We start from the raw sequence: 56,336 nt of genomic DNA, 5'->3' as shown, positions 1-56,336 counted from the left end.
ACAAAAGAGCAGTACAACCAGATGTTCACCATGCACGGCACGGTCATGCTGCTGATGTTCGCCACCCCCCTGTTCGCCGGGTTCACCAATGTGATCATGCCGCTGCAGATCGGCGCCCCGGACGTGGCGTTCCCCCGGCTGAACGCGCTGGCCTACTGGTTCTTCCTGTTCGGATCAACCATCGCCGTATCCGGCTTCATCACGCCGCAGGGGTCCGCAGCCTTCGGCTGGACGGTCTACGCGCCGCTCAACAACACCACCTTCACACCGGGAATTGGCGGCGACCTGTGGGTCTTTGGCCTGGCGCTATCCGGCTTCGGCACCATCCTCGGCGCCGTCAACTTCATCACCACCATCATCTGCATGCGCGCCCCCGGCATGACCATGTGGCGCATGCCGATCTTCACATGGAACACCTTGATCACCTCGGTGCTGGTGCTGATGGCGTTCCCGCCGCTGGCGGCCGCGCTCTTCGCCGTCGGAGCGGACCGCCGCTTCGGCGCCCACATTTACGACCCCGAAAACGGCGGGGCCCTGCTGTTCCAACACCTGTTCTGGTTCTTCGGCCACCCCGAGGTGTACATCATCGCGCTGCCGTTCTTCGGCATCGTTTCCGAGATCTTCCCGGTCTTCAGCCGCAAGCCGATCTTCGGCTACAAGGGCCTGGTCTACGCCACCATTGCCATCGCTGCCCTGTCGGCCACAGTCTGGGCGCACCACATGTACGTCACCGGTTCCGTGCTGCTGCCGTTCTTCGCACTCATGACCATGTTCATCGCCGTCCCCACCGGAGTGAAATTCTTCAACTGGATCGGCACCATGTGGGGCGGCTCGCTGACGTTCGAGACCCCGATGCTGTGGAGCATCGGCTTCCTCATCACGTTCCTCTTCGGCGGCCTGACGGGCATCATCCTGGCCTCCCCGCCGCTGGACTTCCACGTCTCCGACTCCTACTTCGTGGTGGCACACTTCCACTACGTGGTGTTCGGCACCGTGGTGTTCGCGATGTTCGCAGGCTTCTACTTCTGGTGGCCGAAGTGGACGGGCAAGATGCTCAACGAGCGCCTCGGCAAGATCCACTTCTGGATGCTGCTCGTGGGCTTCCACGGCACCTTCCTGATCCAGCACTGGCTCGGCGTTGAAGGCATGCCCCGCCGCTACGCGGACTACATGCCGCAGGACAACTTCACGGCCATGAACCAGTTCTCCACCTTTGGCTCCTTCCTCCTGGGCGCCTCGCTGATTCCGTTCTTCTGGAACGTGTTCATCACGGCCCGCAGCAAGGAGAAGGTGGAGGTGGACGATCCCTGGGGCTTCGGCGCCTCCCTGGAGTGGGCCACGTCCTGCCCGCCGCCGCGGCACAATTTCACATCCCTGCCGCGCATCCGCTCCGAGCGTCCGTCCCTGGACCTGCACCATCCAGAACTGCGCGTCCGCGAACACGACGCCGTGCACAGCACTGCTGCCGACGTTCTGGGTGCGGCGGACATTGGCGAGCGCGACGTGCGCAGCCCGAGCCCGGACGAGTAGCGCCAGCCGGCCGGCTTCCACACGCACTGAGGCCCCGGACTCCAAAGGGAGTCCGGGGCCTCAGTGCGTGTTCACTTCAGATAAATATGCAAACCCCTAGGCAGCCGCTGCCACCGGGAAGCGGCGCGCTCCGGCGCCCGTGCCGGCGTGGGCCGGAGCCAGGACGCGGACGTTGCATTCGGACTGCTGCGGATCAATGGAACGCGGCAGGTGGTGCGTTTTGGAGCATTCCTGCAGCTGCTCGAGTGCGACGGGCTCCACGCGGGCGTGGCTGACATCGACGACGAGCTGCAGGCCCTGGCGAAGGTGGTTGGCGCGCTTCATAACGACGTAAAGAGCTTGGATGCTTTGGGCGGTTACGTGACCCTGGGCGGCGACCTGAGCCTCACCACAGTCGAGATCCACGCGGACCAGTACCTTGAGCTTCTGGTTCAAAACTTCTCCCCTCATGCGCGGCCGCGACGCTGCGACCGGGTATAACCCTAGCGTGCATGTGACTCAGGTAACAGGGAAATTCCAAATGTTTCAGAAATGGGACTTTCAGGACTTATCGGCCGGGCCGGGGACGCGCGCCTGGTCCGCAGACACTGCGGACGGTCCGCGGACATGCGAATGGCCCGGGGACGCGTGGGTTCAGCGTCCCCGGGCCATTTTGGTCTCCTTCGACCGTTCGACGGCGGCGCAGAGTCCGGGGGCCGCCGGCTCCGGGTGGGGCCGGCTAACTCCTGGTCGGGTCTGGCCGCAGCGGCTCGGGACCGGGGTCGGGCACCGGCAGCGGGCCTGGCGGTTCGGGCGTGGGAATGGGGTTCGGCGGTGCGGGGCGGGACGGGTCCGGCCGCATGGGATCGGGACCGGGCTCCGGCGGGAACGGCTCTGGCTCGTGGACTGGCGGAATGGTCATGCTTCCCCCTCGAAGGCTCTTGTGGGTTCCTTATTGCTGACGCGAGTTCAGCATACGCCCGGCGCCGGAACGGGGACAGGGGCCGGGAAGGGCGTCCGCGACGCGTAAGAAAGCCGCCCTCTCCCCCGGCAGCGGACTCCCCCGGTAGCGAACGGCGGCCCAAATGTCAGGGCGGCTCTATATATTGAGGGAATGACCCACACTTCCGTGCAGCAACCCGCAAGTTCCCCCGCCGCTGCCATGCCCGGGCCGCCCGTGGCCAAGCGGGTGCCCACCCAGCGCACGCACCACGGGGACACCTTCGTGGACCAGTACGAATGGCTGCGGGACAAGGAGTCCGAGGAGGTCGTGGCACACCTGAAGGCAGAAAACGCCTACCAGGAAGCCCTCACAGCCCACCAGGAACCGCTGCGCGAGGCCATCTTCCAGGAGATCAAGGGCCGGACCAAAGAGACAGACCTGTCCGTTCCCAACCGCAAGGACGGCTGGTGGTACTTCAGCCGCTCCGTCGAAGGGAAGGAATACGGCATCCAGTGCCGGGTCCGCGCCCAAAACACGGGCAACCCGGTGGCGGACTGGACCCCGCCGGCGGTGGAGGCCGGCGTCGAAATCCCCGGCGAGGAGGTCCTGCTGGACGGCAACGTCGAGGCTGAAGGCAAGCCGTTCTTCTCCGTGGGCGGCACGGCCGTCACCATCGACGGAAACCTTTACGCGTACGCGGTGGACAACGCGGGCGACGAGCGGTTCACGCTGCGGATCAAGGACCTGCGGACCGGCGAACTGCTGCCGGATGTCATCGAGAACGTCTTCTACGGGGTGTCCTTCTCCCCGGACGGCACCCGCATTTTCTACACGGTGGTGGATGACTCCTGGCGGCCGTATCAGGTGAAGTCCCACGTCCTGGGCACTCCTGTCGCCGACGATGAGGTGGTTTACCAGGAGGACGACGCCGCCATGTGGCTGGGCTTTGAGCTCTCCGCAGACCGCCGTTACCTCGTGCTGGGCATCGGCTGCTCTGAGTACAGCGAGACGCGCCTGCTGCGCTTTGACGATCCCACCGGCGGCCTCTCCACGGTGATTTCCCGCAATGAGCGCGTGCTCTACGAGGCCGAACCGTTCCTGCTCGAGGGCCCCGACGGCCAGAAGACCGAACGCATCCTCCTCACCCACAACCGCAACGCCGTGAACTCAATGGTTTCGCTGGTGGACCCTGCCGAGCTGTCCAAGCCGCTGTCCGAGCAGCAGTGGACCACCGTCGTCGAACATTCCGACGACGTCCGGGTCAACGGGGCGGGGGTCACCGCCACCCACCTCGTGGTCTCGATCCGGAAGGACACCATTGAGCGGGTCCAGGTGATGGGGCTGTCCGGGCTGGGAACCGCTTCGCAGCAGGCTCCGGTGGAACCGGCGTTTGACGAGGAGCTGTACACCGCAGGGGTTGGCGGTTCCGACTATGAGGCGCCCGTGATCCGGCTCGGCTACACCTCCTACTTCACGCCCTCGCGTGTGTACGACTTCGTCCTGCCCACCCCCGAGCAGCCCGCCGGGGAACTGCTGCTCCGCAAGGAAAGCCCCGTGCTGGGCGGCTACGATTCCGCGGACTATGTGGCCACCCGGGAATGGGCAGTGGCCGCCGACGGCACCCGTATCCCGCTGTCGGTACTGCGGCATAGGTCCGTCAACCAGGACTCGACGGCGGCAGGCCTGGTCTACGGCTACGGCTCCTATGAGCTGAGCATGGACCCGGGCTTCGGCATCGCACGGCTTTCCCTGCTGGACCGCGGAATCGTGTTTGTCATCGCGCACATCCGCGGCGGCGGGGAACTCGGCCGGCATTGGTACGAGGACGGCAAAAAGCTCAGCAAGAAAAACACGTTCACGGACTTCATCGCCGCCACCGATTGGCTGGCCCAGTCCGGGTGGGTGGCGCCGGACCGGATTGCCGCGCTGGGCGGCTCCGCCGGCGGCCTGCTCATGGGTGCCGTGGCCAACCTCGCCCCGGAGAAATACGCCGCGGTCGTGGCGCAGGTTCCGTTCGTGGATCCCCTCACCAGCATCCTGGATCCGGAACTGCCGCTGTCGGCCCTCGAATGGGAGGAATGGGGCAACCCCATCACCGATCCCGAGGTGTACCGGTACATGAAGTCCTACACACCCTACGAGAACGTCCGCGAGGTCGCTTACCCGAAGATCGCTGCGGTCACGTCCTTCAATGACACCCGGGTGCTCTACGTGGAGCCGGCCAAGTGGGTGCAGGAACTGCGCAACAAAACCACGGGCAGCGAACCCATCCTGATGAAGATCGAGATGGACGGCGGCCACGGTGGGGCTTCCGGCCGCTACGTGCAGTGGCGGGAGCGCGCCTGGGACTACGGTTTCATCGCCGATTCGCTGGGTGCCACGGAACTGCTGCCCGGCGCCGGGCTCAAGTAGGCCATCGACTGCTCCGTAAAGGCCCTTTTGAACACTCAGAAGGGCCGTTACGGAGCATTCGACGGGGTTTCGCACCGATTTGCCAAATTCGGCCACCTGCCCGCCCGGGTCAGCGGCCTTCCTTGGTAATGCGCCGGAACGAACAGGCAACGGCGACAACGGCAGGACAGTACCGGTGCCAGGCGCCGGGCTCAAATAAACCATCGATTGCTCCGTAGGTGACCTTTTGACGCCTAATAAGGGCACCTACGGAGCAATCGATTGGGACTTGGGAAAGAACGACGGCGGCTCTCTCCCGTAACGCTGCCGGGACTGAACCGAACTGTGCTCCGGGCAACATATATTTGAATGATGCTCCCGGCGCTCAAGAAATACCTGCTGCTCCCGAAACTGGTGAAGCTGTCCTCCAACGCGCCGAAGGACCCGCGCGTAGCCTGGGACCAGTACTGGGGCAACGTCAGGGCGACCGGGGCCGGCGGCGACGTGCTCTGGGATTCCGGCAGCGACCACGAGCTGCAGGCATATCTGGAGCACCTGACGCGGCAGCTGGACCCCAGCCTTCCGCTCGTCGACGTCGGATGCGGCAGCGGTGTCTTCACCCGTGCCCTTGCCCCCTACTTTCCGCATGTCCTGGGGGTGGACGTGTCAGCAAACGCCGTTGCCCGCGCAGCCGCGGAATCAGATGGAGCGGAGCAGGTCACCTACATCGCGGCCGACATGACAGCACCCGCTGGCGTCCGCGCCGTGACCGATGCCCTGGCTGGGGCCGGGTTCCCCGGCGAAGCCAACATCTTCATCCGGGGCGTCCTGCATGTACTCAAGAAGCCGGCGCAGGCGGCCCTCGCCGGCCAGCTGCATCCGCTCGTGGGCAGGCGGGGCCGTGTGTTCCTGGCCGAAACCAACTTCTGCGGGAACCCGGTCCAGTACGTCAGCCATCTCGGAGCCACCCTGCAGTCCATCCCCGGGCCGCTTGAGAGGGCCATCCGCGGGCTACCCATGCCCGGCCGTTTCGGCGCCGAACAGCGCAGGCGGGCGTTTCCCGAGGCCAGCTGGGACCTGGTGGAAGACGGTCCGGTGACCCTTGAGACCCGGCCCCTCACATCCGCCGACCGCCCGGAACAGATCCCGGGCTACTTCGCCGTGCTCCAGGCCCGCTGAAAGGGAAGGGCCCGCTGAACTGAAGGCCCGCTGAACCGAGAGGCCCCGGGACCGAAGACCGGCCGGGAACTACCGGGCCTTCAGCCAGGAGAGCGCCTCGGTCCGGTCCGTGAAGAACCTCGTGGGGCACGGGGTTTTGTTGATGCCCAGGATGAAGTTGGCAAGCACCCGGTCCACCGGCGATGAACCCAGCAGCGCAATCCTCGAGGCCTGGCAGGGGCGGCCAAACACAGCACGGGCTCCGCGGCTCACATCGGCGGTGGTGGCCATATCCACGATCATCGGATGCCGGCTCTCGCCGCAGAGCACGTTCACCTGCTCCATGGCAGCCTCGGCGTCCGCCTCGGTAATGCTGGCGTCCCTCGCCCACGTCAGCCGCAGCACGCCTTCGGCATCCAATTGCAAGTCGAACAGCGTGTTGCGTCCGGTGCTGTTGGAATTCAATTCAAACCTCCGCGGTGGGCTAGCGTGGACAAGTATCACGGTACATCCCTCCGGGACGCGGCCCAGATCTGCCTACTGATAATGTGAGTCCAAAGTCACGGTAGCCTCAACAGGCACTCGCAACACAGGGGGCACATGGTCCAGGCACCGGCGGAGTATTCCTCCGCACCTCGCGAGGCGGTGGTCGCGCTCACTCATGCCGCACGCCTGGACGCGGTGGCGTCTGTCCTAGAAGACGCCGGCTTCACCGTCCGCAAGGCGCCCGACGCCGGCTCCCTCGCCGGGGAGCTGGAAGGCGGGCAGGCCGCCGTCGTCCTTCTTGATGCGGCCCTCACGGACGGGTACCGGTGGGAAGGCACCCCAGTGCTGCTCCTCGTGGACCTGGCCGGCGACTTCGACCTTGCCCGTCTTGAACTGTGGGGCATCGCCGACTACATCTCCCACGACGCGCCGGCCCGGGAACTCACCCGTCGGGTGGAAACCCTCATTGGCCGGGCCCGGGAACGGCGTCGCATCCGGGCGGAAGCCGAGTTCCTGCGCGAGAGCCTCCGTAACGTCTCCGCCGCCATCCGCGGCACCAACAGCCCCCAGCAGATGGCCAGCCACCTGGTGCGCGGCTTTGGCGAATCCCTCGGCGTGGACCACGTCTGGTTCACCACGTTCCAGGATTCCCGCGTGCCGCGGATCAGCGCTCAATGGTCGCTGCCCGGCCACGCCAAACTGCCGGACACGCTCGGCACCCTTGAGGACGCGGCCCGGGAACAGACCACCTCGCTGTGGTCGGCCGCCGAAGCCCTGGCGGTTCCGGACCACCACACCGTTCCTGACTACCCGACGGTGCCGGACCACCAGACGGTGCCGGAGCACCAGTCTGACCAGTCGGCCGCCCTGGCCGAGGGACTGCTGAAATGGTCCGGCCTGGGCTCCGTCCGCGCCTCGGTCGCCCTGCCCGTGGGTGAAGGCGAGTCCGCGCTGGGAATCATCTGGATTGCACAGCTGGACAAGGCACGCGACTGGACCAGGGCCGAAATCGCCCTCATCCAGCATGTGGCCGGCAACCTCGCCCATAGCCTCATCCAGGGCCACCTGATCAGCGCGCAGCTCCAGGTGCTGCAGCAGCTTCGCGAGCTGGACAAGGCCAAGACAGACTTCCTGGCCACGGTCAACCACGAACTCCGAACGCCCCTGACCTCCATCACGGCCTACCTGGACATGATCCGTGACGGCGCAGGAGGCCCCGTTCCCCACGGCATCGAATCCATGATGGAGGTCATCTCCAGGAACTCGGACCGCCTCCGGAGGATGATCGAGGACATGCTCACGGTCTCCCAGCAGGACACCTCCGGCAACCTGAACCTGAAGCAGGTGGAGCTCGGCCAGGTCCTGCGGATCGTGGTGGCCGCGCTGCGCCCGCTGGCGGATTCCCGGAACGTGGCCATCACCGGCGCCGATTCGCACGAGGACGTGAAGGTCCTGGCAGACGAAGCCCAGCTGGAGCAGGTATTCACCAACATCGTGGCCAACGCCATCAAGTTCACCCCGAACGGCGGCCGGATCAGCATCAGCTTCATGACCGCCACGTCCCAGGCCGGCAGCCCCTGCTCCGTCGTCAAGGTCACGGACACCGGCGTCGGGATTCCGGAGCAGGAAATCGCGCAGGTGTTCACCCGTTTCTACCGGGCGTCCAACGCTTCCTCCGCGGCCATTCCGGGCAGCGGGCTCGGCCTGGCGATCGCCCACGACATCGTCCGGCGCCATGGCGGTTCACTGGACCTGTCCTCCGCGCTGGGCCAGGGAACCACCGTTGCGGTGCAGCTCCCCGTGGACGGTCCCCCGGCGGATGAAACGGACGACGACGAGGCCGGCGGCGACGACGCGGCCATCTCACCGCAAACGGACTGATCCCAAGCGAAAACCGCCCCGGACCTGCGGCCCGGGGCGGTTTTCGTAATTCTGGCTGCCTACTGCCGCCTTAGCTGGGCCACCAGCCGACGGAGGCGTAGTTGGTTTCAGCCTTCGAGGAAGAAGAGGTGGTATCGCCCTTCGGTGCAGCGTTTGCAGGAGCAGCGAAACCTGCCACTGCAAGGATGCCGGTCATAACGAGTGTTGCGGCAAGTTTCTTCATCCGCTGTCCCTTTCATTGTTTATGGCTGTGAAGCGAATCGCGTATTACGGGCGACAGTATACGGTCATCGGATCAAGGTTTAATCAAGTCATTTCCTGTCAATTCCACAGGATTGGCCTTGTTTTTCCGCCACTGTCTTGCCTTGGCCGTAATACAGGGAGTTAGCCCCCGGGCCGCACCGTCCACGGGGCGGATTATGGATAATGGGGGCATGCCCATGCAGCGTGACTTGTCCCCCTTCGTGATTGCAGAGTTGGCCGCGCGCGAAAGCTGGAAGCGCCGGGACTACGCCGCGGGATATATGGAAGCCGGTCACGCCGCCGAATTGGCGCGGGAGGCAGGCGACGAGCTGCGCTGGTGGAAGATGGTCCTGCTACAGGCCGAATGCCTGCGCGACCGGGGCGCCATGCAGGAGTGCCAGCAGCTGGCCGCCGGACTTTCAGCCCATCCCGTTGCGCATTCCGCTCCCGACCTGGGCGCCCGGGCCGCCATTCTGCTCGCGCATTCGCTGCAGGGCCTCGGCCGGCTCCCCGAAGCGGTGGATGCCGCTTCCACCGCCACCCGGCTCGTGGCCGGCGACTTTGAGAACGTCTATCTTCACATCCAGGCCCAGCAGGCCCTGATCGCCGCCCTGGCCGAAAGCGGCCGGCACGAAGATGCCTGGCAGGAGTGCCTGGACCTGGAGTCGCTGCTCACCGACCACGTGGACGAGGACACAGCCGGCAAGTCCTACTGGGTGATCGGCAACGTCGCGTTCCTCAGCAACCGGGTCAACGAAGGTGGCCACTACCACGACCTCGCTGCGGGCAAACTCTCGCCCTCGCAGGACGTCGACCTGTGGGCCCGCTTCAACCGCGGATCCGCAGAAATGCGCCTCCAGGCCAAGCTGTCTGACGCCGCAACGCTGCGCTGCATCGAACGTGCCGAACTCGCTACCGAGGTGGTGGGCGGCAGCGAACGGGACATCCTGGAGATGTCCCTGGTCCGTGCGCACTGGTACTACCTCACCGGGGACATGGAGTCGGCAATCAGCCTCCTGACCCCGCTCCGCACCAAGTTCCCCATCCTCGCCACCCAGACGGCGGCGGAGGGCACCTTCATCCTGGGCAAGGCCCTCATGGCGCAGGGACACGAGACGGAATCCCTGCAGATGCTTGACGAGGCCGTTACGCTGTTCGATACAGCTGCTGCACCGGAGCGTAGCGCCACCGTCCGTGGTTTTATCGCCTCAAAGGAGCGTTCGGACCGGCGCCAACAGCAATTTCTCCAGGGGGGGTAATGCCAGAAGCGACAGTGTTTCCCGGTGCGGCACCGCTGCAGCCGGAGTCCCCGGCGAGCCCGGCTCCCGCGCCCGTCGTCGCCTTCACCGTGCTGCCCGACCTCGCCGTCAAGGCGGTCCTGCCCCGCGGCGCGGACCTGGACGAGAACGCGGCCAGCCAACTGTACCGCCGCCTTGGGGAGCTGGCCGGGGACCGGAGGGTCGCCGTCGTTCTTGAATTGACCGGTGTGCAGTCCGTGACCCGTGCGGCGCGGGCCGCCTATGCGGCGATCCCCTCGGTGTCCGCCTGGGCGATCCTGGGCGAATCCCCGGTGGACAGGCTGCTGGGGCACTTTCTGCTGGGCGGCGAATTTAGCTCGGTGCCGGCCCGGTACTTCACCGACGAAAATGATGCCCTCGACTGGTTGAGCCACCTTGACGATGTTCTCTAACGACGATCCCCGGCTCGGGAAGCTGCTGGACGGCATCGTCCGCCTGGCGGCCGGGGAACTCCATTCGCGCATTGAAATTTCCGAGGCCCGGGACGAACTGGACGCGGTGATCATGGGCGTCAACCTGCTCGCCGAGGACCTGCAAATCATCTACCAGGAGCTCGAGGAACGCGTGGAAACACGCACGCGGATGCTCAATGCGGCACACAAAGAGCTCCAGCAGATGGCGCTCACCGATTCCCTGACCGGACTCTACAACCGCTCGGCGCTGGTCAGCGCCGTCAACTCGGCACAGGCGGAAGCGGCCGACGGCGGGCTGCCGCCGGCGCTGCTGCTGCTGGATCTTGACGCCTTCAAGAGCATCAACGATTCCTACGGCCACTCGATGGGCGACCAGGTGCTGGCCGCGGTGGGTGCCCGGATCCGTTCGTGCGTGCGCGACGAAGACATGGTGGCCCGGCTGGGCGGCGACGAGTTCGCCGTCCTGCTGCCTGCCACCACGCCGGCCAGGGCGGCCGCCGTCGCAAACCGGATCCTGGACTCCCTCAACGGGACGCTGGAGGTGGACGGCAAGACCATCCGCTGCGGAGCGAGCCTGGGCCTGCGGATTGCCGATCCCGGCGAAACCTCCGAGGAACTGCTCATGGAGGCGGACATCGCCATGTACGCCTCCAAGGCCGACGCCCGCAACAAGCTGCGGGTGTTCGAGCCCGCCATGCTCCATGCCCGGCAGCTCCGCAACCAGCTGGTCGGGGAACTGCGCGAGGCCATCGCCACCTCGCAGCTGGTGCTGTACTACCAGCCGGTGATCGAGCTTGCCTCGGGAAAGATCGAGGGCGTGGAGGCCCTTGTCCGCTGGAAACACCCCACGCGCGGCCTGATCATGCCGGACGAATTCATCCCCATCGCCGAGGAAACGGGACTCATTTCGGAGCTCGGCAACTGGGTGCTGAGGAACTCTGTGGAGCAGCTGCGGCGCTGGCGGAATTCCCCGGAGACCGGCCGCCATAATTTCGACATGCGCATCAACGTCTCGGCGGCGGACCTGCAGCGGCTGGAGTTCGTCGAGGACGTCCGGGACGCGCTCACCGCCGCGGACCTCGAGCCCGGGCTGCTGGTCCTCGAGCTGACGGAGAGCGACATCATCAAGGGCAACGAGCTCGACAGGTACACGCTCGCCAGCCTGCGGAAGCTCGGCGTGGGCCTGGAAATCGACGACTTCGGCACCGGCTATTCCTCGATCAGCTACCTGCGGCGGCTGCCCGTGGACCGCGTCAAGGTGGACCGGACACTGCTCACGGCACTCGGCAGCGACCCCGCGCAGCCTACACTGATCGCGGCCATCCTCCAGCTCATCCGGGCCTGCGGACTAGAGGCCGTGTGGGAAGGCGTGGAAAACGCGGAGCAGGCCGAGCACCTGCGGAACACCGGCTGCATCAGCGGACAGGGCTACTACTTCAGCCGTCCCCTCCCCGCGGCCGAATTCACCGAACGCCTCGCGTCGCAGGACGTCTGGCCCGGCTGATTCCCATCCGTTGCTCCGTAGATGCCGTTTTGCGGGCTCATAAGGGCATCTACGGAGCACTCGACGGGATTAACCCCCGACGACGGCGGCTGTTGCCTCGGCGATGGCACGCTCCTCGTCCGTGGGCACCACCAGCACGGGAATGGCGGAGGCCTCGGTGGAAATCACGCGGGGTTCCTTGGACCGCTGGCTGTTCAGGCCGGCGTCGAGCTCGATGCCCAGCGCTCCCAGCCTCTCCCCCACCAGGGAACGGAACTGGTGCGAGTTCTCGCCGATCCCGGCCGTGAACACCAATGCCCTGGCCCCGCCGACCGCCACGTGGTAGCCGCCGATGTACTTGGCCAGCCGGTAGGACGTGACCGCCAAGGCCATAGCGGCACGGGAATCGCCGGACTCGGCCGCTTCCACCACCGAGCGCATGTCGTTGTTGCCGGCGAGCGCCTTCAGCCCGGAGTCGCGGTTCAGCATCGAGTCGACGTCCTCCGCGTTCCAGCCGGTGCGGGCCAGGAACACCAGGATGGACGGGTCCAGATCGCCGGAGCGGGTACCCATGACCAGGCCCTCCAGCGGAGTGAAGCCCATCGAGGTGTCCACGGATTTGCCGCCGCGGATCGCCGTGACGGAGGCACCGTTGCCGAGGTGGGCGATCACGCCGTCGAGCTCCTCCACCGGGATGTCCAGCAGCGCGGCAGCACGGTTGGTGACGTATTCGTGCGAGGTCCCGTGGAAGCCGTACCGGCGGATCCCGTGGTTGGTGTAGAGGTCGTCGGGAACGGCGTAGCGCCAGGCGTGCTCGGGCAGGCTGCGGTGGAAGGCGGTGTCGAAGACGGCCACCTGGGGCATGTCCGGCCACTTCCTGGTGATGGCGCGGATGCCCAGCACGTTGGCGGGATTGTGCAGCGGCGCGAGCGGATTGAGCCGCTCGATGGCACGGGTGATCTCGTTGTCGATCAGCACGGGCTCGCCGAAGCGCTCGCCGCCGTGCACCACCCGGTGTCCCACAGCGTCCAGCTCCCGGTCCCCCAGCACGTCGTGGATGGCCGCGTCCACCTGTTCGAGGGCTTCGGCGTGGTCCGCCGGCCCCACCACCTCGCCGTCGCCCTGGCCGCCGTTGGACACGCCGATCCGCTCGATCAGCCCTTCGGTCAGGACGCTGCCCTCGGCAACATCGCGCACCTGGTACTTGAGCGAGGACGAGCCGGAGTTGATGACGAGCACGAGCATGGGGCCTCCTAAGCCTTGGCTGCTGAAACGGCGGACGGTTCCGAAGTGGACGGTTCTGCGGCAGAGAGGTCCGTGGCGGACGCTTCCGGCGCGCCGCCGGCCGGGCTCTGCGCCTGGATGGCGGTGATGGCCACCGTGTTCACGATGTCCTCCACGGTGCAGCCGCGGGAGAGGTCGTTGACGGGCTTGCGCAGCCCCTGCAGGACGGGCCCGACGGCGACCGCTCCGGAGCTCTGCTGCACCGCCTTGTACGTGTTGTTGCCGGTGTTCAGGTCCGGGAAGATGAACACCGTCGCCTGCCCCGCGACGGACGAGCCGGGCATCTTGGACTCGGCGATGGAGGCGTCCACGGCGGCGTCGTACTGGATGGGGCCTTCGACGGCGAGGTCCGGGCGGCGCTCCCTGACCAGGTCGGTGGCCTGCCGGACTTCCTCCACCGCCTCGCCGGAGCCGGAACCGCCGGTGGAGTAGGACAGCATGGCAACCCGGGGCTCCACCCCGAACTGGCCGGCGGTCTCGGCCGAGGCCAGCGCGATGTCCGCGAGCTGCTCCACATTGGGGTCCGGGTTCACGGCACAGTCGCCGTACACGAGCACACGGTCCGGCATGAGCATGAGGAACACCGAGGAAACGATCTTCACGCCGTCCCGGGTCTTCACGAACTCCAAGGCCGGGCGGATCGTGTGGGCCGTGGTGTGCGCGGCGCCGGAGACCATGCCGTCCACCACGCCCAGCTGGACCATCATGGTGCCGAAGTAGCTTTCGTCCTGCATGACCTCCAGCGCCCGGGCCAGGTCCACGCCCTTGTGCGCCCGCAGCTCCGCGTACCTGGCGGCAAAGTCCTGGCGCAGCTCAGAGGTTGCGGGGTCCACGATGTTGATGCCGGCGAGGTCGATGCCCCGGCTCGCGGCGAGCTCCCTGACGTCCGCCTCGCGGCCCAGCAGGGTCAGATCGCAGACGTCGCGGCGGTGCAGGATTTCGGCGGCCTTCAGGATCCGGATGTCCTTGCCCTCCGGCAGCACGATGTGGCGGCGCTGCGAGCGGGCGCGTTCGATGAGGTCGTGCAGGAAGCGCAGCGGCGTCATCCGTTCGGCGCGGGGCAGGTGCAGGCGCTCGAGCATCTCGGCCTCGTCCACCTGCCGGGACCACAGGCCCAGCGCGGACGCCACCTTGCGCCGGTGGCCGCTCCAGATCTCGCTGCGCACCTCCGAGACGCGCCGGGCGGTGGTGTAGGTGTCATCCTCCGTGGCGAATACCGGGAACGGGGCGGAGGCCAGGAGCGGGTAGATGTTGGCGTCCGGGGCCAGGCCGCCGGTGAGAATCAGCCCGGACGGGACCGGGAACTCGGGCGAGAACGACGACGCCAGGCATGCCACCATCACGTCTGCCCGGTCGCCCGGCACGATCACCAGCGCACCGTCGTCGAGCACGTTCAGGAAGTTGCCCACATTCATGGCGGCGACCTTGACGTCCCGGACGTCCCGCTCCATGTCCGCGCGGCCCGCGATCTGCCGCAGCGCCAGGGCCGCGCCCACCTCGCCGGTGGTAGGGCGGGCGATCTCCTCCAGCTCCGGGAAGACGTAAACGGGCCGGCCGGACGCGCCGGGCTTCACGGCGGCGACGATCGCGTCAACGTCCTCCGGGTCGGCCCGGTTCACCATCATGGCCAGCAGCGAGCACTTCTCGGCGGCCAGTTCCTTGCGTGCAACGTCGACGGCGGCGGCTGCCTCCGCCACGCTGCGGCCCTTGGCGCCCACCACCGCCACGACGGGCGCGGCCAGGTTGTTCGCCAGGCGGGCGTTGAGGTCGAATTCGACGGCGGCGTCATGGCCGGTGAGGTCCGTTCCCTCCACGATGATCACGTCGCAGTGCCGGCCCATCTCAGCGAAGATCTCGACGCAGCGGGAATCGATGTCCTCGCGCCTGCCCTCGGCGAGCAGGCCGCGGACCTCGGTGAACGTCAGCCCGCCGCGGCAGCGCCGGTCGTCCAGGTCGAAGCGGGACTTCATCAGTGCCACCATCGGATCCGCGCCGGCGTCGTCTCCGTGGACCACGGGTTTGAAGAAACCAATCCGGTCCGCGTGCCGGTGCAGCGTGTCCGCCAAACCCAGCGCTATGAGCGACTTCCCCGATCCCGGAGTGGTCGCACTGACATATATCCCTTTGGCCATGATCTGTCCTCTGGTTGGAAGCTCCTGCGTGGAACGTACTGCATTGGACGTACCGGTGTACTGAATGGGTGTACTGACTGGGCTGGCCGGAGCCCGCCCTCCCCCATACTTTCACTTGTTGCCGCGCTTCCGGGAGCACACAATGGTGTTGATCGCCACGTCGGCGCATTTTCGCCGTCCCGGACCCGGAGTGGGCCAGCACCCCGGGACCGTCCATCCACAGCAGTGTCCTGACCTGCAGCCTCCTGAACGATGGTGGTACCGATGAACCACGCTGGCCGCGTCTCCGCTCCGTCCGCCGCTTCCCTCCGCCAGCACATCGCTGCCCACCCTGTTACGGCATTTTTGGTCATTGCCATCGCGCTGAGCTGGGTGGCGCTGATACTTTCCGTCGCACTGCTTGGCAACGCGCTCCCCGGCATCCTCGCCGAACTGCTCATCCTGCTGGGAACGGCCGTTCTGGTGACCGCGGCCTCCGAAGGCCGGCCCGGCGTGCGGGCCCTGTTCCGGCAGGCCGTCCGCTGGCGTGTCGGCGCCGGCTGGTACGTGGCGGCGGTCCTGGCGCTACCCGTGCTGACCGTTCTCATCGCATCCGCCACCGGCACCGCCCGCCAGCCGACGGGCGAGTGGGCATCCGTGGCCGGGGCGTACATGCTCAACACAGTGGTGATCGGCGCCCTGCTGGGGAACATCTGGGAGGAGCTGGCCTGGACGGGCGTGGTCCAGCGCCGGCTGATGGAACGCCACGGAATGGCGGGCGGCAGCCTGCTCACGGCCATCCCCTTCGCGCTCATCCACCTCCCGCTGGCCTTTGCGGACAAGGGCTTCACCGGCACACCGTGGCCCGACGTGGCCCTGGCCTGGGGCGTGCTCCTGGTCTTCGCCCCGCTCTTCCGGCTCCTGGTGGGCATCGCCTACCTCGGCACGGGGCAGAGCGTGCTGATCGTGGCCCTGCTCCACGCCTCCTTTAATGCCTCGGAGCAGTCAAAACTTCCAGTGTTCGACGGCGCATGGCAGCAGATTGCCGCGGCCAGCCTTTTGCTGGTGGTCCTGGTGCTGCTGCGGAAATTCCGCGCCCTGTCAGCGGAGTCCGGTCATGGCGCAGCCGTCGCCAGCTGAGCAGCCGTCGCCAGCTGAGCAGCCCATGCGGCCCGGGGCCAAAGTATCCGGCGGCGCCAAAGCGTGGCCGGCCCGCCACCGGCTGGCGCTGTTCTTCGCCCTGGCCTTCGCCATTTCCTGGCTGGCATGGCCGCTGACCCTCCTCAACCCGAACAGCTCGCCGCTGATACCGTTCGGGCCCGCCCTGGCCGCCATCATCACCACCGCCCTGACCGGCGGCAAGGCCGAGCTGATGCGGCTGCTGGGCAAACTGGCGCGGTGGCGCGTGGCCGGCCGCTGGTACGTTTTCGCCGTGGGGCTGCCGTGCCTGCTGGTGACGGTGGCCACCGCGCTCACGGTCTCAGGTGGCGCGCCCGCCCCCGAGCTCGGCCCCAACCCGGGCTGGTTCATGCTGCTCGGCACGTTCGCGTTCACGCTGGTCATCGTGGGCATCTTCGAAGAGCTGGGCTGGCGTGGCTATGCCCTGCCCCTCCTGCAGCGGAACCGGCCGGCCCTCTCTGCTGCGCTGCTCCTCGGGCTGGCATGGGGTGCCTGGCACCTGCCGGAGCTGATCTCGGATCCCACCGGGCAACGGCCGCCGCTGCCGTTCCTGCTGATGATCCTGGCCCAGTCCGTCCTGCTGGCCTGGCTCTACAACAGCAGCGGCAGCGTTCCCGTCTGCATGGTCTTCCACGCCGCCTTCAACACAGCCGGTGCCCTGGTGTTTCCTTCCCTGCTGGGGCCGGACTACCTCACGCTCTGGTGGACCGTGGCACTCCTGCATGTGCTGGCGGCGCTGGTGGTCATCGCCATTGCCGGCCCCATCCGGCTGGCGCGGACCCTTGACACAGACCCCTCCCATGGGATTACCTAATGAACATTCGGTAAATAAAGCTGGAGGCAACGACGCATGGCTGAAACGGCAATCCCTGGTGTGGCGCACCCCATCCTCGAGAACGACTACGCCTCGGAATGGATGGGCATCGAAGTCCTCGCCCTCAGCGACGGCCACGCAACCGTCCGGATGACCCTCCGGCAGGAAATGCTCAACGGCTTCGGCATGGCCCACGGCGGAATGATCTTCGCCTTCGCCGACACCGCCTTCGCCCTCGCCTGCAACCCCGCCTCGCCCGCCGACCCTGACAGCATCACCGTTGCTGCCGGCGTCGACATCAACTTCCTTAAGCCGGCCTACCAGGGCCAGGTGATCACCGCCGTCGCCGACCGCCGCTCCAGCGCCGGGCGCAGCGGCCTGTACGACATCCAGATCTTCGCTGCCGGCCCCGGGACCGAGCCCAGTTCGGGCAAGCCCGGCGAACTCATTGCCGAGTTCCGCGGACGCAGCCGCACCATCCCCAAGAAGTAGGAAGCACACCATGACCCTCCACGCCCCCGAACCCACTGTCACCGCGCCCGCCGACGCCGTCCTCGACCCCGAGGAGACCGTCTCCCGGGATGAGCTGGAGGCGCTCCAGCTCAGCCGGCTCCAGCACACGGTCGCCTACGCCTACGACCGTGTGCCGCTGTACAAGCGCAAGTTCGACGACGCCGGCATCCACCCCTCGGACCTGCGCGAACTGGCCGACCTCGGCAACTTCCCCTTCACCACCAAGGAGGACCTGCGCCAGGAGTACCCGTTTGGCATGTTCGCGGTGCCGCAGAGCGAAGTGGCGCGCGTGCACGCAAGCTCCGGCACCACGGGCCGGCCCACCGTCGTCGGCTACACCAAGCAGGACCTGGCTGACTGGGCAAAACTGGTGGCCCGCTGCCTCCGCGCCTCGGGCGTCCGCCCCGGAATGAAAGTGCACAACGCCTACGGCTACGGCCTTTTCACCGGCGGGCTGGGTGCCCATGCCGGAGCCGAGGCCCTGGGCTGCACCGTCATCCCGATGTCCGGCGGCCAGACCGAGCGCCAGATCCAGCTGATCCAGGACTTCGAGCCGGACGCCATCCTGGCCACGCCCACGTACCTGCTCACCATCGCCGATGCCATGGCACACATGGGAATCGACCCCGCGTCCACCTCGCTGAAGTACGCAGTGCTCGGCGCCGAGCCGTGGACGCAGGAGATGCGCCACGAGCTTGAGGTCACCATGAACATCAAGGCCTGCGACATCTACGGGCTCTCCGAAGTCATGGGCCCGGGCGTCGCCGGCGAATGCGTGGAGACACAGGACGGCAGCCACATCTGGGAGGACCACTTCCGCCCGGAAATCATCGACCCCTTCAACCCCGCACCCGGTAAGGAAAACGTGCTGGGCGACGGCGAGCACGGCGAGCTCGTGTTTACCTCGCTCACCAAGGAAGCCCTGCCGATCATCCGCTACCGCACCAAGGACCTTACCCGGCTGCTCCCCGGCACCGCCCGCCCCGCCCACCGCCGGATGGGGCGCATCACCGGCCGCAGCGACGACATGATCATCCTCCGCGGCGTGAACCTCTTCCCGTCCCAGATCGAGGAAATCGCGCTGCGCATCCCCGAGCTCAGCCCGCACTTCCAGCTCGAGCTCACCCGGCCCGAGGGCCAGCGCATGGACCAGCTGACGGTGAAGATCGAGCGGCGTGACAATGTCACCTCCGAGCAGAGCACGACGGCGGCCCACACCCTGCGCGAGCAGATCAAGATCCACGTGGGTTCTTCGTGCACCGTGAACGTGATGGAGCCCGGATCACTCGAGCGCTCCAACGGCAAGCTGCGCCGCATCTACGACCTGCGCCCGAAGGGGTAGTCCTCCGGGCAGGGCGTCCGATTTGGCAGTCAGGGCGTGATTGACCAGCCGAACATCATGGCGTGGTCCTCGTGGGCAAGGTTGTGGCAGTGCGCCACGTACGGGCCCACGAAGTCCCGGAAGCCGCGGTAGATGATCACCGACTCGCCGGGATCGAGTGCTGCCACGTCCTCCCTCGACGCGTCGTCCGGATGCCCCGGATCACCGCCACGGGTCACGTCTTTGCCGTTTCGCATGACGGTGCGGTGCTCCTCCATGTGCAGGTGGAAGGGATGCACCCAGCCGCCGCCGCCGTTGCGGACCTCCCACAGGTTGAAGCTGCCTTTCCGCTGCTGGGCCAGGGGCGCGCGCCCTGCGGGATTCTTCAGGCTCGCGGCCACCGCCGCCGGGTCGAAAGGCTTGCCGTTGATGAGCCATTCGGTTTCCCCGCCCAGACTGCCGCGCTTCACCTCGAAGATCATGCGGTTGCTCAGCAGGGTCTGCCAGTTGCCCGGCAGCGGCGGCAGCGGCCGGAGCGCCGTAGGGATCCGGCTGTCGTCCGGGGCAGTGTCCCCAATCACGAACTTGAGCACCGGCACCTTGTACTTCGGGTCCGGGGAGAAGCGGGACGAGTTTTCCCACATCCTGCCGTCGGGCATGTTCATGATGTTGGTGAGGTAAATGACGTCGCCCTTGGTGGTGGGCGTGCCGTCCTGGTACCGGGTGAAATCGATGATGACTTCGCGGCGTTTCGAGGGCCAGAGCTCGAACGAATCCCGCTTGACCGGAAGCGGCAGCAGCCCGCCGTCGGACGCGATCTGGGTGAACTGCATGCACTGCTGGCCGTCCGGGATGCGGTACTGGCCCTGGAGTTCGTCATCCACGTAGCCGAGCGATGCCGAGGACTTCGGGCCGAGCGTTGAGCTCATCAGCTTGAACTCGTAAATCCTTGCGACGGAGGCGTCCAGGAACCGGAAGCGGTATTTGCGCCGCTTCACCTCCAGCACGGGGTACGCGGTGCCGTTGACGGCGAAGATGTCGCCCACGAAGCCGTGGTTGGGGAAGTGCTTGTAGAACGTCTTCCCCCACCACTCCGGGTGCTCGGCCGGATTCCTGGCCGCAGGAAACTCCCCCTGCACGTCGTGGATGTCCTTGTGGATGGTGGCGCCGTCATCGAGGCGGATGTCGGAGAACGCCAGCGGGATGTCGTACTTGACGTCGAACGAGCCGTCCGGGTTATTGGTGCGGACGCCGGGCAGCCGCAGGCCCTGGCGCTCGTCGCCCATGTCCATGCCGTTCTTCGGGTCATAGATCGGATACAGGCCCACCATGCCCTTGTAGACGTTGGAGCCGGTGTGGTCCATCGTGTGGTCGTGAAACCAGAAGAAGCTTTGCTTCTCCCGGTCGTCACTGCCGGCGGGCCAGTTCAGGTACAGGTTGTCCACGAACATCTTCGGCAGGAAGCCCCGGCGCTTCGGCCCGGCCACCATGGAGTAGTGCGGGTTGCCGTCGCTTTCCGGTGCGGTGTGTCCGTTATGCAGGTGGGTCAGGAAGGACCAGTCCGGCGAGCCGAAGTCCTGGCGGTCCAGATTCAGCGGGTTCTCGTCCAGGTGGTTTTCGAAGCGGACCAGGACCGGCCTGCCGTATTCGGCGTTGATCATCGGACCGGGGAAGACCCCGTTGAACCCGTAGATCGTGCTGGGTGGGAGATACCGCTTGGTGCCGGCGGGATACTTCTTGCGGTTCGAATCGAAGGATTCCGTGGGCTCGCCGTCGTCGTCAATGGGCAGCACCTGGGACGTCGTGAATGCGTGCGTCCGGACCATGAGGTTGATCTTGTAGACAATCGGGTCCGGATATCCGATCCGGCTTGGCCAGAGCTGGTGCTGCTCGTTGCGCAGCGAGTTTTGCTGTCCCGGTCCGGGGCCCGGCGGGTTGCTCCACGTCTCCACCACTGATTTCGGCACCGGGGCCAGGGCCCTGGGGATAGGCAGCGGGTCCCTGAAAGGCGAGAGGATCAGCGGGCTCGTAGGGTACTTTTCGATGTAGAACAGGGTGTCACTCAGCGCCGTGGACGCGGCGGCGAATGCGCCGTCGGCCGAGAGCAGTCCCCGCTGGGCCAGCAGCGGCGACGCCCAGGTCTGTGCGGCCATGAATGCCGCTCCGGCACCTCCGGCCGCGCCCAAACGGAGCAGTGTGCGGCGGGCGAGGCCGCCGGTGTTTGAAGATTCCTCTGACATGGTCCGCGCCTCCTGGCTTTGGGGGCGCAAGCAAACTCAATCGCCCCGTGAACACATAAGTGGTTCCGAGACCGATTCCAGACCGGGGACCTCCTTGTCCCGCAGTGTCAGCTCTTTCCGCGAATACTCCCCGGCGATTAATGTGGGGTTCCCACCTTGGAAAAAGGCTGGCGGCGGATGGCGCGCACCCTCCGATTTGGGGTCTGGCAAAACCTGGTGATGGGATTACCGAACGTTCATGAGAAAATAGCGGGTATGCCCAGCACAGCAGCCAGTACCGCAGCCCCCACAAAGCGCGGCCGTCCCGGATACGACCAGCAATCCGTTCTGCTGATCGCCGTCGATGTCTTCAACCGCCACGGCTACGATGCCACCTCGATGGGCATCCTCGCCGAAAACCTGGGCATCTCGAAGTCTGCCATCTACCACCATGTGCCATCGAAGGGCGACCTGCTGAAGCTGGCCCTGGACCATGCGCTTGGCGGCCTCGAGGCGATTCTGGACCAGCCGGGGGCCACCTCGGGGGCGGCCGATGCGCGGCTGGAGTTCGTGCTGCGGCAGACCATCGCCGTGCTGGTGGAACGGCTGCCGTTCGTCACCCTGCTGCTGCGGCTGCGCGGCAACACGGACATTGAGCGCAACGCCATGGAACGCCGCCGCGCCTTCGACCACAAGGTGGCCGAGCTCATCTCCGCCGCCCGCGACGAGGGATCCCTGCGCCAGGACATCGACCCGCGCACCGTCACCCGCCTCCTGTTCGGCACCATCAACTCGATCGTCGAATGGTATAAACCCGGGGGCTCCCTCTCGCCGGAACAGCTGGCCAACGACGTCATCAGCATGGCGTTCGAGGGCCTGCACGCCAAGCCCTGACGGGACCGCTAAATAGGCGTTGACGAAGGGCCGGCGCGGTGCCCACGCTGAATGCATGGCCACGAAACTGTCGGAACTTCTGCTCGGTGCATTTTCCGAACTCCGGTACCAGCCCACGTCCAAAAGGGTCCGTGCGGGCATCGACGGAAGCCCCATCGTCGACACCGAAGAGGCGCTCCTGGTGTGGGAGCCGAAGCGCGTCACCCCCGTGTATGCCGTCCCCGAGAAGGACATGCTGGCCCGGCTCGAGCCTCCCTCCGCGGAGGGCGAGGGCGTTGACGAGTACCCGGTCCGTCTGATGGCCGACACACCCCCGGCACTGGATCCGCGGACGGGGTTCAGGCGGCACACGGCGGCGGGCGAGGAGCTCGACGTCGTGGCCTCCGGGTTCCCCGTTCCCCGGGCCGCCTTCCGGCTCTCGGATCCGGACCTGGAAGGGTACGTGGTGCTGGACTTCGGCGCGTTCCACTGGCTTGAGGACCACGAGGAAATCATCGGGCACCCGCGGGACCCGTTCCACCGCGTCGATGTGCGCGCCACGCTGCGGCACATCGAAGTGAAGCTCGACGGCGTGGTGCTGGCTGACACTGTGGGAGCCCAGCTGCTGTACGAGACGCTGCTTCCTGTGCGTTACTACATCCCGTCTGAGGACGTGCGGATGGAATTGCTCGAGGCAAGCCCGCACCGGACCATCTGCCCCTACAAGGGCGAGGCCAGGTACTGGAGCTATCCGGAGTCACCCCGGGGCCGCAACATCGCCTGGGCCTACGATTCCCGGTTCATCGACGCACGGCAGATCCACGGGCTGGTCTGTTTCTTCAACGAGCGGGCCGACGTGTACGTGGACGGCGAGCCGCAGGGCCACCCGCTCACCCCCTGGTCCTGAACCCTCCCTCACCTTTCGCCGCCTCCCTTGGAACCCTTCCTCACCTTTCGCCGCTTCCCCCGCGACCCTTCCTCACCTTTCGCCGCCCAAAACCAAACCCTCCCTCAGCTCGGTGAGGGAGGGTTTGGGAACCTGCAACGGTGCAATGGATCAGAGCTGATATTCAGCCTGCGTTCCGAGGCTTTCGTGCACGCACAGGATGTTGTTTTCGGTGTCCATGAACCAGGCGCACTTCTCGGCGTCGGTCGTACAGATATGGTGGTCGGTCTTCAGGTCGGGGAGGTCATAGTCCTGGAACCGAACGCCCTTGGACTCCATGTCCTGGACGGTCCGTTCAATGTCCGTGACCTCAAAACTCAACGTGGTGTGCTCAGAGTGCTTTCCATCTTTCACAGGCATCAGCTGCAGCATCGGGCCGTCAGCATTGCCGAATAAATCGCTTCCATCCTCCGCCTTGCCACGGTGTGGGAGGCCCAACGTTTCCGCGTAGAATCCGCGGGCGCGGTCCGGATCATCGACAGGCAGGATGGTTGTGGCTGTTCTTAGTGCTAGGTTCATTTCGCCACCTCCTACGGGGGTCATTTTACGCCCGGGAATCCCGGAAAGAACGGGGAATTTTCTGCGCTACGCAGCTGCACTGAGGAGGCGTTCCAGGAAACCCGACAGGATGTGAGGACGCGTCCGGCGGGGGTTACTTCTCCACGAGGGTGAGGACGTCGTAGGTGGCCACGATTTCGTCGTTCTGGTTGGTCAGGACGGCGTCCCAGGCCACCTCGCCGTACTCGTCGGTCTCGCGCGGGGTGATCTTCTTGGCGGTCAGCGTCACCCGGATGGAGTCCCCTGCAGCCACGGGCGTGATGAAGCGCAGGTTCTCCAGTCCGTAGTTGGCCAGGACCGGGCCCGGTGCAGGTTCCACGAACAGCCCGGCGGCCCAGCTGAGCAGCAGGTACCCGTGCGCCACGATGCCCGGGAAGAACGGGTTTGCCTCTGCGGCCTCCTGGTTGGTGTGGGCGTAGAAGGTGTCGCCGGTCGAGTTGGCGAATGCGGAGATGTCCTCCAGCGAGACCTCGCGCAGATTGGACTGGACGGCATCGCCGATGTGCAGGGTCTCCAGTGACTTGCGGAACGGGTGCGTGCCCTCCGTTTCCAGCGTGAAGTTGCGGTCGGCTCCGGTGTGCCAGATCCCCGTCACGGCGGTGAGCATGTTGGGCGAGCCCTGAATGGCGGTCCGCTGCATGTGGTGCATCACCGAGCGGATACCGCCCAGTTCCTCGCCGCCGCCGGCACGTCCCGGCCCGCCGTGGACCAGGTGCGGGACCGGGGAGCCATGGCCGGTGGAGGTGCGCGCGTCCTCGCGGTTCAGCATGAGCACGCGGCCGTGGTGGGCAGCGATTCCGGTGACCAGCTCGCGGGCAACGGACGCATCGTTGGTGCAGACCGAGGCGACCAGCGAGCCGCCGCCGCGGGCGGCGAGGCGGACGGCGTCGGGAATGTCCTTGTACCCGATCACGGAAGACACGGGGCCAAAGGCCTCCAGCGAGTGGACGGGCTCGGCCTCCGCGTCGGACCAGCTGAGCACCACGGGAGACATGAACGCGCCGCCTTCGATGACGCCGGTGGCCCCGTCCGCGCTGGTGACCGACGGCGAATCGAGCGTTCCGTACGCCAGCTCACCGCCGGCGTCGAGCATGGACTGCACGGCGGCCCGGACATCGGCGAGCTGCTCGAGCGAGGCGAGCGCGCCCATGGTGACGCCCTCGGCCCGGGGATCGCCGAGCACCACGCGCTGCTCCACCCGGGCGCCGATGGCGGACACTACGGCGGGCACCATGTCCTGCGGCACGATGGCGCGGCGGATCGCGGTGCACTTCTGCCCGGCCTTGACCGTCATCTCGGTGACCACGGACTTGATGAAGGCATCGAACTCCGGCGTGCCTTCAACGGCGTCCGGGCCCAGGATGGCGGCATTCAGCGAGTCAGTCTCCGACGTGAAACGCACGCCGCCAAGCACCACGTTCGGGTGCGACTTCAGGGACTGTGCTGTGGTCGCCGAGCCCGTGAAAGCCACGAGGTCGCGGTAGTCCAGCACATCCAGCAGCCCGCGCGCCGAGCCGGAAATCAGCTGCAGCGACCCCTTGGGCAGGATGTTGGATTCGATGATGGCCTTCACCACGGCCGCCGCGACGTAGCCCGTGGGCGTGGCGGGCTTGACGATGGTGGGCACGCCGGCGATGAAGGCCGGGGCCAGCTTCTCCAGCATTCCCCAGACCGGGAAGTTGAAGGCGTTGATCTGCACGGCGACGCCGGGAATGCGGGTGTAGATGTGCTCACCGGCAAACGAGCCGTCCTTGGACAGCACCTCCATGGGACCGTCCACTACCACCTGCGCATTGGGCAGCTCGCGCCGGCCCTTCGAGCCGAACGTGAACAGCACGCCGATGCCGCCGTCGATGTCGATCATCGAGTCGATCTTGGTGGCGCCGGTCTGGGCGGAGAATGCGTAGAAATGCTCGCGGCGCGCGTTCAGGTACTGCGCCAGCTCCTTGAGCTTGAGGGCGCGCTGGTGGAAGGTCAGCGCGCCAAGTTCCGTTTGGCCCGTGGTGCGTCCGTAATCGACGACGGCGGCCAGGTCCAGTCCGTCGGTGCTCACCTTGGCCAGGATTTCCCCCGTGCTGGCGTCCCGGACGGCGACAGCGGAAGCCGCAGAGCCGGCGTCGGGGGTCCACCAGGAGTCCTGCACGAAACTGGGGACGGTCTCCACGGTGTCCAGGGTGGCTTCGGGGGCGGCGGCGGTGGTGGTCATCGTTGACGGGTCCTTCCAACGGGGGGACAAATCTGATCCGGCCAGAACATTACTGACCGTCCGTTCGGTAATATGTCTACAGTACATGAATGTGCCCCGCTGCACACTAGGGGCGACTGATAACCGCTTTGGGCGCCAGATGGCCCGACACCAACGACAGGAGAGCACGTGACGCAGGAAGCCCGCGACACCGAACTGGCTGCAGAAGCACCTGCGGGGCCAACGCCCGGGGAGCTGTGGAAGATCACCCTCGGCGAGCTCGACGAGAAGATGGGCGTCAAGATCGTGGAGGAGTCGGTCGATCGCGTCGTGGCGACCATGCCGGTGGAGGGGAACCGGCAGTCGTTCGGCCTGCTGCACGGCGGCGCCTCGCTGGCCGTGGGCGAAGCCGTGGGATCGTGGGCGGCAGTGATTCACGCCAGCACGCTTGGCAAGACCGCCGTCGGGGTGGATGTCTCGGCCACGCACCACCGGTCCGCCCGCGCCGGCCTCATCACCATCACCGCCACCCCCATCCACCTTGGCGGCACCCTCACCACCCACGAGGTGCTGATCACCAACCAGGCGGGCCAGCGGCTGTGCAGCATGCGGATCACCAACCTGCTGCTTGCCCCAAGGACCTGAAGCCGCGCCCACTGACGCCGGCCGACGACGGCTGACGCCGGTGAGGACGGGCCAGCAGGAAGCACCGTGCTGCATCCACCCGACGCACCGCCCCGGCTAGGCTGATCTGGTGACCGAGCCTGGCAGCCTGACACCCACCCTGATCGCGGTGGGCCTCCTGATGGCACTGACGGCGGCCGTCCTCGGCGCTTACCGGGTTCCGCATGCCTTCTCACCGGCTCTCGCCATCCTCCGCGGCGCGGCTCAACTTGCCGCCGTGAGCCTGGTCCTCGGGGCCGTGATCGCCAGCGCCGAGTGGGTGGCCGTGGCGCTGGGCGTCATGTTCACCGTGGCCGCTGTGACCGCCGCACGCCGCCTCGGCTGGTCCTGGCGCCACTTCGCCGTCGTGGCCGGTTCGATGGCCGCCGGAGTCCTCGCGTCGCTGGTCATCGTGTTCGGCACCGGCGCCATCGAGTTCACATCCCGGTTTGTGCTGGCGATCGGCGGAATAGTGGTGGGGAACTCCATGGCGATTGCGGCGCTCGCCGGCCGCAGGTTCAACGAGGCCGTCATCGACCGCTGGGACCAGGTGGAGGGCTGGCTCGCCCTGGGCGCCACGGCCCGGCAGGCGACCCATCAGATGGCGCGCAGCGCCGTGTACTCCGCGCTGATTCCCACCGTGGACCAGACCAAAACGACCGGGCTGGTCACCCTGCCCGGGGCCTTTGTCGGGGCAATCTTCGGCGGGCTGTCGCCGCTGGAGGCAGGCCGGTTCCAGATCGTGGTTCTCGCCTCGATCATGGCCGCCGGGGCCGTCACCGCCATCCTGCTGATCAGCCTGCTGGCCCCGGTCCGTGTCCGGCCCGCTCCGCTCGCATAGGCGGCCGCATAGCCCGTCCCGCCCGCCGTTGACTTTGGCCCGGGCGCTTTATACTCTGACCGCTCCGGGCCACAGGCAGCGGCACTGCTGGACCGGGCATTATCCGCTTCCCGGCAGGTGCAATCATGAGCAGACGTTCCGCACGGGTTGGCGCCGCGCTGGCGGCTGTCCTTCTGATGTTCCTGCTGGTGCGCTGCACCGGGCAGGCGAACCCCTCGGCGACGAACCCTTCGGCGGACAGCACCCACTACTACGTGAGCGCGCTGGGAAGCGACAACAACGTCGGAACGTCCCCCGCTTCGCCCTGGCAGTCCTTGCGAAAAATCAATGAGACGGGTTTCAGGCCCGGCGACTCCATCAGTTTCCGCAAGGGGGACGAGTGGGTCGGCACCGTCACCCTGAACGAAAGCGGCACATCGGCGTCGGCCATCAAACTGGACAGCTACGGCAACGGGAGCCTGCCAACGGTAACCACGCGGGAAGGCGAAAACTGCTTCGAGCTGAACGGCAACTACATCGAGGTGGACGGGCTGCGGGCCACCGACTGCGGGTACGCGGGATTCAACGTCAACGGCGACCACGTCGTGATCAGGAATTCCGAGGCCTCTGACAACACCGCCGGCATCAAGGTGAGCATGGGCTCAAACTTCGGAAAGTACTTCAACAACGTCCTGACGGACAACAACATCATGAACGTCAATACCCGCGGAAGGCAGTGCGGCACTGCAAAGGCAGCCAAATGCAGCGACGATTCCGGTGCCTTCGGCATCCTGATCAACGGCAACGACAACGAGTTCTCCGGCAACACCGTCACCGGTTCCACAGCCTTCTCCCACGACTTCAGCCGTGACGGCAGCGCCTTCGAAATCTATGACGGCAACCGCAACATCATCCACAACAACAAGGCCATCGACAACAACGTTTTTTCCGAGGTCGGACGCTCCGACGGTACCGCCGACGGCAATGTGTTCCGCTACAACCTCGTCCGCTCCTCGTGCCGGTCGGACTGCAGGGAAGCCGCTGGCCTGATCATCCGTGGCCCGAACACCAAATACGGCCCCACGAACAGCACCACCTTCGAATTCAACACGGTGTGGCTGAACGGCAAACATTCCCGCGGCGTGGTCTGCCACGCTTCCTGTCCGTCCTCAACGGTCATCCGGGCCAACATCCTCGTTGCCGTGCGCGACGCCCTCTGGCTGGACGGATCCGGCTGGAGGGAGCAGTCCAACGTCGTCAACGGCCCCAGCAACGTTCCGCTGGACAGCACCTCGACGACGGCTCCCGCAAAATTCGTCCACGCCCCCAAGGACCTCCACCTCGCCGGCGGCAGCCCGGCGATAGACCGGGCGGGCAGCAGCCCGTCCGAGACGGACCTGGACCAGGTGGCCGTTCCGCAGGGCGGTCAATGCTCAGGATCCGGAAAGGCCGACGCCGGCGCCTACGAATACCGGCCGCCTAACTGTTAGCGCGGGGCAGGTCCGCCGACGCCGGTATCTCCGCCAGGTTCTTCCGCCCACCTCGCCGCCGGAAGATAATCAGGTATCCGCTCTGCACACCAATGGAGGTGGTGGATGTGTCTGTTTACACGATGGGTATCTGGCTCGTGAAGCCGGGCCGCGAGGACGACTTCGTGAAGGCCTGGAAGGACATTGCCGACCGCACCCACAGGGAGTACCCCGGCGGGCACGGCCTGCTGATGCGTGACCGCGACGTCCCCAACCGCTTCATCAGTACCGGTCCGTGGGCATCGATCGAGCAGGTGGAACACTGGCGGTCATCGGTGGCCTACACGGAGGGCATGGCGTCGATGCGGGACATGGTTGAGCACTTCGAACCGCACACGCTGGACGAAGCCGCCGTCATCGGCTGAGGCTGCGGCTTAGCGCCTCCTGCGGCGCCGCACCAGGGCCAGCATCACGCCACCGAGCAGCAGAGCCACGCCTGCCCCGGCGGCGGCGAGTGTCAGGCCCGATGCACCTGTATCGGCCAGCGCCATCGGGGACGCATCACCGTCCGGGCCGGCCGCAGGCACGGACCCGGCAGCAGGATGCACGGCCACCACCGTCGGCTGGGGCGCGGGCGCCAGCACCGCGGGCTCGCCGCCCTTCGCCGCTGCCGGCGGGGACGCAGGCGGGGAAGCAGCCGGCAAGCCGCCGCCTCCAGGCGTCCCGGCTCCAGGCGTGCCGGAACCAGGCGTTCCGGAACCGCCTCCAGCCGGAGGTTCAGGTGCTGCGGGCTTCGGTGCGGTTCTGAAGGTGCTTAGTTCGGAGCGGCTGAAGCCGTTCACCGCCTGCGCGGTGAAGCCGTCGGCCGCGGCGGGAGCGCTGAAGGTCCAATTGCACTGGGCATCCACGTCCACGTCGAAGGGTTCGCTGCCCGGGAACGTGACCCGGACCCGGGTTCCCGCCGGAACGTCAGTGGCCGGGGCCGAGGCCAGCCGCCCGGCGATCCGCTGCCCAGCGGCGATGGGCCCAGCCGGCAGGGTTCCGGCCAGGACCGGCTTGTTCAGGAACAGCCTCAGCTGCACGCCCGGGAGGACGGACATGGAATCCTGGAGCGTGGCCGCGACGGCGAAATTCTCGACGGAGTCAGCGGAGTTCCCCGCCGAATGTGTGCCCACGGCGTAGTTCCCGCTAATCCACGGCCCGCCGGAATCACCGCCGCTGGACTCCACCGAGGTGGAGAGGAATCCGCTGAAGGAGCGCAGATCAGCGGGGTCCCCCGAGCCGCCGCCGACGACGTAGATCCCCACCTCGTCCACGGTGCCGCACGACCATCCCGCGGTCCGTCCGGAACGGCACACGGCCTGCCCCACGAACGGCGAGGCCATGCCCACGATCTTCACGGAGCCGGTGCCGAGCCTGGTGGGGTCCGCCCACGTCGCGGTGGCCGGTAGCGGCTCGAGGTCCGCGCGGATGGATTCGATGACGGCGATGTCATTCCCCGGCGTGCCGGGATTCTCCGGATCCGCGACCCACGAATTCCCGGGACCGCCGAACTGGCTGAAGCCGAACGTCCCGAGCCTACCCGTGACCGCGTTGTCCGCCAGGAATCCGCCGGCGGGATCCCCGGCCGGCAGCGTCACCTCGGCGAGCCGCGCGGCGCCGTCGTCGGCACAGTGGCCGGCGGTGAGGACCAGGGGCTCGCCGTCGGGGCTGAACGCGCTGAAGCCGGCGGAACAGACCACCCCGCCGTCGATCCGGTACCCCTGCCCGCCGAAGAAGTCCTCTTCCGGCGCCAGCGGTTCGCCGCTCTCCAGAACCACGTTGGCATACTGCCCCACGAATTCCGACGGCGACAGCCGCCCGCCGCCCGTCTGCTCCACCAATGCCCGGTCCGCCGACGCCGGGGCACGGCTTTCTGCGGGACCGGCACCGTCCGCTTTGCTGCTTTCCGATTCAGTGCTGTCCGGTCCGGTGCTGTTCGGTTCGGTGCTGTCCGGTCCGGTGCTGTCCGGCTCGGCTGCCGGCTGCGGCTCAGCCTGAGGCTCGTTGATCCCGCCCGTACGGATGATGAACCTGCCGTCCGCCTCGGCCACGGCCTGGAGTCCCGCAGGTCCCACGTCGCGGAGGTACGCCTGGTAGAGCTGTTCGACGCTCACGGCACGACGGTCCGTGGGCGCGTCAGGGGTGGCGGCCGCGCCCGGTTTCGAAGCGGCAGCGCCCGGTTCCGAAGCAGCAGGTTCCGAAGCAGCAGGTTCCGCAGCCGCACGTTTCCCCTGCTCCCCCGCGGCGTTGAATTCCTCGAGCGTCATGCCCAGGTCACGCTGCACGGCTTCAGCAAGACCCTCCCCCGATACCCCGCCCGCCGGGGAAACAGGAGAATCCGGGGACGGAACCGCCGGCGAGGACTGTGCGCCGCCAGCCGCCGCCGCCGTCGTACTTTCCAGGGCGGCAGAAGCCGGTGCCGCGGCGAGCGTGCTGCCCAGCGCCACGGCGGCCGTGAGGGCGAGCGCGCGCCGGAGCGCGGTGCCGGAAACGGGTGAAGTCACAGGGCTAACCTAGCGCCCAGGGCTGCGAGCACTGCATCCAGCTCGGGCCCGGTGACACCGTGCCGCAGCAGGAACTCCCGGGTCCTCAGCCGGCGCACAAAGTCCAGAACCGTAGCGCCCCGGGTTTCCAGGAGCGGGGCGAGGGTTTCCTCGTCCAAGTAGCGTTCGTGCGGATGCGGCGGCCACAGGGTCCGGTGGCGCTCGTTGATGCTGCGCATGGCGGCCTGGTAGCTCGCCACAATCTCGGAATCACTTGCGCCTGCAAGGTCCTGCAACATGGCGGCGATCATGCCGCTGCGGTCCCTGCCGGCTGAACAGTGGATCACGACGCCCCCCGGCGCAGCAGCCACGGCTTTGAACACGGCGGCGAGCCTGTCCGGGAAGAGGCGTGCGTTGGCTGCGTAGTGCGCCGGATCGTTCAGGTAGGGGTCGCACAGTGCCTTGAACTCAGGGTTTTCCGGGTCCTCGGTGGGGGCAAGCACCAAATCGAACGCGGCGAGCGCCTCGCCCACTTCCGGGTCACTGGGCCGGCGCTGCCGTTCGCCGGGGTTCCGGAGGTCGATGATGGTGCGGATCCCGTCCCGGTAGGCTTCCTGCCAGCCTGCCGCCGTAACCCATTCGCGCCGCCCCATCCGGTAGACGGAGCCGGCCACAAGCCAGGCGTTCACCGCCCCGTCCCAGCCGATCTGTCCCCTCGCGTCCACGGAGCCAGCTAACCACACCTTCCCCGGTGGCCGCACGGGTTCCGGGGCAGGCGTTGACGGCGGGCGTACCCTTGGGACATGGCGCTGCTCCCGGGCCTGCTCATAGATGGGGATTCTGATGACAGTTAGACAGCCTTTACGACGACGGATCACCCGCCTTTCCGGCGTCCTCGCGGCCTTGGTTTTGGCTGGCCTGACCCCCGCCCCGGCTTCCGCGGACCGGTTCGATTCCTATGTGGCACTCGGAGATTCCTTTGCCGCAGGCCAGGGCGCCGGTTCGTACCTGGATACCTGCTTCAGGAGCGGCCTCGGCTATCCGTCGCTGCTGGACGCGGAGCGCAAGATTGGCCTAACCGGGAATGCGGCCTGCAGCGGCGCCACCACCGGCAGTGTGCGGAACAGCCAGATCGCCGTGCTCAGCAAAAAAGTGGACCTGGTGACCGTAACCGCGGGCGGCAATGACCTGGACTCGGTCGGCGCGCTGGTGATCTGTGCGGCGGACCCCGGGCAGGCGTGCACGGAGGCGCTGGCCCAGCGGGCGGCTGTCCTGCAGACTGCCCTGGCCAGCCCTGGGACGAGCCCCTTCTTCCAGGATCTGCTGGGAATGCTGAACGACATCAAGGCCACGGCACCGCGAGCCGACATCTACGTCGCCGGGTACCCGCTGCTGTTCGAGCCCGGCGCCGGCCCGGCCGCTGATCCTATAAACGGGCTGACGCAGCAGCTGAATGCCGTCATTGCTGCAGCAGCGCGCCAGGCAGACGGCGGGCGCGCGAAGGTTCACTTCGTGGACGTGTCGCAGGCGTTCGCCGGCCACGGCATCGGTTCCGCACAGCCGTGGATCGTCGGCCTGCCGCCGGCCTGCGGGGCCTCTGCAACGTGCGGGACGTCGGTGGCGGACATCTTCCACCCCACGGCCGACGGCTACACCAGAGGCTACGCCGCGTCCATCACCGCAGCCCTCGGCTAGTTGCCCCGCCGTGGCTAGGCTGGTGTCATGATCACAGTCTCGGGCACTGTTGGTTCCACCCTGCCGGCGCGGACTGCGTTCGCCTACCTGTCCGCCTTCGAACACACGAGTGAGTGGGACCCGGGCACGCCGGTGATGGACAAGCTGACCGAGGGACCCGTCGCCGTCGGCCACCGCTACCATGCGGAGGCGGTGTTCCGCGGCAAACGCCAGCCCATCGAGTACGAGGTGGTCGAACTGTTCGACAACCACATCAAGCTCCGGGGCGAACACCGGAACCTCGTGGCTTTTGACTCGATCGATGTCCGCTCGCTCAGCTCCGGTTCCGAGGTCGTGTACAACGCGCAGTTCAGGATCAACTGGCCTTACAAGCTGCTGCAGCCGTTCCTCACGCCGCAGTTCATGAAGCTCCGCAACCCGGCCCTGAACGGGCTCCGGCAGAAACTCGAATCGCTGTAGCCGTCCGCAAGCCAGCACAGGAGGACACCGTGAGCAGCCAAAACCCCGATCCCCTCGAAGACCACATCACCGGACTGGAACCCGGCGGCGGAGTGCCGCCCGGGGAAACACCTCCGGCTGAAGGCTCCACCGGCGGACCGCAGGGGCACGACGAGGGAGGACCGCCGCGCGGAACCCAGGTGGCAGTCCTGGTGGCACTCGGCATCCTGGTGCTGTTTTGCCTGCTGTTCTTCGTCGGCTACATCGTCGGCCTGTTGTAGGCGGCGGCCGGGTGCCCGTGCGTTCGCACGGGCAGCCCGGCTTCCTCCCGGTTCCAGCCCGTCAGTCCGTCCAGTCGAAGAACCCCTTGCCGGTCTTGCGGCCCAGTTCGCCCCGGGCCACCTTGTCCCGCAGGATCCGGGGCGGCGCGAAGCGCTCCCCCAGTGTCGAGTGCAGGTACTCGGCGATGCCCAGGCGGACGTCCAGGCCCACGATGTCGGTGGTCTTCAGCGGCCCGGTGGGGTGCTTGTAGCCGAGCACCATGGCGGCGTCGATGTCCTCCGCGGAGGCCACACCCTCCTCCACCATGCGCATCGCCTCCAGCGCGATTGCCACACCCAGCCGCGAGGACGCGAACCCCGGGGCATCATTAACGACGACGGCGGTCTTGCCCAGCGCTTCCGTCCAGCCTTTCGCCTGGGCCGCCAGCTCCGGTGACGTCTCCCTGGCCACCACCACCTCGATCAGGGTGGAGGCGGGCACGGGGTTGAAGAAATGCAGCCCCACGAAATTGGCCGGCCGCTGCAGCTGTGCGGCGAGGTCGGTGACCGAGAGCGACGACGTGTTGGAAGCCAGGAAGGCATGTGCTGACAGCTGTTCCTCCACTGCTTTCAGGGCACTGACCTTCAGCTCGAAATCCTCCGGAACCGCTTCCACCACCAGGCCGCAGCCGCCGAAGGCGGCGTAGTCGGTGGACGTGCTGAACCGGGCGAGAACCTCCTCCGGGGTCCCGTCCAGGACGCCGCGGGCAGCGGACTTGGCCACGGCATCGGTGACCCGCGTGCTGGCGCCGGCGGCAGCGTCGTCGTCGCGCTCCACCACCACCACAGTGGCGCCCTTGATGAGGAAGGCGTGGGCGATCCCAGCGCCCATGCGGCCGCCGCCGAGGACGCCGACGTGCTGGGGAATGGCGGTCATGACTTGGTCCCGTCTGTGGTGCTGTTCTTTTTGACCGTGCTTTTCCTATCCAGGAAGGCCTGCATCCGGTCGAACTTGGCCTGCGACTCGAACAGGATGCCCTGCGCCAGCTGGTCAATCATCGGGTGCGCCTCGGCCGGGGCATGGAACACGGACTTGGTGATCCGGACGGCCAGGGGGTCCTGCCGGGCAATCCTGTCGGCCAGCCGGTGGGCGGCGTCCATAAGCTCGGCAGGCTCATGAAGTTCGGTGACCAGGTTGACGGCGAGGGCCTCCTCGGCCTTGAGGACCCGGCCTGCCAGCAGGATTTCCTTGGCCACCGGCTCACCCACGAGTTCCTTCAGCCGCCAGCTGGCGCCGGCGGCGGCAAGAATGCCGAGGCCGGTTTCCGGGTTGCCGATCCGCACCGCAGGAGTGCCGATCCGGAAGTCGGCGGCGTATGCCAGTTCGGCGCCGCCGCCCAGGCAGTAGCCGTCCAGCGCGGCGATCACCGGCATGGGCAGCCTGGCAATCCGGACGAAGATGGTGGAGTTGATGCCCTGCAGCGCGTCGTCGCGGCGCCGCTCCCGCAGCTGGGCGATGTCCGCGCCCGAGGCAAAAACGCCTTCCGTGCCGGCGATGATGAGGAGTTTGGGGTCCTTTTCCAGCGCTGCGCACACGGCATGGAGCTCATCCACCATCTGCTGGTCGATGGCGTTGCGGACGTCCGGGCGGTTGAGGAGCACCACCACGCGGTCCTCACGTTCTTCGACAAGGAGGGTGCTGAACTCGCGGGTGCTCAAGTGTCCGTTCGGGCTGGCCTGACCGTTCGCACCGTTCTGGCCGTTCACACTGTTCTGGCCCGGCACTACACTCGCTCCAGCAGCATGGCCGTGCCCTGGCCCACGCCGATGCACATGGTGGCCAGCCCGATCCGCGCGTCCTCGCGCTCCATCCGGCCCAGCAGAGTGATGGCGATCCGGGAGCCGCTGGAACCCAGCGGGTGCCCCAGAGCGATCGCGCCGCCGTCGTTGTTCACGATGTCCGGATCCAGCCCAAGGCGACGCACGGTGGCAAGGGACTGGGTGGCAAAGGCCTCATTAAGTTCGACGGCGCCAAGGTCACCGACGCTGAGCCCGCTCCGCTTGAGCACCTTCTGGGTTGCCGGGACCGGGCCGATGCCCATGATTTCCGGCTCGCAGCCGGCGGACGCGCCGTCGATGATGCGGGCGCGGGGCGTGAGGCCCAGCCGCTCGACCGCTGATTCGGACGCCACGATGATGGCCGAGGCGCCGTCGTTGAGGGAGGAGGAGTTGCCGGCGGTGACCACCGAGCCGCCGGGGACGACGGGGCGGAGGCCCGCCAGGACGTCCATGGAGGTGCCCGCGCGCGGGCCCTCATCCGTGTCGACGACCGTCTCGGCCTTCCGGGTCTTGACCGTCACCGGGACGATCTCGTCCTTGAAGCGGCCCGCCGCAATGGCTGCGAGCGCCCGTTCGTGGGAGCGGACGGCGAAGGCATCGGCGTCCTCGCGGGAGATGTTGTCCACGCGGCCCACCTCCTCGGCGGTTTCGGGCATGGAGTACGTCATCTTGCCGTCGCGGGAGAGCTCGCCCTTCTTGAACAGGGGGTTCACGAAGCGCCAGCCGATGGAGGTGTCGAAGATGTCCCCGGGCTTTGCGAAGGCCGCCTGCGGCTTCTCCTGGACCCAGGGCGCGCGGCTCATGGACTCCACGCCGCCGGCCACCACGATGTCCGCGGCCCCGGCCTTGATCATCTGGCTGGCCATGATGATGGCGCTCAGGCCCGAGGAGCAGAGGCGGTTCACGGTGATGCCCGGGATGTGCAGCGGGAGGCCGGCGAGGATGGTGGCCATGCGGGCCACGTTGCGGTTCTCCTCGCCGGCGCCGTTGGCGTTGCCGAGGATGACCTCATCGATCGCGTCCGGATCCACGCCCGCCCTGGCCACGGCCTCGCGGACCACCAGCGCGGCCAGGTCATCGGGCCGGACCGCCGAGAGCGCTCCGCCGTATCGTCCTACCGGGGTGCGGGCACCGCCGACCAGAAAAGCCTCGACCATGAGAACATCCTTTTCGCAGAAGCTGGGCCGGAAGCGACTAAATTACCGACCGTTCGTTCTATAAAGATTACACGGTGCGGGCAGCCGGTCAACGGGAGTGGAGTTTTTGTCCACTTGTCGCGGGTTATTGGGCCTTGAAGTCATGACAAGTGGACAAAAACTCCTCAGCCCGGGCGTCAGTCCTCGTAGCCGCAGATCGCGGCGACCTTGTCCGCCGAGGGGCTGCTGTCGTCGAAGGTGTAGCCCACCCATTCCCTGGCGAGCCGGCGTGCCAGCTCGAGGCCGATTACGCGCTGGCCCATGCACAGGACCTGGGCGTTGTTGCTGAGCACCGCGCGCTCCACGGAGAAGGAGTCGTGGGCGGTCACGGCCCGGACCCCTTTGACCTTGTTGGCGGCAATCGCCACGCCCAGGCCCGTGCCGCAGACCAGGAGCGCCCGGTCCGCGGCGCCGCTGGCCACCATGCGTGCGGCCTCAACCGCCACGTGCGGATAGGCGGTGTGGCCGTCCGGGCCCACGCCGACATCGACGACGTCCGCCACCAGGCCGTGTGCGGCCAGATCGTTTTTCAGTGCTTCCTTGTATTCGAAGCCGGCGTCATCGCAGCCGACGACTATTCGGAGTTTTTCTGCCATTTGGGTGGGCCTTTCGGGGGTTGGTCAGGGTGGTTGGTCAGGTTGGTCAGGATGGTCAGGAGGCGGGTATCCCGCTGCGCAGACCGGCCAGGTCCCGGACGAGCAGCGCGAACGAGGTGGCGCCCGCATCGGGGGTGCCAACGGATTTTTCTGCCAGCGGGCGGGCACGGCCCAGCTTGGGCCGCAGGGCCGCCGTCGCCTCCGCCTGTTCTGTGGCTACTTCGGCCGCGGCCCGCCAGGCGGCAGCGAAGGAGCTGCCCCGGCCGACGCCGTCGGCGAGCTCGCCGACGAATGGCAGGAGAGCGTCCACGAGGGTCTTGTCCCCCACAGCGGCACGGCCCAGGTCCAGGATCGCGCCGGAAAAGGCCTGGACGGCAGCCACGAAGTCGCCGTCCGTGTAGTCCGCCTTCCCGTCGGTGAGGGACTGGCCCGCCGCTTCGAGGGCGGCTCCCCACAGCACTCCGGAGGTGCCTCCGGCATGCTCCGCCCAGCCCTGGCCGGCCGACTGCAGCAGATAAGCCGCGCCAGCCCCGCCGTCGTACGCCGTGCGGGCAGCCGCAAGAGCGGCGTCAATGCCCTTGACCATGCCGCGGCCATGGTCCCCGTCACCGGCCACAGCATCGATCTCGCCCAGGCGCGCTTCATTCGCATGCAGGCATGCGGCCATGCTTTCGAGGGCATTGAGGGCGGTTCCGGCAAGAACGACGGCGGCCGGGCTCGCTTCCGGGATGGCCCGGGTCTCCCGGACCCCGCCGCCTGTGTCCTGCACGTAGCCGGCTGCAGCCGCGACCGGAGCCCGCTGCTTCCGGAAGGCCGGGGTGTACGCGTCGGCTGTCCAGAACGTCTCGAGCTCGTCATGCAGCCACATCAGCGTCAGCGACACCCCTCCCATGTCCAGGCTGGTGACGAGTTCACCGACTTCGGCGTCCACCACGTCCAGTCCCGCCTCACGCAGCAGCCGGGCCACCGTGCCCCAGAGGAGGAAAAGCTCTTCGTACTTGGTGGTGCCGAGCCCGTTCAGGATGGGTGCCACGCGCCTGCCGGCGCCCTGCGGCGCGGCCTCGAGCAGTGACGTGACCATCAGCTGCGCCAGTTCGGCGGCCGGGGGCATGGCCTGGTCCCGGATGCCCGGTTCCCCGTGAATGCCCAGGCCAAGGCCCAGCTGCCCCTCCGGGACCGTGAACAGCGGCCGCCCGGCCCCCGGCATGGTGCAGCCGGAGAAGGCGACGCCGATGGTCCGGGTGGCAGCGTTGGCGGCACGCCCGGCCCGCTCAACGCCGTCGATGTCCAGCCCGGCCGCCGCTGCGGCGCCGAGCACCTTGAAGACGGAGAAGTCCCCCGCAATGCCCCGGCGCTTGTCCTCCTCGGCTGCGGAGGCGACGTCGTCCGTGACCACCACGATCCGGGTATCGATGCCCTCCTTGCGCAGGCGCTCCGCGGCGATGCCGAAGTTCATGTTGTCCCCGGCGTAGTTGCCGAAGGTCAGGACCACTCCCCGCCCCTGGTGGGCGGCCTTCGCGACCGAGTACACCTGCGCTGCCGACGGCGAGGTAAACACGTTTCCCACGACGGCACCGGTGGCGAATCCGCTGCCCACCAGGCCGGCAAAGGCGGGATAGTGCCCCGAGCCTCCGCCGACGACGACGGCCACCTGCGGTTCGCCGGTGCGCAGCGCCACGGCCCCGCCGGGGACGCCGCGGAGGCGGTCCGCATAGAGGTCAAGGAAGCCGGCGAACTGGTCTTCGGCGAATTCGGCGGGATCGTTGAAAATCCTGGTCATGGGGCTTGCTCCAAAATCTTGATGTCAGGGGTCTTAGTGGTGGCGCGTGCCGGCGCTGTCCTCCGGCACTTTGAGGAAGGTGGTGAGGGCAAAGGCGACGCCGTACAGTGCCACAAACGCCCAGACCACGCCGGCGTTTCCACCCCAGGGGAGGACGGCCGCAACGACCGCTGCGCCGAGGAACGCCGCCCCGCCTGCTGCCGTGGTGTACATCGCCATGGCGGCGCCCTTGCGGTCCGGAGTCAGCGCAGGCATGATCGCGCCCATCGGCACGAAGCCCGCCAGCAGGATTCCAAAGACGACGCCGGCCAGGACGGACAGCCAGTAGCCCCAATCGGAGCCGGGGGCCACCAGGTGCGGCACGTACCACCAGGCGAGCAGGCCCGCTGCCGAGCCGACAACGCCGAACCAGCGGACCGTGCGCTGCCATCCCCACCTGTCGCCGATGGCCCCGAAGACGGCGTTGAAGGAAATGTTGGATGCGTACACGATGACCGTCATCATCAGCCACTGCGTCTGGGACCAGCCAAGTTCACCGCTGATCACGCCGGGCAGGATCACGAACATGCCGTACTGGGGTGCGGTGTTGATGAGCCGGACGATGAAGCCGGTGAGGATCCGCGGTTCCCGCGCCAGGAGGCGGATGCCGCCGGTGAGGACTTCCGCCGTCGACTCGCCCTGGGGGGCGAGCCGCCTGCTGCCGCGCTCCTCCCGGACGCCCAGCCGGGCGATGAGGAAACCGGCCGTAACCAGGCCGATCGAGGCGGCCATGGTCAGCGACTCGCCGGTGTGGCCGCCGCCAAACAGCGGGATGAAGGTCAGCGCAAACAGGGAGCCGAACGTCGGCAGGCCGCCGGTGAACATGACGTAGAACCAGCCCACGGCCGTTCCGTTGCTCTTCCGCGGCGCCACGGTGTTGATCCAGACCAGGAACGCAAAGGCGAACAGCGGATAGCCCAGGCCGCGAAGGAAGTAGCTGGCCATGATGCCGGGAGTAAACCCTGCATTCAGGCTGACCAGGAACAGGATCTCGAACGTGACCCAGGCGGCGAAGCCGAGGGTCATCACGCGGCGCGGTCCCACAAGGTCCGAAAGGGCGCCGGAAAGGTACGAGGCGACCGTCACCGCGACGCCGTACATGGTGATGATGGTGGGGACCAGCATGGCCTGGTTACCGAGGGCCGCGGCCATGTGCGGGGCGATGAAGTTCGACTCGACGCCGTTGCCGGTCATGAAGACCAGGACGCCGAGGAAGCCCCAGCGCAGGGAATGCGGAATGCCGATTCGATCGAGCAGCCGTTCCCGCGAGGGGGCAACGGGCGTTGCAATTGTGGTCATTGGGAAAACGCCTTTGTTTTTGGGGGGATGGGTTCTTCAGGGCCGGCGGGACGCAGGGTCCCGCCGGCCGCTGGGGCGCGGTGTCTGGCGTGCGGCGCTACGCGCGGTGTCTGGCGTGCGGCGCTACGCGCGGTGGCTAGCGTGCGGCGCCGGGAAGGATCGAGACCTTGACGGAAGCGCCGGCGGTGTCGCCCACCAGGTCCAGGGCGTCCTGGAACCTGTCCAGGGGGAACTGGTTGGTGCAGATCTCGTCCATCGGCAGGATGCCTGATTCGATCATTTTGATGGCGGCGGGCCAGCAGTGGGGGCCCAGGTGCGCGCCGCGGACGTCGAGTTCCTTGTCGTCGCTGATGATGGACCAGTCCACGGAAACATCCGAACCGAAGACGGAGTATTCGACGTAGGTGCCAAGCTTTCGCAGCAGGTTTAGCCCCTGGCCCACGGCCGAGGGATGCCCCGTGCCTTCAATGTAGACGTCGGCGCCGTAGCCGTCCGTCATGTCCTTGACCGCCTGCACAGCGTCCTCGCGCCCGACGTTGATGACGACGTCGGCACCGCACTTGCGCGCAAGGGCCAGTTTGTCGTCGGACATGTCCAGGGCGACAACCTTCAGCGGGCTCTTGGCCTTGGCGCCGGCGATCATGCCGAGCCCGATCGGACCGCAGCCTGCGATCACCACGACGTCATTGAACTGGATGTTGGCCCGCTCCACGGCATGCAGGGAGCAGGACAGCGGTTCGGCAAAGGCTGCATGCTGGGGTGCCAGCTCCTTGGAGACCTTGTGCGCCCGGGCGTTGATCGGGACCACCAGGTACTCGGCCATAGCTCCGTTGTAGTTGCGGAAGCCGAACATGTCGTGCGGGCCGCACATCCAGTACTGTCCGCGCTGGCAGTACCGGCATTCCTCGCAGGGCACGATCTGCTCGCAGGCAACGCGGTCGCCAAGTTCCAGGCCATGGTGGGCCAGGGCAGCCGCCCCGCCGCGCACGATGGTGCCGACGAACTCGTGACCGGGCGTGACTTCCTTCTGGGCCCAGGCGGGCCGGTTCTCGTCGCCCCAGAACTTTGCGGCTCCGTGGTAGCACTTGAGGTCGCTGGCACAGACACCAACGGCCTCGACTTTCATGAGCAACTCGTCCTGGCCTGGAACCGGGGTTGCCACCTCTTCAAGCGTGTAGTTTTCCGGCCCATGGCAGATGACTGCCTGCATGACGGCCGGCACAGCGGTATCCGTTGCTGCCTGTTCTTCGTACGTGGTTGTCATGGTTCCCTCCTTGGAACGTGTGACCTGGGTCAATGAATCCAGTGTGGGATTCTGCTGAACAAATGTCAAGAACAAAATTTCCAAGCAGATAATGGTGAGAAATTTTGTTCACGGTCCGCTAGAATGTAGGCATCTGACACGCGATGAGGGGACGGATCCATGCGGGACGCCAACGACGGTCCGGCCGGCACCGGGAGCAAATTTCCGCTGGAGCTGCTGTATCAGGCCGCCAGGATGTACTACCTGGACGATGCCAACCAGATAAAGATCTCCCAGGCGCTGGACGTGTCCCGGCCGACCGTCAGCCGCCTGCTGGCGGAGGCGCGTCGGATCGGCCTGGTCAAAATCGAGGTGGTGAATCCGTCCCGGCACGCCTCCGACTCCCTGGGCAGCGAGCTTTCCGAAGCCCTGTCGCTTCAGAAGGTTTACCTGGCTGACGGCGACCAGTCACACCGGCTCCGGGTCGGGCTGCTCCCCCAGGTATCCGAGGCCATAACGGAGATGGCCCTGGCCCCCGGCGACGTTCTGCTGGCTTCTTCGGGCAGGACCGTATATGAACTCAGCCAGGCCGTGCTGCCAAAGCTTCCCGGCGTGCTGGTTGCCCCCAGCGTGGGGGGCCAGACCGAGCCGGAGCCGTGGTACCAGACCAATGAAATTGCCCGCGCCATGGCAGAACATGCCGGCGCACATCCCGCGTTCCTCTGGACCCAGGCGCTCCCCTCCCCCGAGATGCATCAGTTCCTGCAGCGGGATCCGGACTTCCTTCGGATCCAGCGGCTCTGGGAGTCGGCCAAGGGCGCGCTCCTGGGCGTTGGCGCTCCGCCCACCACCCGGAGCTCCATTTCTCGCTTCATTCCCAAGGACGACGATTCCCTGGCCCGCGCCGTGGGCGACATCTGCCTGAACTTCTTCGACGTCCGAGGAGAACGAGTTGAGTTTCCCGGCAGCGACCGCGTGGTGGCCACACCGCCCGAGATTCTGCACGCGATCCCGCACACGGTCGGCGTTGCCGTCGGAACCGAGAAGGCCAGCAGCATAGTTGGCGGGGCCAGGGGAGGCTACTTCCGGAAGCTGGTCACCGACGCGGTTACCGCCCGGGCAGTCCTGGACTATCTGGCGGCTTAGCCTGAACCTGCCGTGCGCTCCTGCAGCCGGGCCAGCGCATGCATGTGCTCTCTGTTGCTCGGATACAGGCCGCAGTAGGTTCCGTACATCTCCTGGTAGACACCTGAGGCTTCCGGCCGGGGCTCCACATGGCCTGACACCTGCATCCAGTCAGTATCCGGAGCGACGGCTCCGGTTCCCACAGCGGCCAGCAGGGCGTCCCCGTAGCTGGCCCCAATGGTCACCCGGGGAACAACCTGCACCCTGCCGGTGACGTCACTGGCGATCTGGGACCAGAGCCGCGCCTGGAGCCCGCCGCCCACGGCCAGCAGCCGGGACACCGGCTCCCCCGCTTCCTCCACCAGGTCCAGCGTCTGCCGCAGGCCGAGGCAGACGCCCTCTAGCGCCGCCCGGAGGAGGTGGCCGCGCCCGTGCCTCAGTGTCAGGCCTAAGATCATTCCCCGGGCGTCGGGGTCGAGGATGGGGGTCCGTTCACCGGCGAAATAGGGAAGCACCAGCAGGCCTTCGGCGCCGGCGGGCACGTGGGCGGCTTCTTCCAGGAGGTCGGCCATCGGCGCCCCGCCGGTGATCTGCTGCAGCCAGGTCAGGAGGCTTCCCGAGGTGGCCATGCCGCCGGACAGCGACATCGAACGTGGCTCGACGCCGGGAACAGGCCACAGCCTCGGGTGGCTCCTGAACGTTTTGAGCCGCTGCACAAAAAACATGGTGGAGCCGTACATCAGCATGGTGTCCCCCGCCTGCCTGACCCCCACGCTGTGCGCCTCCACCCACGCATCCACCGTTCCTGCGCAGACGGGGGTCCCTGCAGGAATGCCTGTCAGCGCCGCGGCGCCGGGAGTGACCTGGCCGGCTATGTCAGCCGGCCACAGCAGCCGGGGCAGCGGCAGGTGGCCGGCCACGGCGGCAGCCCGGTCCCCGATCCACTCCAGCCGGTGGATGTCGTACAGGGGATCGCACTGGCCGGCCGTGGGGTGGTCCATCACATATTCGCCGGTGAGCCGCTGCACCAGGAATGAACTGCAGGAGTACCAGTACCGTGCGGCAGCAAAGGTCCCGGGCTCATTCCTGGCGATCCAGCGCAGCTTTGGCCCGACCGATTGCGACGACAGCGCCTTTCCGCCGTCAGCCTCGATCCGCCCTGCGCCGAATTCGTCGTTGAGCTCGTCAATTTCCCTGCCGGCCCTGGTGTCCACACCGTAGAGGATGGCCGGCCGCAGGGGCACATGGTTGGCGTCCGTGACGACGAGGCACGGTCCCATGCCACTGACCGCCACCCCGGCAACGCGGCGCGGGTCCTGCCTGGCGAACAGTTCCCCGCAGAGCTGCCGGACTTCTGCCCACCATGTGTTCTCCGCATCGAATTCCACCCAACCCGGCCGCGGCAGCGAGGGAGCGTGGTGCACGGTGGCGGAGTCGAGGATCCTGCCCTCGGACGTGGCCAGCACGGCCTTGCTGCTGCCGGTTCCAATGTCGAGTCCGAGGAACAACCGCCGACCACCTCCCTTGTGGGGCCCGTTGCGGGGCACTGCGGCCATCGTATCCCGCGGCGGCACCGCTGATTTTGTGGAAACTGCCGCCTCAGGCGACTACCATGCCCAAATGCGCCGCAAGCAGCGGTGCCAGGAGCCCCAGCTGGTACTCATCAATCACGACGCCGGCCAGGCTGTCCAGCCCGCTGATGCTCCGGAAGTCGGTGCCGCGGAGGTCGAAGTCCTTCAGCCTGGCGCCGGCGAGCTCCAGGGTGCCGATGGTGCAGTTCTTCAGCGCAACCCGGGCCGCGGTGGCGGAGCCCAGGTCCAGTTCGCTGATGATGCAGTCGCTGATCTGCACGTCCGCGAGCCGCGAGCCCCGCAGGTTCAGGTAATCCAGCTTGCCGCCGTCAATCCGCACCGACTGCCAGCCACTCTCATAAAGCTCCGCCGATCCCCATCTGGGGTTGCTGAAGACGACGTCGTGCATGGTGGAGCGGGCAGCATTGAAGACCGGGGCGTAGGCCTCCCCGATGACACAGTCCCGGAAGGTGGCGCCCCGGAGCTGGGCCTCATTGAAGGAGACCCCGGCAAATTCACATTCTGCGAAGGTGATGCCGCTGAGCTCCAGCCCGTCCGCGGCAGCGCGGCTGTACCGCATCCCGTCATACCGTTCGGCCCGCCGGAAGTCCGGCGCACCCTCATCCCGGAGGCCCTCAAGCCGGACCGGCGCCAGCCTCGGTGCCATGACCTTCAACGCCGCACCTTGGCGCGGCCTGCCCAGGGACATTCCCGCCACTATGGCTGCTCCGCCTTCGCCGCGATTTCGGCGAGGTCCCTTGCCAGGGCCTTGCGCGTCAGGTTCATGCCCATTCGCCCGAAGACAGCAAGCATGAGCCTGCTGACTACCGTGGGCCGGAGGACCTCCGCGCCGAAGGTCAGTCCCAGGTCAGTCCCGCCGTCCCGTTCTTCCAGCGTGAACCGGGTGGTGTAGTCCGCTCCGCCCTGCAGCGCCTTCACCGTTGTGCTGCGCGGCGGATCCGCCTGGGACACCCACATTTCCACGGTCTCACGCCGGCCCATCATGGAGCGCGTCTCCTTCCAGCGGGTGCCTTCGCCGTACGGCCCCTCGCTGACCATCTGGATGGACTCCACCCCGGACAGCGTGGCGGCGGACCCCGGAATATCCGAGATCACCGCCCAGACTTTCTCCGGGCTGGCGTTCACGTGCTGACTCAGGCTGATGCTGTGATCCATGCCCTAGAGCCTAGCCGCGGGCACCGACAATCGGGTGCCGAAAGCCTCCCGCGCGGCGCCGCGACGAAGCACTTCCGCAGAGAAATCGGACACCGACTTGAAATAGTAAGTATGCTTCGTGTTAGGCTGAAATGGCTTTGTCAGATCAACCGGCAACGGAAGGTGGTGCCCCTGATGGGTATCGGAGACAAGATCCAGAATGCTGCAGAGGACTTCGGCGGTAAGGCCAAGGAAGCAGCGGGCAATGCGACGGACAACGACCGCCTGAGGGCAGAAGGCCAGAAGGACCAGGTGGTCGCCGACGCCAAGAAGGTCGGCGAGGACGTCAAGGACGAATTCAAGCGGGATTAGTACACCACCGACAAAACGGCGACGCCGGACTCCCTTGGGGGGAGCCCGGCGTCGCCGTTTTTGTGAACCCCATCGGCTGCTCCGTAAACGCCCTTTTGGCGGGCCTAAAGGGCGTTTACGGAGCAATCGGCGGGAAAATCGACAGCAGGAACTAGCTGAAGAGTTCACTCTTCGGCTGGTTGTTCTTGACCTTCTGCCAGCCCAGCCACAGCACCAGGGCGAAGAAGGGGATGCTGGCGAGGGTCCAAAGACCCAGCAGGAAGACGTCGCCCGTGGCCTTGTCCGTCATGGTGTCGAAGCCGATCAGGACGGTGATGGCCAGCAGCGCCACGAGTCCAGCCCAGCTGGTCCACGGCGAACCCGGCATCGGCAGGCTGGAGACGTTGCCCCTCTTCTTGCGCAGCGCGATCTGGCTGGCGAAGATCGAACCCCAGGTGAAGATCACGCCGATCGAGGCGGTGTTCAGGGCGAGGTCGAACGCGTACGAACCGCCCAGCCAGATGTTCAGCAGGATGCCCACGAGGTACACGACGGCGATGGCCAGGATGGCGGCGTACGGCACGTGGCGGCGGGACATTTTGGTCAGCCACTGCGGGGCGTGGCCGTTGTTGGCCATGGTGCGGAAGATCCGGCCGATCGAGTACAGGCCGGAGTTGCAGGAGGACAGCGCGGCGGTGATGACGATCATGTTCATGACGTCGCCCATCCACGGCAGGCCCATCTGGCCAAAGACGGTGACGAACGGCGAGGTGCCTGCCTTGTACTGCTCGGAGGGCAGCAGCATGGCCAGCAGTGTCACGGAGCCGACGTAGAACACCACGATGCGGACCACGACGGCGCGGATCGCCTTGGGCACTTCGCGTTCGGGGTTTTCCATCTCGCCGGCGGTGATGCCCACGAGTTCGATGGCGTTGTAGGCGAAGATGACGGCGTTGAGCACCAGGATCATCACCAGGGCGCCCTTGGGGAACATGCCGCCGTCGCCGGCGAAGAGGTTGACGGGCGACGCGTGGCCGGCACCGACCTTGGCGTTGGTGATCACCATGAAGGAGCCCACGGCCAGGAAGATCACGATGGCGCCCACCTTGAGACAGGACGCCCAGAACTCGAATTCACCGAACGCCTTGACGCTGAGCAGGTTCACGGCCACCAGCAGCACCAGCGCTGCGATGGCGGACAGTTCAACGGGGACATTGGGGAAGAAGAACTGGAAGTACAGGCCGATCGCGATCAGTTCCGCGATGCCGGTCATGGCCCAGTTGATGAAGTACATCCAGCCGGACAGGTAGGCGCCCTTCCTGCCGAACATCTCGCCGGCGTAGCTCACGAAGGAGCCGGAGGTCTGGCGGTACATGATGAGCTCGCCCAGGGCCCGCATCAGCAGGTAGGCGATGACGCCGGCGATGGCGTAGGAGAAAATCAGGGCGGGGCCGGTGGAGGCCAGCCGGCCGCCGGCTCCCATGAAGAGGCCGACGCCGATGGCGCCGCCCATCGCGATCATGGTGACGTGGCGCCGGCTCAGGGTCTTCTTGTAGCCCTCGGCGCTGAGGGTCGAGTCGACGGCGGCGGATGGAGCCGTCGGGCTCATAAGTTCTGTGGGGGTACTTTGAGGCACAACTGTTCCTTGTAGGTCGGGGGTTGCCTTGGGTAGGGCACTGCCGGTTTCGGAACCTGGAGTTTTTGTACAGATAATTCGGCTTTCAGCCCCTCTTGAGGACGGCATCTGTAGAAGAACTCATGAAGCATCGAAGGTTCGCACGGCCCATCTATCGTACAAGACTTCCGGACAGCTCCGTGACGGGGGCAACATTCCGCGTGCTCCTGCCGGTTTTTGGCATGTCCGTCACAGGCCGGCCGCGCCCGCCTCCGCAACAGAAAAACGCATGGAGAAAAAGCTCCCTCTGGGGCCCGCATTGCCGCTACTCTGAGCACCATGACCGGGGATCCGTTCCCGGCCATGGCTTCCGCACCGTCTCATGCGGGCGCCGGCACTCGCGCCATTTTCAGGGGGGACTATGAGAAAGAGAGCATTACTGCTGCCGGCTGCCCTGCTGCTGGCAGCCTCGGGGTGTTCCGGCGGGGGCACAGCCCCCGCCGGAACCAGCCCCAGCGCTTCACCACCACCAACCGGCACGACGGCGGTGACCGAGCCGCCGTCGGAATCCTCACCACCCACTACGGCCCCTTCCCTGCCCACCGACGTTTCCACGTCACTGAACGCGATTGATGCCCTGCAGGATCACACCTGCGCGGCCGGTCCGGACGGGCAATGGACATTCAAGGGGACGCTGGTCAACTCCTCGGACAAAGCCAAGACGTACACCGTGGCCATCGCCGTCACGGTGGGCGCGGCTGTCCAGGGCCACGCCCTGATCACGGAAACCGTGCAGGCAGGGAAATCGGCTGGGGTTTCTGCGGAGAACTTCGCCAAGACCACGGGCCAGACCGGCACGTGTGAACCGGTTGTGTCGGTGGAGGATGCTTCGTGAAAAAACCAATACTTGCCGCGGCCCTGCTCCTGGGCCTGGCGGCCGGACCGTTCGTGTCCACTCCTGCCCTCGCCGCTGGCTCCACTTCCGGCGTACCGGCCGCGCAGGCAACAGAGGTGCAGGTAACAGAGGCGCAGGCAACTGAGGTGACCGCCCCGGCGACGGACGGGCCCTCGCCTGCACCAACCGACACGGCGGAAACCATCCCGGAGGCACCGCTGCCTTCCGAGCCGGTCTCGCCGTCACCCTCGGACACGACGTCGGCAACCGCGCCACCGGAAACCACACCTCTTGACACCACGTCCCCGGCAGTTACCCCGCCGCCGTCAACCCCTTCGCCGTCGACCACTTCGCCTTCGACCACGCCGCCCGCAACTGCTCCGCTGGCAGCGCCAAAACCAATCGCAGTACCCGGCCCGATCGGTGCGAAGTGGCAGGCCATGAAGGGAGCGGCGGGGGTTCTGGGTGCGCCCCGTACGAGCCAGTTCTGCAGTGGCGGTCTCTGCCACCAGATTTTCAGGGGCGGAAACATTTACTGGACGGCAAAAACCGGCGCCCATCCGGTCCTGCGCAACTCCGGCCACACCGGACCCGCCTGGTACGCGGGCGGAACCCTCCCCACCTTCGGGTACCCGCTCACCGACGAGGTGGCGGCACCGGGCGGAACCATCCAGCGGTTTGCCACCGGACGAATCCTGGCATGGATCCCGAAGGGCGTGTACCAGGTCCGGGGCACAGGCGGCGTGGGCCGATACTGGATCGCCCTCGGCGCTGAGAAGGGCCTGGGCCTGCCGATCAACAGGGAATTTTGCGGGTTGAAGGGCGGCGGGTGCGCCCAGGCTTTCGCGAAGGGCAACATTTACTGGTCGCCGGCCACCGGCGCCCGGATCGTGACAGGCGTCATCAATCAGCGGTGGCGCGCAGAGGCCGGCCACAACGGCGCTCTGGGCTACCCGGTCGCCAACCAGGTCTGCGGCCAGCCGGCCGGCGGCTGCGTCCAGCGGTTCCAGGGCGGAACGATCTACTGGTCCCCTGCCACCGGAGCCTGGGCTTCACGCGGCGTCATCGGCACCAAGTACGCCAGCATGGGTGCCAGCCGGAGCTCGCTCGGCTACCCCACCGCGAGGCTCCGCTGCGCTGGGTCGCAGTGCGTGCAGTCCTTCCAGCGGGGCTACATCGGCTGGACCAGCACAGCAGGTGTCCGCGTCTACGCCATGACGGAATGCTCCAAACTCAACAACGGGCGGAGCAGATACCCGACGCACGGCGCCAACCGCGTGCTGCTGACCTTCACGCAAGGGTACGGGCAGTCGCGGGCGACGAACATCTACTGCGTCCGCATGGCCGGGCTGTACGTTGCCGACTGGAAGACCGACGGCTATGTGGGTGCCTCCGGCTTCAAGCCGCCGGGAGTCCCTTCCGGCCCTACGCGCTATCTGTACTCCCCCACCGGCTCGTTTTCCGTGACGGAGGCCTTCGGCCTGGGCAACCCCGGAACGAAGCTCCCCTACCGCACGCTGAACCCCCGCTCCCGCTGGGGTGGAAATCCGTGGACGGCGACGTACAACAAGTACTTCGAGTCCTCATCGTGGGTGGGCTGGGACGAGAACATGTGGTACTTCGCCACCCGGGCCACGCACGACTACCGTCAGGGCGTGGTGATCAACTACAACCGCCCCAACATTGTGCAGGATGCCGGCTTCGCGATCTTCCTGCACATGAACAAGGTCCCGACGGCGGGCTGCATCTCGCTCGACGACTGGGCAGTGGTGGACTACATGAGGAAGGCGACCCCCGGTGACCGGATCATCATGGGAACCTACAGCGCATTGTTCCGGTAATTCCAAACTCCTCTATTCCCCCTGCGGCATATTCCGCTGACAAGGAAAACCCAGGCCCGGCAACACGCCGGGCCTGGGTTTTTTCTCAGGCCGGGAGCGCAACCTTCTCCAGCGCCCCGTCAGCCATCGTGTACCTGAGCCACGTGGCCGGCGTATCTTCGCCGGCCCGGCCGCGGGCGCGGTCGGCGCAGCCGTCGAACCATTCCCCCAGCGCCCGGTCATGGCTGACCATCACCACGGTTCCGCCGAAGTCCGCGAGCGCCGATTCCAGTTCCTCCACCAGCGCCGGGGCCAGGTGGTTGGTGGGCTCGTCCAGGAGCATGACCTCGTTGTGGCCCAGCAGCAGCCGCGCGAGTGCCAACCTGCGCTGCTGGCCTGCGGACAGCGCGCCCACCGGCACGTGGAACTCGCTGGTCCGGAAGAGGCCCAGGCGCAGCAGCGCCTCCGCGTGGTCGTCGATGTTTCCGCCCAGCCCGGCAGCAAAGGCAGGCAGCAGCCGCAGGGACGGATACTCGGGCAGCTCCAGTTCCTGCTGCAGGTAACCGATCCGGCCGTGGCGCAGCACCTGGCCCGCGTCCGGCTCGAGGGTGCCAGCCAGGACGGAGAGCAGCGTGGACTTCCCGGCGCCGTTGGGCCCCGTGATGAGGATCTTCTGCCCGCGGTCCACCCGGAACTCCGGGATATCCAGGCGGCCAGGCACGCGTGCATTGCGGGCATGCAGGACCCGGCCCGCCGCTTCCGGGGCTCCGTCCGAACCGCCGGCGCCCATGCCGGAAGCTGCAGCGGAACTGTCCGGCCCGCCGTCGAGCCCGGCGTTCAGCCCGCCGTCGGACCCGCCGCCGAATCCGGCGTCGAACCCGGCGTCGAGCTTCAGGCGTTCCGGCGGGCGCTCGACGGGATTGTCCTCCAGGCGGCGCAGCCGCTCCTGCGCATTGCGGATCTTGCTGGCGGCGGCCCGCTCCCAGGTTCCCGTCTTGAAATCGAAGCCGGCCTTGTCGTTGTCCCGGCGGCGGGCATAGCCCATCCGTCCGGCCACGGTATCCGCCTGGCGGCGTTCGGCGTCCATGACGTCGAGCCAGCCGTGGTACTGCTGCACCCACCGCTGGCGTTCGGCCCGTTTCTCCTTCAGGTAACCGTCGTAGCCGTTGCCGTAACGGTTCACGGTCCGGCGCTCGGCGTCCACCTCGATCACGGCGGTGGCGACCTTCCGCAGCAGCACGCGGTCGTGCGAGACCACCACCACGGCGCCCCGGTGGGCGGCGAGGCGTCCTTCCAGCCAGGCCGTGCCGCTGGCGTCGAGGTGGTTCGTGGGCTCGTCCAGGAGCAGAATGTCCGCGGGATCGGCCAGCAGGCACGCCAGCGCCACGCGCTCCTGCTCCCCGCCGGACAGCGACCCGAGCGTCCTGCTGCGCTCCACGCCGCCCAGGCCCAACCGGTCCAGCGCCGCCTCCACCCGGGCTTCCGCGGCGTAGCCTTCCCGCAGCTGGAACTGGGTCTGGAGATTCCCGTAAGCCTCGAGCTCTGCGGGGCCGGCCGACGCCAGGCCGTCCTCCAGCCGTTCCAGCTCGGCTTCCATCCCGCGCAGGGCGCGGAGCGCATCGTCGATCGCGTCCGCTACGGTCAGCCGGGCAGGAAGCCCTGAGGTCTGTGCCAGGTAACCGACCCGGCCCTGCCGCTGGACCGTGCCTTCCGCGGGCGCCTCGATGCCTGCGAGGATCCGCAGCAGCGTGGATTTGCCGGCGCCGTTCTCGCCCACGACGGCGGCGTGTTCCCCCGCGGCGATCACCAGTTCGACGCCGCTGAAGAGCTCGCGGTCCCCGTAGCCGTGGGAGACGCCGGACAGGCGGAGCTGTTCCGTCCGGAAATTGTGTTCAGCCATAAGAAGTCCTCGCAGTCCAAAGGGCGGCCCCGGAGCTCGAGCTCGACGGGGCCTGATCGGGCCATAGCGGTGTGCGGGCCGGCAGCTGCCGGCGCCACGGTCTAGGACTTCATGGGTCAAGCCTGCCCGGCGGGGGCTGCGCGGTCAAGGCGCGCACCGCCGTCGGGCCCACTACGCTGGGAGCGCGAACGTACAGTTGTGGCCCTAAATGAGCGCTCCCTCGGGGCCACAACTGTCCGTTCGCGCACTCCCCAAGGCGCGGACCGGCGTCGGGCTCCCCCTGCGGCTAAACGGCCAGAGCCGCTTTCCGACGGCGGGCCTTGGCCAGCCGGGTGCCGATCAGCCCCTGCCGGGGGCTGAACAGGTAGACGACGGCGAACACGGCTCCCTGGGTGAGGACCACCATGGCGCCGGACGCGGTGTCCAGGTAGTAGCTGAAATAGATCCCGGCGATGGAGCACGCCGCGGAGATCGCCGGCGCGATCACCAGCATGCGGGAGAAGCGGTCCGTGAGCAGGTACGCGGTGGAACCCGGGATGATGAGCATGGCCACCACGAGCACCACGCCCACGGTCTGCAGCGCCACCACCGAGGTCAGCGCCAGCAAACCCAGCAGCAATGCCCCCAGCCGGCGCGGCGAGAGGCCGATGGCGTGGGCGTGTGTGGGGTCGAAGGCGTAGAGCGTGAGGTCCCGGCGCTTCAGGATGAGGATGGCGAACGCCACCACGCCCAGCACGAGCACCTGGATGAGGTCGGGCATGCTGACGCCCAGCAGGTTGCCGAAGATGATGTGGTTGAGGTCTGTCTGGCTCGGCGTCACCGAGATCAGCACCAGGCCGAGGGCGAAAAGGGACGTGAACACGATGCCTATCGCAGCGTCCTCCTTCACCCGGCTGGTGTTGCGGACCACCCCGATGAGCGTCACGGCCACCAGCGCGAACACCAGCGCCCCGAGCGCAAACGGCGCCCCCACGATGTACGCCAGCACGACGCCGGGCAGGACCGCGTGGGAGACCGCATCACCCATAAGGGACCAGCCGATGAGGACCAGCCAGCAGCTCAGGACCGCGCAGACCACTGCGGCGAGCGCAGTGGTGAGGATGGCCCGCACCATGAAGTCGTAGCCGAGGGGCTCCAGCAGGAGAGTGATCGGATCCATGATTCAGCTCCCTGCCCCGTGCCGGCCGTGCTCCCCGTCCCGGTTCAGGACATCCAGCCCGAACGCCATGGCCAGGTTCTCCGGCTGCAGCACCACCTCCGGCGCCCCGTGCATGAGCACTTTGCGCATGAGCAGTACGGCTTCATCGCACAGCTGCGGCAGCGCATGGAGGTCATGCGTGGAAATGAGGATCGTGCAGCCGTCCGTCGCGAGCTCGCGGAGCAGCCGGGTGATGGTCGCCTCCGAGCGCTTGTCAACGCCGGCAAACGGCTCGTCGAGCAGCATGATGGTGGCACCCTGCGCTATGCCCCGTGCCACGAAGGCGCGTTTCTTCTGGCCGCCGGACAGCTGGCCGATCTGCCGGCTGGCGAAATCGGCAAGTTCCACGCGGTCCAGGGCCTCATCCACGGCAGCACGGTCTGCCTTGGACGGCCGCCGGGTGAAGCCCTGGTGGCCGTAGCGCCCCATCATCACCAGGTCGCGGACGGACAGCGGAAACTGCCAGTCCACGTCCTCGCTCTGCGGGACGTACCCGATGCCGCCTACCTTCCGCGCTTTGGCCGGCGGCGCCCCGTTGATCAGGACGCGGCCGGCGTCGGGCCTGATCATGCCCATGATGGTCTTGAACAGGGTGGACTTGCCCGAACCGTTCATCCCGACCAGCCCGCAGATCCGCGCCGGCTCAAGGACCAGCGAGGCGGCATCCAGGGCAAGGACCTCGCCATAGTGCACGGTGACGTTCTCGACCTGGATTGCCGGTTGCGGCTGTGCCTGCGCGGCTTCTGCGGCGCGGTGGACGGTGAAGGCGCTCATGATGCACCTGCGAGGGCGGTGGTAATCACTTGGGAGTCATGCCGGATCAGGTCCAGGTACGTGGGCACCGGCCCGTCCGCTTCGGAGAGGGAGTCCACGTACAGCACGCCGCCGAACTTTGCGCCTGTGGCTTCCACCACCTGCCGCATCGGGGCGTCGGAGACCGTCGACTCGCAGAAGACGGCTGGCACGTTGTTGGCGCGGACGTACGCGATCGCCTCGGTGATCTGCTGGGGCGTGGCCTGCTGCTCGGCGTTGACGGCCCAGATGTACACCTCGTCGAGGCCGGCGTCGCGGGTCAGGTAGGAGAAGGCGCCTTCGCAGGTCACCAGGGCACGCTGATTCTTGGGCAGGGCGGCGAGCTTGGCTTTCATCTCGTCCTGCACGGCTTGGAGCTTCGCCTTGTAGGCCTTGCCGTTGGCCTCGAAAACTTCGGCATTCGCGGGATCCAGCTTGGAAAAGGCCTTCACCATGTTGTCTACGTAGATCTGGACGTTGACCGGCGACATCCAGGCATGCGGGTTCGGCTTGCCCTGGTACGAGTCCTCGCGGATGGACATCACGTCCACGCCCTCGCTCACCACGGCGTGCGGCACATCCAGGCCCTCGACGAACTGACCGAACCAGGCCTCCAGGTTGAGCCCGTTATCCAGGATCAGGTCCGCCTGTGAAGCCTTCCGGATGTCCCCGGGGGTGGGTTCGTAGCCGTGGATCTCGGCGCCGGCCTTGGTGATGGATTCCACCTGCAGCTTGTCACCGGCCACGTTCCTGGCCACGTCCGCCAGCACCGTGAACGTCGTCAGCACCACGGGCCGGCCGTCGCCGCCCGTGGCGTTTCTGCCGCACGCTGTCAGGGCCAGGCAAAGAAGCACCACTGAGGCTGCTCCCCGGCTGCGGCTGGGCACAAGGGCAAGAGTTCGGCGGACTACTTTGGCGCACCGAAACCAAAAGTTAGGCATACCGAATATTTTATCGGCGCCGTTCCACCCCTGCAATGTGATGCGTCACACCGGGGCCGCAAATGTCCGTTCGTGCAGGGCCGCAAGTGTCCGTTCGCGCGGGGCCGCAACTGTCCGTTCGCACGGGGCCACAACTGTCCGTTGGCGCAGGTGCTGGCCCACTAGGCTGGAAGCATGGTGAACACCAGACGAATGCTTCCTGCTCCGCGGCCGGATCTGTATCGGTTTTCGCCGCTGGACCTCACCGCCGTCGGGCTTTATGTGGCCGTCGCCGCCTTCTTCGCGCTGGCCGGCGAACTCCTGCTGCCGCTGCTCCGGCAGCTGGCTCCGACGCCGGCCGTCGCCTCCTACGGCGTGAACCTTTTGTTCTACGGCTGCGTCGGTGCCCTGGCCTTGTTCGCCGCGCGCGGGGTGGTGTCCAGGGACCTGAAGGTGCTGGCCACCCGTCCCTGGTTCACGCTCGCGATGGTGCCGCTGGCCGTCGTCGTGATGATGATTGTCACCGCAATCCTGGTGGCCGTGGGCGGGACCACCGAGACGTCCGCCAACCAGGCCGGGCTGCAGGCGCTCATGCGGCAGGTGCCGGCCTGGCTGATGGTGCCGCTGATCGTCGTCGTCGGGCCGTTCGTCGAGGAATATGTGTTCCGGCATCTGCTGATCGGAAAGCTGAGCAGGCGCGTCAACATCTGGATCTGCTGCACCCTGTCCGTGGTCCTCTTCGCCGCGCTGCACATCGTGGGCCAGGAGGCGCTCACCCTTGCCGCCCTCATGCCGTACCTGGCCATGGGCGGAACGCTGGTGTTTGTCTACGTCTGGACAGGGCGCAACCTGATGTTCGCCTACCTCGTGCACGCGGCCAAGAACCTGCTGGCCGCGATCTTCCTGTACACCATCCCGCCGGAACTCCTGGACCAGCTGCAGCGGGTCCAGGGCTAACAAGAGCGCGCCGTACACGTGACGGATGCGTCCGGACCCCTATCCGTGGGCGGCGCCGCCATCATAGCTTGGTGCCATGGGACTCAACATTCAGATCGCCATCGACTGCAAGCATCCGCATGACCTCGCCGACTGGTGGGCCGAGACGCTGGACTGGTCCGTGGAGCCGCAGGACGAGGGCTTCATCCGGTCCATGATCAGCCAGGGCTTCGCCACAGAAGACCAGACCATGACCCACAACGGCAAGCTCGTCTGGCGGGACGGCGCGGCGATCCGGCCCACGGAGGAAATCGACTCGAAGGCACCGGAACGGCGCCTCCTGTTCCAGACCGTGCCGGAGCAGAAGACCATCAAGAACCGGGTGCAC

Annotated in this window: 51 protein-coding genes (2 of these 51 cut by a window edge); 26 read left to right on the top strand and 25 right to left on the bottom strand. The window is 67.0% G+C overall.

What is annotated here, in order from left to right:
• Positions 1-1,530 carry the 3' portion of a cytochrome c oxidase subunit I gene (gene ctaD, locus ACFTR6_RS08455; protein WP_076800642.1) on the top strand. The gene continues 219 nt to the left of window position 1, outside the view, so only the last 1,530 of its 1,749 coding nucleotides appear in the window; the start codon falls outside the window, past its left edge; the stop codon is at positions 1,528-1,530.
• Positions 1,531-1,626: 96 nt separating this feature from the next.
• Here ctaD and ACFTR6_RS08450 read toward each other — a convergent pair whose 3' ends face one another.
• Positions 1,627-1,965, bottom strand: a complete 339-nt coding sequence (locus ACFTR6_RS08450) for a hypothetical protein (protein ID WP_083706315.1) — start codon at positions 1,963-1,965, stop codon at positions 1,627-1,629.
• A 658-nt stretch (positions 1,966-2,623) separates the two neighbouring features.
• Here ACFTR6_RS08450 and ACFTR6_RS08445 point away from each other — a divergent pair.
• Together ACFTR6_RS08445 and ACFTR6_RS08440 are read left to right on the top strand one after the other, a co-directional pair.
• Positions 2,624-4,864 (top strand): S9 family peptidase, encoded by a 2,241-nt coding sequence (locus ACFTR6_RS08445; protein WP_377957569.1) that lies wholly within the window; start codon positions 2,624-2,626, stop codon positions 4,862-4,864.
• A 351-nt stretch (positions 4,865-5,215) separates the two neighbouring features.
• Positions 5,216-6,022, top strand: a complete 807-nt coding sequence (locus tag ACFTR6_RS08440) for a methyltransferase domain-containing protein (RefSeq protein ID WP_377957669.1) — start codon at positions 5,216-5,218, stop codon at positions 6,020-6,022.
• A gap of 69 nt (positions 6,023-6,091) precedes the next feature.
• Here the strand turns inward: ACFTR6_RS08440 and ACFTR6_RS08435 are convergent, their stop codons facing one another.
• Positions 6,092-6,466 carry an STAS/SEC14 domain-containing protein gene (locus ACFTR6_RS08435; protein WP_377957568.1) on the bottom strand — a complete coding sequence of 125 codons (375 nt, stop codon included), beginning with the start codon at positions 6,464-6,466 and terminating at the stop codon, positions 6,092-6,094.
• A 135-nt stretch (positions 6,467-6,601) separates the two neighbouring features.
• Between ACFTR6_RS08435 and ACFTR6_RS08430 the strand changes: the two genes are divergently transcribed.
• Entirely contained in the window at positions 6,602-8,368 is a 1,767-nt protein-coding gene (locus ACFTR6_RS08430; RefSeq protein WP_377957567.1) for an ATP-binding protein, read from the top strand.
• Between the two features lie 70 nt (positions 8,369-8,438).
• Here the strand turns inward: ACFTR6_RS08430 and ACFTR6_RS08425 are convergent, their stop codons facing one another.
• Positions 8,439-8,591, bottom strand: coding sequence for a hypothetical protein (locus ACFTR6_RS08425; protein WP_157365163.1), 153 nt, complete (start codon positions 8,589-8,591; stop codon positions 8,439-8,441).
• Between the two features lie 211 nt (positions 8,592-8,802).
• Here ACFTR6_RS08425 and ACFTR6_RS08420 point away from each other — a divergent pair, with 211 nt between their 5' ends.
• The 3 genes from ACFTR6_RS08420 to ACFTR6_RS08410 are packed head-to-tail and all read left to right on the top strand — an operon-like array spanning position 8,803 to position 11,826.
• Positions 8,803-9,870: a hypothetical protein gene (locus tag ACFTR6_RS08420; RefSeq protein WP_377957566.1), complete on the top strand. Its 1,068-nt coding sequence runs from the start codon at positions 8,803-8,805 to the stop codon at positions 9,868-9,870.
• On the top strand, positions 9,870-10,301 hold the full coding sequence (locus tag ACFTR6_RS08415) for a hypothetical protein (RefSeq protein WP_377957565.1): 432 nt from the start codon (positions 9,870-9,872) through the stop codon (positions 10,299-10,301). The genes ACFTR6_RS08420 and ACFTR6_RS08415 overlap by 1 nt, the downstream gene beginning before the upstream one ends.
• Complete coding sequence (locus ACFTR6_RS08410) at positions 10,291-11,826, top strand: putative bifunctional diguanylate cyclase/phosphodiesterase (RefSeq protein WP_377957668.1); 1,536 nt, start codon at positions 10,291-10,293, stop codon at positions 11,824-11,826. The genes ACFTR6_RS08415 and ACFTR6_RS08410 overlap by 11 nt, the downstream gene beginning before the upstream one ends.
• Before the next feature lie 69 nt (positions 11,827-11,895).
• Here the strand turns inward: ACFTR6_RS08410 and ACFTR6_RS08405 are convergent, their stop codons facing one another.
• Together ACFTR6_RS08405 and pta are read right to left on the bottom strand one after the other, a co-directional pair.
• Positions 11,896-13,050: an acetate kinase gene (locus tag ACFTR6_RS08405; protein ID WP_377957564.1), complete on the bottom strand. Its 1,155-nt coding sequence runs from the start codon at positions 13,048-13,050 to the stop codon at positions 11,896-11,898.
• An 8-nt stretch (positions 13,051-13,058) separates the two neighbouring features.
• Positions 13,059-15,221, bottom strand: a complete 2,163-nt coding sequence (gene pta / locus ACFTR6_RS08400) for a phosphate acetyltransferase (RefSeq protein ID WP_076800621.1) — start codon at positions 15,219-15,221, stop codon at positions 13,059-13,061.
• 264 nt (positions 15,222-15,485) lie between these two features.
• Here pta and ACFTR6_RS08395 point away from each other — a divergent pair, with 264 nt between their 5' ends.
• From ACFTR6_RS08395 to paaK, 4 genes are read left to right on the top strand one after another with little or no spacing between them, the layout of a single operon-like run.
• The gene (locus ACFTR6_RS08395) at positions 15,486-16,340 is read left to right on the top strand and encodes a CPBP family intramembrane glutamic endopeptidase (RefSeq protein WP_377957563.1); all 855 of its coding nucleotides are present in this window, start codon (positions 15,486-15,488) and stop codon (positions 16,338-16,340) included.
• Complete coding sequence (locus tag ACFTR6_RS08390) at positions 16,318-17,193, top strand: CPBP family intramembrane glutamic endopeptidase (RefSeq protein WP_377957562.1); 876 nt, start codon at positions 16,318-16,320, stop codon at positions 17,191-17,193. The genes ACFTR6_RS08395 and ACFTR6_RS08390 overlap by 23 nt, the downstream gene beginning before the upstream one ends.
• Positions 17,194-17,229: 36 nt before the next feature.
• On the top strand, positions 17,230-17,685 hold the full coding sequence (locus ACFTR6_RS08385; protein WP_377957561.1) for a hotdog fold thioesterase: 456 nt from the start codon (positions 17,230-17,232) through the stop codon (positions 17,683-17,685).
• A gap of 10 nt (positions 17,686-17,695) precedes the next feature.
• Entirely contained in the window at positions 17,696-19,048 is a 1,353-nt protein-coding gene (gene paaK / locus ACFTR6_RS08380; RefSeq protein ID WP_377957560.1) for a phenylacetate--CoA ligase PaaK, read from the top strand.
• Positions 19,049-19,077: 29 nt separating this feature from the next.
• Here paaK and ACFTR6_RS08375 read toward each other — a convergent pair whose 3' ends face one another.
• Positions 19,078-21,267 carry a multicopper oxidase family protein gene (locus ACFTR6_RS08375; RefSeq protein ID WP_377957559.1) on the bottom strand — a complete coding sequence of 730 codons (2,190 nt, stop codon included), beginning with the start codon at positions 21,265-21,267 and terminating at the stop codon, positions 19,078-19,080.
• A gap of 255 nt (positions 21,268-21,522) precedes the next feature.
• Here ACFTR6_RS08375 and ACFTR6_RS08370 point away from each other — a divergent pair, with 255 nt between their 5' ends.
• Both ACFTR6_RS08370 and ACFTR6_RS08365 read left to right on the top strand, forming a co-directional pair.
• Positions 21,523-22,140: a TetR/AcrR family transcriptional regulator gene (locus ACFTR6_RS08370; protein ID WP_377957558.1), complete on the top strand. Its 618-nt coding sequence runs from the start codon at positions 21,523-21,525 to the stop codon at positions 22,138-22,140.
• 55 nt (positions 22,141-22,195) lie between these two features.
• Complete coding sequence (locus tag ACFTR6_RS08365) at positions 22,196-23,026, top strand: DUF427 domain-containing protein (RefSeq protein ID WP_377957557.1); 831 nt, start codon at positions 22,196-22,198, stop codon at positions 23,024-23,026.
• A gap of 150 nt (positions 23,027-23,176) precedes the next feature.
• On the opposite strand, the gene ACFTR6_RS08360 is transcribed toward ACFTR6_RS08365, so the two are convergent.
• Positions 23,177-23,584: a VOC family protein gene (locus ACFTR6_RS08360; protein WP_076800605.1), complete on the bottom strand. Its 408-nt coding sequence runs from the start codon at positions 23,582-23,584 to the stop codon at positions 23,177-23,179.
• Between the two features lie 133 nt (positions 23,585-23,717).
• On the bottom strand, positions 23,718-25,829 hold the full coding sequence (gene paaZ, locus ACFTR6_RS08355) for a phenylacetic acid degradation bifunctional protein PaaZ (RefSeq protein WP_377957556.1): 2,112 nt from the start codon (positions 25,827-25,829) through the stop codon (positions 23,718-23,720).
• 270 nt (positions 25,830-26,099) lie between these two features.
• Between paaZ and ACFTR6_RS08350 the strand changes: the two genes are divergently transcribed.
• From ACFTR6_RS08350 to ACFTR6_RS08335, 4 genes are all read left to right on the top strand, one after another.
• Positions 26,100-26,453 (top strand): PaaI family thioesterase, encoded by a 354-nt coding sequence (locus ACFTR6_RS08350; protein ID WP_377957667.1) that lies wholly within the window; start codon positions 26,100-26,102, stop codon positions 26,451-26,453.
• Between the two features lie 109 nt (positions 26,454-26,562).
• Positions 26,563-27,312 carry an ABC transporter permease gene (locus ACFTR6_RS08345; protein ID WP_377957555.1) on the top strand — a complete coding sequence of 250 codons (750 nt, stop codon included), beginning with the start codon at positions 26,563-26,565 and terminating at the stop codon, positions 27,310-27,312.
• Positions 27,313-27,437: 125 nt separating this feature from the next.
• Positions 27,438-28,781, top strand: a complete 1,344-nt coding sequence (locus ACFTR6_RS08340) for a hypothetical protein (protein ID WP_377957554.1) — start codon at positions 27,438-27,440, stop codon at positions 28,779-28,781.
• A 107-nt stretch (positions 28,782-28,888) separates the two neighbouring features.
• Positions 28,889-29,185 carry a putative quinol monooxygenase gene (locus ACFTR6_RS08335; protein WP_377957553.1) on the top strand — a complete coding sequence of 99 codons (297 nt, stop codon included), beginning with the start codon at positions 28,889-28,891 and terminating at the stop codon, positions 29,183-29,185.
• 9 nt (positions 29,186-29,194) lie between these two features.
• Here ACFTR6_RS08335 and ACFTR6_RS08330 read toward each other — a convergent pair whose 3' ends face one another.
• Positions 29,195-31,306 (bottom strand): S1 family peptidase, encoded by a 2,112-nt coding sequence (locus tag ACFTR6_RS08330; protein ID WP_377957552.1) that lies wholly within the window; start codon positions 31,304-31,306, stop codon positions 29,195-29,197.
• A complete protein-coding gene (locus tag ACFTR6_RS08325) occupies positions 31,303-32,010 on the bottom strand; it encodes a tyrosine-protein phosphatase (protein WP_377957551.1) in 708 nt (235 codons plus the stop codon). Before ACFTR6_RS08325 ends, ACFTR6_RS08330 begins: the two co-directional genes overlap by 4 nt.
• Before the next feature lie 118 nt (positions 32,011-32,128).
• On the opposite strand from ACFTR6_RS08325, the gene ACFTR6_RS08320 reads away from it, so the two are divergent.
• Genes ACFTR6_RS08320 through ACFTR6_RS08310 form a run of 3 tightly spaced genes read left to right on the top strand, consistent with a single transcriptional unit; the run spans position 32,129 to position 33,699 of the window.
• Entirely contained in the window at positions 32,129-32,980 is an 852-nt protein-coding gene (locus ACFTR6_RS08320; protein ID WP_377957550.1) for an SGNH/GDSL hydrolase family protein, read from the top strand.
• Between the two features lie 27 nt (positions 32,981-33,007).
• Positions 33,008-33,439 (top strand): SRPBCC family protein, encoded by a 432-nt coding sequence (locus ACFTR6_RS08315; RefSeq protein ID WP_377957549.1) that lies wholly within the window; start codon positions 33,008-33,010, stop codon positions 33,437-33,439.
• 29 nt (positions 33,440-33,468) lie between these two features.
• Positions 33,469-33,699 carry a DUF6480 family protein gene (locus ACFTR6_RS08310; RefSeq protein WP_377957548.1) on the top strand — a complete coding sequence of 77 codons (231 nt, stop codon included), beginning with the start codon at positions 33,469-33,471 and terminating at the stop codon, positions 33,697-33,699.
• A gap of 61 nt (positions 33,700-33,760) precedes the next feature.
• Here the strand turns inward: ACFTR6_RS08310 and ACFTR6_RS08305 are convergent, their stop codons facing one another.
• The 7 genes from ACFTR6_RS08305 to ACFTR6_RS08275 form a co-directional block, all read right to left on the bottom strand.
• Positions 33,761-34,615, bottom strand: coding sequence for a 3-hydroxyacyl-CoA dehydrogenase family protein (locus ACFTR6_RS08305; RefSeq protein ID WP_377957547.1), 855 nt, complete (start codon positions 34,613-34,615; stop codon positions 33,761-33,763).
• A complete protein-coding gene (locus tag ACFTR6_RS08300; protein WP_377957546.1) occupies positions 34,612-35,397 on the bottom strand; it encodes an enoyl-CoA hydratase/isomerase family protein in 786 nt (261 codons plus the stop codon). Before ACFTR6_RS08300 ends, ACFTR6_RS08305 begins: the two co-directional genes overlap by 4 nt.
• A 65-nt stretch (positions 35,398-35,462) precedes the next feature.
• Positions 35,463-36,674 (bottom strand): thiolase family protein, encoded by a 1,212-nt coding sequence (locus ACFTR6_RS08295; protein WP_377957545.1) that lies wholly within the window; start codon positions 36,672-36,674, stop codon positions 35,463-35,465.
• A 176-nt stretch (positions 36,675-36,850) separates the two neighbouring features.
• Positions 36,851-37,309 carry a ribose-5-phosphate isomerase gene (locus tag ACFTR6_RS08290; RefSeq protein WP_076800582.1) on the bottom strand — a complete coding sequence of 153 codons (459 nt, stop codon included), beginning with the start codon at positions 37,307-37,309 and terminating at the stop codon, positions 36,851-36,853.
• Positions 37,310-37,364: 55 nt separating this feature from the next.
• A complete protein-coding gene (locus ACFTR6_RS08285; RefSeq protein ID WP_076800580.1) occupies positions 37,365-39,089 on the bottom strand; it encodes a dihydroxyacetone kinase family protein in 1,725 nt (574 codons plus the stop codon).
• Between the two features lie 33 nt (positions 39,090-39,122).
• The gene (locus ACFTR6_RS08280; RefSeq protein WP_076800578.1) at positions 39,123-40,427 is read right to left on the bottom strand and encodes an RbtT/DalT/CsbX family MFS transporter; all 1,305 of its coding nucleotides are present in this window, start codon (positions 40,425-40,427) and stop codon (positions 39,123-39,125) included.
• Between the two features lie 136 nt (positions 40,428-40,563).
• Positions 40,564-41,691 (bottom strand): zinc-binding dehydrogenase, encoded by a 1,128-nt coding sequence (locus ACFTR6_RS08275; protein WP_377957544.1) that lies wholly within the window; start codon positions 41,689-41,691, stop codon positions 40,564-40,566.
• Positions 41,692-41,850: 159 nt separating this feature from the next.
• Here ACFTR6_RS08275 and ACFTR6_RS08270 point away from each other — a divergent pair, with 159 nt between their 5' ends.
• Complete coding sequence (locus ACFTR6_RS08270) at positions 41,851-42,816, top strand: sugar-binding transcriptional regulator (RefSeq protein ID WP_377957543.1); 966 nt, start codon at positions 41,851-41,853, stop codon at positions 42,814-42,816.
• On the opposite strand, the gene ACFTR6_RS08265 is transcribed toward ACFTR6_RS08270, so the two are convergent.
• From ACFTR6_RS08265 to ACFTR6_RS08255, 3 genes are all read right to left on the bottom strand, one after another.
• A complete protein-coding gene (locus ACFTR6_RS08265; protein WP_377957542.1) occupies positions 42,813-44,303 on the bottom strand; it encodes an FGGY-family carbohydrate kinase in 1,491 nt (496 codons plus the stop codon). The genes ACFTR6_RS08270 and ACFTR6_RS08265 overlap by 4 nt on opposite strands.
• A 91-nt stretch (positions 44,304-44,394) precedes the next feature.
• On the bottom strand, positions 44,395-45,075 hold the full coding sequence (locus tag ACFTR6_RS08260; protein WP_377957541.1) for a pentapeptide repeat-containing protein: 681 nt from the start codon (positions 45,073-45,075) through the stop codon (positions 44,395-44,397).
• A gap of 8 nt (positions 45,076-45,083) precedes the next feature.
• Positions 45,084-45,542: an SRPBCC family protein gene (locus ACFTR6_RS08255; protein WP_377957540.1), complete on the bottom strand. Its 459-nt coding sequence runs from the start codon at positions 45,540-45,542 to the stop codon at positions 45,084-45,086.
• A gap of 174 nt (positions 45,543-45,716) precedes the next feature.
• Between ACFTR6_RS08255 and ACFTR6_RS08250 the strand changes: the two genes are divergently transcribed.
• Positions 45,717-45,893, top strand: a complete 177-nt coding sequence (locus ACFTR6_RS08250) for a CsbD family protein (protein ID WP_377957539.1) — start codon at positions 45,717-45,719, stop codon at positions 45,891-45,893.
• A 151-nt stretch (positions 45,894-46,044) separates the two neighbouring features.
• Here the strand turns inward: ACFTR6_RS08250 and ACFTR6_RS08245 are convergent, their stop codons facing one another.
• Positions 46,045-47,508 carry an amino acid permease gene (locus tag ACFTR6_RS08245; protein WP_377957538.1) on the bottom strand — a complete coding sequence of 488 codons (1,464 nt, stop codon included), beginning with the start codon at positions 47,506-47,508 and terminating at the stop codon, positions 46,045-46,047.
• Between the two features lie 400 nt (positions 47,509-47,908).
• On the opposite strand from ACFTR6_RS08245, the gene ACFTR6_RS08240 reads away from it, so the two are divergent.
• Together ACFTR6_RS08240 and ACFTR6_RS08235 are read left to right on the top strand one after the other, a co-directional pair.
• Positions 47,909-48,382, top strand: a complete 474-nt coding sequence (locus ACFTR6_RS08240) for a hypothetical protein (RefSeq protein WP_377957537.1) — start codon at positions 47,909-47,911, stop codon at positions 48,380-48,382.
• The gene (locus ACFTR6_RS08235; RefSeq protein WP_377957536.1) at positions 48,379-50,223 is read left to right on the top strand and encodes a hypothetical protein; all 1,845 of its coding nucleotides are present in this window, start codon (positions 48,379-48,381) and stop codon (positions 50,221-50,223) included. The genes ACFTR6_RS08240 and ACFTR6_RS08235 overlap by 4 nt, the downstream gene beginning before the upstream one ends.
• Before the next feature lie 85 nt (positions 50,224-50,308).
• Here ACFTR6_RS08235 and ACFTR6_RS08230 read toward each other — a convergent pair whose 3' ends face one another.
• The 4 genes from ACFTR6_RS08230 to ACFTR6_RS08215 form a co-directional block, all read right to left on the bottom strand.
• On the bottom strand, positions 50,309-52,102 hold the full coding sequence (locus ACFTR6_RS08230; protein ID WP_377957535.1) for an ABC-F family ATP-binding cassette domain-containing protein: 1,794 nt from the start codon (positions 52,100-52,102) through the stop codon (positions 50,309-50,311).
• A 286-nt stretch (positions 52,103-52,388) separates the two neighbouring features.
• Positions 52,389-53,261, bottom strand: a complete 873-nt coding sequence (locus ACFTR6_RS08225; protein ID WP_076800559.1) for a metal ABC transporter permease — start codon at positions 53,259-53,261, stop codon at positions 52,389-52,391.
• A 3-nt stretch (positions 53,262-53,264) separates the two neighbouring features.
• On the bottom strand, positions 53,265-54,074 hold the full coding sequence (locus ACFTR6_RS08220; protein ID WP_087873781.1) for a metal ABC transporter ATP-binding protein: 810 nt from the start codon (positions 54,072-54,074) through the stop codon (positions 53,265-53,267).
• Positions 54,071-55,033, bottom strand: a complete 963-nt coding sequence (locus tag ACFTR6_RS08215) for a metal ABC transporter substrate-binding protein (protein ID WP_377957534.1) — start codon at positions 55,031-55,033, stop codon at positions 54,071-54,073. The genes ACFTR6_RS08220 and ACFTR6_RS08215 overlap by 4 nt, the downstream gene beginning before the upstream one ends.
• Before the next feature lie 174 nt (positions 55,034-55,207).
• On the opposite strand from ACFTR6_RS08215, the gene ACFTR6_RS08210 reads away from it, so the two are divergent.
• Together ACFTR6_RS08210 and ACFTR6_RS08205 are read left to right on the top strand one after the other, a co-directional pair.
• Positions 55,208-55,969 carry a CPBP family intramembrane glutamic endopeptidase gene (locus ACFTR6_RS08210; RefSeq protein ID WP_377957533.1) on the top strand — a complete coding sequence of 254 codons (762 nt, stop codon included), beginning with the start codon at positions 55,208-55,210 and terminating at the stop codon, positions 55,967-55,969.
• A gap of 76 nt (positions 55,970-56,045) precedes the next feature.
• On the top strand, positions 56,046-56,336 hold the 5' portion of the coding sequence (locus tag ACFTR6_RS08205) for a VOC family protein (protein ID WP_377957532.1). It continues 150 nt past the right edge of the window; only the first 291 of its 441 coding nucleotides appear in the window; its start codon is at positions 56,046-56,048; the stop codon falls past the right edge of the window.

Source organism: Arthrobacter sp. NPDC057009, assembly GCF_042673905.1.
GTDB lineage: Bacteria > Actinomycetota > Actinomycetes > Actinomycetales > Micrococcaceae > Arthrobacter.
This window is presented reverse-complemented; position numbering and strand designations above follow the sequence as displayed.

What these genes read in the sequence shown, in the direction of transcription:
- ACFTR6_RS08445 (WP_377957569.1), top strand. Translation starts at nt 2,624, where the DNA reads ATGACCCACACTTCCGTGCAGCAACCCGCAAGTTCCCCCGCCGCTGCC.
- ACFTR6_RS08440 (WP_377957669.1), top strand. Translation starts at nt 5,216, where the DNA reads ATGCTCCCGGCGCTCAAGAAATACCTGCTGCTCCCGAAACTGGTGAAG.
- ACFTR6_RS08430 (WP_377957567.1), top strand. Translation starts at nt 6,602, where the DNA reads ATGGTCCAGGCACCGGCGGAGTATTCCTCCGCACCTCGCGAGGCGGTG.
- ACFTR6_RS08425 (WP_157365163.1), bottom strand. Translation starts at nt 8,591, where the DNA reads ATGAAGAAACTTGCCGCAACACTCGTTATGACCGGCATCCTTGCAGTG.
- ACFTR6_RS08420 (WP_377957566.1), top strand. Translation starts at nt 8,803, where the DNA reads ATGCCCATGCAGCGTGACTTGTCCCCCTTCGTGATTGCAGAGTTGGCC.
- ACFTR6_RS08415 (WP_377957565.1), top strand. Translation starts at nt 9,870, where the DNA reads ATGCCAGAAGCGACAGTGTTTCCCGGTGCGGCACCGCTGCAGCCGGAG.
- ACFTR6_RS08410 (WP_377957668.1), top strand. Translation starts at nt 10,291, where the DNA reads ATGTTCTCTAACGACGATCCCCGGCTCGGGAAGCTGCTGGACGGCATC.
- ACFTR6_RS08405 (WP_377957564.1), bottom strand. Translation starts at nt 13,050, where the DNA reads ATGCTCGTGCTCGTCATCAACTCCGGCTCGTCCTCGCTCAAGTACCAG.
- pta (WP_076800621.1), bottom strand. Translation starts at nt 15,221, where the DNA reads ATGGCCAAAGGGATATATGTCAGTGCGACCACTCCGGGATCGGGGAAG.
- ACFTR6_RS08395 (WP_377957563.1), top strand. Translation starts at nt 15,486, where the DNA reads ATGAACCACGCTGGCCGCGTCTCCGCTCCGTCCGCCGCTTCCCTCCGC.
- ACFTR6_RS08390 (WP_377957562.1), top strand. Translation starts at nt 16,318, where the DNA reads ATGGCGCAGCCGTCGCCAGCTGAGCAGCCGTCGCCAGCTGAGCAGCCC.
- ACFTR6_RS08385 (WP_377957561.1), top strand. Translation starts at nt 17,230, where the DNA reads ATGGCTGAAACGGCAATCCCTGGTGTGGCGCACCCCATCCTCGAGAAC.
- paaK (WP_377957560.1), top strand. Translation starts at nt 17,696, where the DNA reads ATGACCCTCCACGCCCCCGAACCCACTGTCACCGCGCCCGCCGACGCC.
- ACFTR6_RS08375 (WP_377957559.1), bottom strand. Translation starts at nt 21,267, where the DNA reads ATGTCAGAGGAATCTTCAAACACCGGCGGCCTCGCCCGCCGCACACTG.
- ACFTR6_RS08370 (WP_377957558.1), top strand. Translation starts at nt 21,523, where the DNA reads ATGCCCAGCACAGCAGCCAGTACCGCAGCCCCCACAAAGCGCGGCCGT.
- ACFTR6_RS08365 (WP_377957557.1), top strand. Translation starts at nt 22,196, where the DNA reads ATGGCCACGAAACTGTCGGAACTTCTGCTCGGTGCATTTTCCGAACTC.
- ACFTR6_RS08360 (WP_076800605.1), bottom strand. Translation starts at nt 23,584, where the DNA reads ATGAACCTAGCACTAAGAACAGCCACAACCATCCTGCCTGTCGATGAT.
- paaZ (WP_377957556.1), bottom strand. Translation starts at nt 25,829, where the DNA reads ATGACCACCACCGCCGCCGCCCCCGAAGCCACCCTGGACACCGTGGAG.
- ACFTR6_RS08350 (WP_377957667.1), top strand. Translation starts at nt 26,100, where the DNA reads ATGGGCGTCAAGATCGTGGAGGAGTCGGTCGATCGCGTCGTGGCGACC.
- ACFTR6_RS08340 (WP_377957554.1), top strand. Translation starts at nt 27,438, where the DNA reads ATGAGCAGACGTTCCGCACGGGTTGGCGCCGCGCTGGCGGCTGTCCTT.
- ACFTR6_RS08320 (WP_377957550.1), top strand. Translation starts at nt 32,129, where the DNA reads ATGACAGTTAGACAGCCTTTACGACGACGGATCACCCGCCTTTCCGGC.
- ACFTR6_RS08315 (WP_377957549.1), top strand. Translation starts at nt 33,008, where the DNA reads ATGATCACAGTCTCGGGCACTGTTGGTTCCACCCTGCCGGCGCGGACT.
- ACFTR6_RS08305 (WP_377957547.1), bottom strand. Translation starts at nt 34,615, where the DNA reads ATGACCGCCATTCCCCAGCACGTCGGCGTCCTCGGCGGCGGCCGCATG.
- ACFTR6_RS08295 (WP_377957545.1), bottom strand. Translation starts at nt 36,674, where the DNA reads ATGGTCGAGGCTTTTCTGGTCGGCGGTGCCCGCACCCCGGTAGGACGA.
- ACFTR6_RS08290 (WP_076800582.1), bottom strand. Translation starts at nt 37,309, where the DNA reads ATGGCAGAAAAACTCCGAATAGTCGTCGGCTGCGATGACGCCGGCTTC.
- ACFTR6_RS08285 (WP_076800580.1), bottom strand. Translation starts at nt 39,089, where the DNA reads ATGACCAGGATTTTCAACGATCCCGCCGAATTCGCCGAAGACCAGTTC.
- ACFTR6_RS08280 (WP_076800578.1), bottom strand. Translation starts at nt 40,427, where the DNA reads ATGACCACAATTGCAACGCCCGTTGCCCCCTCGCGGGAACGGCTGCTC.
- ACFTR6_RS08275 (WP_377957544.1), bottom strand. Translation starts at nt 41,691, where the DNA reads ATGACAACCACGTACGAAGAACAGGCAGCAACGGATACCGCTGTGCCG.
- ACFTR6_RS08270 (WP_377957543.1), top strand. Translation starts at nt 41,851, where the DNA reads ATGCGGGACGCCAACGACGGTCCGGCCGGCACCGGGAGCAAATTTCCG.
- ACFTR6_RS08260 (WP_377957541.1), bottom strand. Translation starts at nt 45,075, where the DNA reads ATGTCCCTGGGCAGGCCGCGCCAAGGTGCGGCGTTGAAGGTCATGGCA.
- ACFTR6_RS08255 (WP_377957540.1), bottom strand. Translation starts at nt 45,542, where the DNA reads ATGGATCACAGCATCAGCCTGAGTCAGCACGTGAACGCCAGCCCGGAG.
- ACFTR6_RS08250 (WP_377957539.1), top strand. Translation starts at nt 45,717, where the DNA reads ATGGGTATCGGAGACAAGATCCAGAATGCTGCAGAGGACTTCGGCGGT.
- ACFTR6_RS08240 (WP_377957537.1), top strand. Translation starts at nt 47,909, where the DNA reads ATGAGAAAGAGAGCATTACTGCTGCCGGCTGCCCTGCTGCTGGCAGCC.
- ACFTR6_RS08230 (WP_377957535.1), bottom strand. Translation starts at nt 52,102, where the DNA reads ATGGCTGAACACAATTTCCGGACGGAACAGCTCCGCCTGTCCGGCGTC.
- ACFTR6_RS08225 (WP_076800559.1), bottom strand. Translation starts at nt 53,261, where the DNA reads ATGGATCCGATCACTCTCCTGCTGGAGCCCCTCGGCTACGACTTCATG.
- ACFTR6_RS08220 (WP_087873781.1), bottom strand. Translation starts at nt 54,074, where the DNA reads ATGAGCGCCTTCACCGTCCACCGCGCCGCAGAAGCCGCGCAGGCACAG.
- ACFTR6_RS08215 (WP_377957534.1), bottom strand. Translation starts at nt 55,033, where the DNA reads ATGCCTAACTTTTGGTTTCGGTGCGCCAAAGTAGTCCGCCGAACTCTT.
- ACFTR6_RS08210 (WP_377957533.1), top strand. Translation starts at nt 55,208, where the DNA reads ATGGTGAACACCAGACGAATGCTTCCTGCTCCGCGGCCGGATCTGTAT.